This window comes from Tenacibaculum sp. Cn5-46, assembly GCF_022347705.1.
GTDB lineage: Bacteria > Bacteroidota > Bacteroidia > Flavobacteriales > Flavobacteriaceae > Polaribacter > Polaribacter aiptasiae.
Genome location: NZ_JAKRGD010000002.1, coordinates 57,672 through 115,342, shown reverse-complemented (window position 1 = coordinate 115,342; position 57,671 = coordinate 57,672). Strand labels below are relative to the sequence as shown.

Here is a 57,671-nt window from a genome sequence, read left to right as displayed (position 1 = left end):
AAGTTAAATAAATCTTAAGAAAAATGTAACATTTCTTAAAATTTAACGTCTTTATAATAGAAAGTCGTTAATAATGAAAAATTTAAGAAAAATTATCGCTTTATTTTTATTCATCTTTATTACAGGAATCATCGTTACTGTAATAAGCATCAACTCAACGTTGAATAAAAAGACTCCTACTGAATTAGTCAAGGCTAAGGACAGTGTATACCTTATAAAAAAATCACAGAAAACAGCTTAAGAGCTTTTTCTCGCCCAATTGTTCTCACTTATAAACAAAACTAGAGTTATAACTAACCGTATAACTCTTTTTTTATTCCCAAAAGAAACATAACTTCATCTAAAATTAGTTTCATCACAAACTTTCAAAAAGAGTTGTTATTAACATATACTATATATTAATAAAAGATATTTTAAAATTTAAAAAAAGAAATGATTGTTATTATAGTATGTTAATATGTGGAATAAATTTCTGTTTTAATATTTGGAGTTATCACTTATTAAATAAAATAAACAGGTTATTAAGATTATAATTTCTTAGAAATCAATTATAATTTAGAGTTATTAACAAAACTTATAAACAGTAGTTCACTAAAAATTATGAATAGTTAATTTTAATTTCAGTGTAAATAAAGCGTTAATTTTATGTTGATAAATGTTAGTTAAAAACTCAAAAAAAAAGTTGCATAATTAAAGTTGGTTCTTGTATTGTAAAAAAAATGTAAATAATCAAATATTTTTTTGAAAATATACTACCAGTTCTTAACAATTACTTAATATGGTTTAACTCCTTGTTTTTAAAGAGGTTATTAAGAATGCTAAAAAAAGCATTGTTAATTACTGTTGATAACCGTGAATAACTGTATTTTTGTAGTTCACAACTAAATTAAAATCAACAAATTATGACAATTGCCATAGGAAATGACCATGCAGGTACTGAATATAAGTTTGAAATCATTAAACTTTTAGAAGAATTAGGACACAAGGTTATTAATTTTGGAACGAATACAAATGATAGTATGGATTATCCTGATGCTATTCACCCCACAGCAGAGGCTGTAGAGGCAGAACAAGCAGAAATGGGAATTATACTTTGTGGAAGTGGAAACGGCGCTCAAATGACTGCAAACAAGCACCAAGGAGTAAGAGCAGCTCTATGTTGGAATAATGAATTGGTTGAATTAACACGTCAGCATAACAATGCAAATATTTTAACAATTCCAGCTCGTTTTGTTTCTTTACAACAGGCTTTAGGTTTTGTTAAGATTTTTCTATCTACTGAGTTTGAAGGTGGACGTCATGCGAACAGAGTAAACAAAATACCTACTAATTGTTAATTAGTATAGCATAAGAGATATTTAAGTGAATTTTCAAGTTAAAAAATTTCAAGACTTAACAACTTCAGAACTGTATGCGATTCTTCAATTACGTTCTGAAGTTTTTGTTGTTGAGCAAAACTGTGTATATCAGGACATTGACGGAAAAGATCAAAAAGCATTACATGTTATTGGTATCAAAGATGGTACTATTATAGCTTATGCACGTTTGTTTAATAGTGGCGAATATTTTGATACACCAAGCTTTGGTAGAGTTATTATAAAGGAAACAGAACGAAAATATGGCTATGGTCATGATTTAATTAAAGCTTCTGTTCAAGCAATTGTTGATAACTATAACGAAACTAAAATTACCATTTCTGCACAAAGTTATCTTCAAAAATTTTATGAATCTCATGGCTTTGAAAAAGAAGGAGTTGAGTATTTAGAAGATGGTATTCCGCATATAAAAATGATTAAATAAAACATTGTTACATGTTTATTGAATTTTGTCAAATAGAAATTAACAATAAGGATGTTGTTTTATCTTTATTCAAAGAAGCTGCTATAAAAATTGCCAAAATGAATATAGATCATTGGCAATACTGGAAAAATCCCCCTTTAGAAAAAATTAAATGGGTTGAGGAAGGTATTGAAAATAAAGAGTTTTATTTTATTAAAAATACTGATAATGAGACCATAGGAATGGTAAGGATTTTAGAGGAAGATCTATTGTATTGGGGAAAACAAGAAGATAAATCGTTGTATATCCATTCGTTAGTGGTAAGAGAGCAATTCAATAAAAAAGGAGTTGGAAAAATTATTTTAAATAAAGTAGAAAATTTAGCTCAACAAAAACAATATAAATATTTAAGACTGGATGCAGTTTCAACAAATACAAAACTTTGTAAATATTATGAGAAACAAGGTTTTAATAAGGTTGGAACAAAAGAATTAAAAGATACTGTTAATAACCTTTATCAAAGAGAGGTTTAATTAATTAGTTTTTCAACTTCAATAACTTCTCCAGATTCCATTTTACCTAATTCAATATCACCTACACGAACTCTAACTAAACGAAGTGTAGGAAAACCAACTGCAGAAGTCATTTTTCGAACTTGCCTAAACTTACCTTCTGTTAAAGTAACAGAAATCCATGAAGTTGGACCATGACGATCATCTCGTATTTTTTTTGAACGTTCAGGAAATTCAGGAGTATCTATCATACTAACTTTGCAAGGTTTAGTCATGTATTTTTTTCCGTCAAAACCAATTTGAACACCGTTTTCTAATTGCTCAATTTCGGTAGTTGTTATTTGTCCGTTAACTTGTACATAATATTCCTTTTCAACTTTTCCTCTAGTAGTAATAAAATCACTTACTTTTCCATCAGTTGTTAACAATAATAAACCCTCCGATTTTACATCGAGTCTACCAACTGCCATGGTCTTTTCAGGGAAATCAAAAAGTTCCCCCAATAATTTATGTTTACCACCTTTCTTTTGATTTGTAATAAACTGAGATAGAAAACCATAAGGTTTATAAATAATAAAATGACAGTGTTTCATAAGTATTTTATAAAGCACTAATGGTTACAGAAAATAGATCTTTACCAGTGCTTATTCTCATATTTTTTTCTGAATATTTTTGAGTTGTTAACAATGGATAATGGCTTATAGGTTCAATACAAACCATATTGTTAACCTCGGTCCATAACATAAAATTGTTAAAGTTTTCAGTAGTAATTTTTACACTAGGTGTATTGTTTTTAACTAAAAAAATTTCGTTGGTATTTAAAACTTTATAAGCAGCAGAACCAACATCTAAAATAGTTTTTAAACTAATTTCTTCTTCTTTAGTTTTTATAATTTCATTTCCAGAACCAGAAAGTTTAAAACTAGGATGATAGCCAATCATAAAAGGCATTCCTTTATCGCTTATAATTTCAAAATCAATATGTAAAGAAGAATTTGATAGTGAAATTATTTTTCTAAACACAAAATCATAAGGCCAAAACAAATATTCTTGAGTAGATTTTTTAGGAAATTTTGAATTTTTTATTTGAGTATTTTTCTCATATTTTTTTTCAAAAATAGCTTTAGTATCATCATTAGAAACTAATTCATATTCAAGTTCTCTTAATAGTCCGTGTTGGTCTTGTTTACCAAAACCTTGTATTGTTTCAATAGTATAATTGTTAAGTTTTGTGGGACCAATAACAGGGAACATTTCAATGTCAGAAGCATTCCATCCAGGAGCATCTTTAGAGTGAATAAGCTCTTCGTTATGAACAATAAAACTAACAAGTTCACCATTTGTAATGGTAGCAGAACTATGTACACTATTTAAAAAAATATTAGAACTCATTTTTTAAAATGATTAAGGAAAACAATATTACAAAATGTAGCATAAAAAAGATAGGAAAATAAGAGGAGTTTTTTATAACTTAGCGACTCTTATTTTATAAAATAATTAGCACGATTTATGGCAGCAGATAAAGAAAAAGAAGCAAAATTAAAAGCGCTTCAACTTACTTTAGATAAGTTAGATAAGACTTATGGTAAGGGAACGGTAATGAAGTTAGGTGATAGCCAGGTAGAAGATGTAGATGCAATATCATCAGGATCTTTAGGGTTAGATTTAGCTTTAGGAGTAGGAGGATATCCTCGTGGTAGAATTATAGAAATTTACGGACCAGAATCATCGGGTAAAACGACTTTAACAATCCATGCAATTGCAGAAGCGCAAAAAGCTGGAGGTATTGCAGCATTTATTGATGCAGAGCATGCTTTTGATCGTTTTTATGCAGAAAGTTTAGGAGTAGATGTTGATAATTTAATTATTTCACAACCAGATCATGGTGAACAAGCATTAGAAATTGCCGATAACTTAATTCGTTCTGGAGCAATTGATATTGTTGTAGTTGACTCGGTTGCAGCTTTAACACCTAAATCGGAAATTGAAGGTGAAATGGGAGATTCTAAAATGGGATTACATGCCCGTTTAATGTCTCAAGCGTTACGTAAATTAACAGGTACAATTAGCAAAACAAAATGTACAGTTATATTCATTAACCAATTACGTGAAAAAATTGGAGTAATGTTTGGAAATCCAGAAACAACAACTGGAGGTAACGCTTTAAAATTCTATGCTTCAGTTCGTTTAGATATTCGTCGTAGAACACAAATAAAAGATGGCGATAGAGTAATTGGTAATAGTACTAAAGTAAAAATTGTTAAAAATAAAGTAGCACCACCTTTCCAAATGACAGAGTTTGATATTATGTATGGAGAAGGAATATCAAAAGTAGGAGAGGTATTAGATATTGGTGTAGAATACGGTATTATAAAGAAAAGTGGTTCGTGGTTCAGTTATGGAGACACTAAGCTAGGTCAGGGTAGAGATGCAGTTAAAAATTTAATTAAAGACAACCCAGAATTAGCTGAAGAACTTGAAGGAAAAATTAAAGATGCTATTGAAAATCAAGAATAAGTTTTTAAATTAAAAGTTCAAACTACTACTAAGAAGCTGTTGAAATATTTCAACAGCTTTTTTTTGTATATTTTAAGTTGTCAATTTAAGACAAAACCTAAACTAAATCTTCCTTTTACATTTGTAGTATGGAAACAAAAGAATTCTATAAAAACCGATTGCAACAGGTAGTTTCCTATGTAAGAACCCAATACAATGAAAAGATTTTAATAGAAGAATTGGAAGAGCTATCTAATTTCTCGTACAGAAATCTTCAACGTATTTTCAAAGCATATTATAATGAAACTATAGGAGCTTATGTAACAAGATTAAAAATAGAAAATGGTGCTAAAATGTTGTTATTTACAAAAGATGAAATTAAGAAAATAGCAGAAAATGTAGGCTATTCGGACGTACAATCTTTTAGTAAATCTTTTAAAAAGCATTTTGGAATTACACCAGCTATTTATAGAAATAGAAGAGAAGAAATTCTTAAAAAAAATAGTAATAAAACAAATACAATTATGCCTTTTTATGAAGACAGAATTACTGTTTTAGAAACCAAAAAAGTAGTGTATAAAACGTATAAAGGAGATTATTATAGTAATAAGGTTGATGAAATTTGGGATCAGTTATTAGAAGAAGTTGAAAGCTATAAAGTTGAAATAGACGAGCTAGAATCTTTTGGAATAATTTGGGACGAACCTTTTATTTCAGAAAGTATAAACTATAATTACGATGCTTGTTTAGTAATTGATGATACTTTAAAAATACCAGATAAAAAATTTAAAGTAAAGAACATACCAAGTAAGAAATATGCTGTGTTTACACATATAGGAGATTATAAATCAATAAGTAAAACCTACGATAAAATATTTAGTAGTTGGTTATTTGCAACTGACAAAGAAATATCAGAAGATCCTTTTTTAGAATTTTATACAAAACACGAATCTCATACAGAGAATCCAAAAGAATACGAAACAGAAATTTATGTACCCTTAAAAGGTTGATTTTTAAAATCGACATTAAAATGAAGAAAATGAAATTATTAATCATATTTTTTAGCTTAATACTAACTTCAAATTCTTGTAGTAAAAAAGAAGATATAGCTGTAATAAAAGACAATTCTAGTACACAAAAAATGTATTATAACGGAAAAATATTTACAGTAAATGAAGCTAAACCATGGGCCGAAGCCTTAATTATTGAAAAAAATAAAATAGTTTTTATAGGTTCTAATTCTGAAGCAGAGCAAAAGATAGAAAAAGGAGCTGAAAAAATTAATTTACAAGGAAAGTTGGTATTACCAGGTTTTCATGATGTTCATATGCATCCAATGGAAGTAGGATCGACAACTACTGTTTTTACATTAAATGAAAGCGAAAGTGATGCAGAAAACTATATATCAACAATAAAAAAGGCAGCTCAAGATAATCCAAATGTAAAGTGGTTAATAGGTTTTGGACATTCAATAGGAGCATTATTTGATGCTCAAAGAAGCCCGTTAGAAATTATAGATGAAGCAGTTTCAGATAGACCAGTAATTATTATGGAACAAACATCGCATTCTATGTGGATCAATTCAAAAGGTTTAGAATTAGCAGGAATTACGGCAGCGAGCAAAAATCCGCAAGGCGGAATTATAATGAAAGACAACGGCGCTTTAAATGGAATTCTAATAGACAATGCTGGAGATGTAGCTTATCAGCAAGCATTAATTGCTTTAAAAGATGCAAATGGAGAATATGATGGAATGGTTTCTTATGTTTTACCAGAGCTAGCAAAACATGGAATAACATCAGTTTCTGACGCGAGAACTTATTGGAAAAGAGATCAGCACAAAACATGGAAAAATTTAGCAGATAATGGTAAACTAACAGCTCGTTTTAACTTAGGTTTATGGGCATATCCTACAGCTGATGATGCAAGTCAAATAGCATCACTAAAAACATTATTTGAAAGCAATGAAAACAGTTTATTAAAAATTAATCAAATTAAATTGTATTCAGATGGTATAACACATAATACAACAGCAGCTTTACACAGTAACTATAAAGAAGATTATTTTAATCTACCTACCAATAATGGATTGAATTATTTTACTGAAAATAGAATAGCAAAGTATATTCAGGAATTAGAATCGGTTGGTTTTGATTTTCATATACATGCTATTGGAGATAGGGGAGTTACAGAAGCTTTAAACGCTATTCAAAAAAGTGGATCAGATAAAGGAAGACATCGATTAACACATGTTGAAATGATTTCTCTATCAGATATGAACAGATTTAAACAATTAAACGTAACAGCAGATGCACAAGTAGCTGGAGATTTTACGCAACCACAAAATTGGCATCATAATAATCATTTGTTAGGAAGTGCGTTGGCTGATAATCAAGTTCCAATAAAATCATTAAAAGAAGCAGGAGCTAGGCTAACTTTAAGTAGCGATTGGAATGTGAGTTCATTAAACCCATTCATTGGACTTCAAAATGCAGTTACAAGATCTCCACAAAATATAAGTTTAGAAGAAGCAATTAAAGCGTATACAATTAATGGAGCCTATGTAATGAGGCAAGAAAATAAAGTAGGTTCATTGGAAGTAGGGAAGTTGGCAGACTTTGTAGTTTTAGATAGAGATATTTTTACAATTCCTACCTCTCAAATTAAACAAACAAAAGTTATTTTGACTATTTTTAACGGGAAAGAAATCTATAAAAAATAGCCTTGATAAACATATCAGAAAACATACAACTAAAAGAGATTTCGATTACAGATTCGGAGTCTCTTTTTACATTAATGAAAGAAGTTTATCCAGCTGCTTATAATCATTTTTGGAAGGATGATGGAAGTTGGTATTTAAACAGTCAGTATTCAAAAGAGAATATAAAAAAAGAACTTTTAGAAGAAAACACTGCGTATTATTTTGTGCTATTTAAAAATGAAATAATAGGTAATTTTAGAATTCTTTGGGATAAGAAGTTAGCTGGTTTTGAAGATCAAAGAAGTGTAAAATTGCATAGAATATATTTACATTCAAAAGTACAAGGGAATGGTATAGGAAAATCCTTATTAACTTGGTTAGAAAAAGAAGCAATAAAAAAACAATATGAACTTATTTGGCTAGATGCTATGGATGAAAAACCACAAGCGTTTAAGTTTTATAAAAAACTAGGATACCAATATCATTCACATTGTTTTTTAGATTTTGACTTGTTGTATGATAACGTTAGAAAAATGAGCCAACTTTACAAAGAGTTGAGTTAAACTCCAGTACTACCAAAACCACCAGCACCACGTTCAGTTTCGTCTAAAACCGTAACTTCTTGCCAGTTTACACGTTCGTGTTTAGCAATAACAAGTTGTGCAATACGTTCTCCATCGTTAACTATAAAATCTTCGTTAGATAAGTTTACTAAAATTACTCCAATTTCGCCTCTATAATCAGCATCAACAGTACCTGGAGCATTTAAAACAGTAATTCCTTTTTTGGCAGCGAGTCCGCTTCGCGGACGTACCTGTGCTTCATAACCCTGCGGCAAAGCTATAAATAAACCAGTTTTAATAATAGCTCTTTCTAATGGCTTTAAAGTTATAGCAGCATCAATATTGGCACGTAAGTCCATACCAGCCGAACCTTCAGTCTCGTAAGCAGGAGTTTGGTGTTTTGATTTGTTAATTATTTGTACGTTCATATTCTTCAATAAATTTTCAACCTTCAAATATAATACCCTTAAGTTATAGATAGTAGTTTATAGTTTTATTAATTTTGTCTTAGAAATAAAATACTACTATGAGTACACATCAAAAGATAGCAGTTTTAGGTGGAGGAAGTTGGGCTACGGCTATTGTAAAAATGTTATCAGAAAACCTAGATACTATTGGTTGGTATATGCGAAGTGTATATGCTATTGAACATATAAAACGTAATAAACATAATCCTAGTTATTTAAGTTCTGCAGAACTACATCCAGAGCAATTAGATTTGTCTGATGATATGAATTACATTGTAGAAAATTATGATGTTTTAATTTTTGCAATTCCATCAGCATTTCTAAAAACTGAACTAGAAAAATTGTCTGTTTCACTTGAAAATAAAATTATTTTTTCGGCAATAAAAGGAATCGTTCCAGAGTCGGGGTTAATAGTAGGTGAGCATTTCCATGATATTCATAATGTACCTTTTGAAAACATAGGAGTTATTACTGGTCCTTGTCATGCAGAAGAAGTTGCTATGGAACGATTATCATACTTAACCTTAGCTTGTCAGGACGAACAAAAAGCAAAAGATTTGAGTAAGTTTATCGCTGGACGTTACATAAAAACTAAAATATCTGACGATATTATTGGTACAGAATATGCTGCCATGCTAAAAAATATCTATGCAATAGCTGCAGGTATAGCACATGGTTTAGGTTATGGAGATAACTTCCAATCGGTATTAATGAGTAATGCGATTCGTGAAATGAAACGATTTATAAAAAAGGTTCATAAAATGAAACGTAATATTAATAATTCGGCCTATTTAGGAGATTTATTAGTTACAGGATATTCAGTTTTTAGTAGAAACAGAATGTTTGGAAATATGATTGGTAAAGGTTACACCGTAAAATCGGCTATGTTTGAAATGAGTATGGTTGCTGAAGGATACTATGCTACAAATAGTGCCTATAAAATTAATCAGAAAAACGGTGCAAGAACTCCTATTATCGACGCTGTCTATAATGTATTATATGACAAAAAAGAAGCGAAAGATGAGTTTTTAAAGTTAACAAATAGATTAGATTAGTTGTCTGCATTTGTACAAATAATCCTTCTTAATAAAAAGAAGTCTACTCACCAATCGCTTCTAGATTGAGTTGTGTGTAGGTTTTGTAACGAATTACAATAACGACAAATTTAATTTAAAATTCTGATTGACAAACTTTTTTGTAAAAATATATTCTTATTTAAATTAGAGAAATAATTTTACAGTTAGTTTAAAATTTTATAGATTCGTTTAAAATTAAACAATAATGAAAACGATACAAGAAGCTGTAGAAATTACAATTAGAAAGACACCGTTTATTGAAGAGGCTTTAAATGAGAAGCTTATCAATGTATCCTCTTTAGCTAGAGAAATTTTACCAGAAGTATCAAAGCTTTTAAAGAAAGAAGTAAAAGTTGGTGCAGTAATGATGGCTATTAACAGGCTATCACCTGCTAATGAATTAAGAGTGCGTAAAAATATTAAACGTTTAGCTCTTGATTTAGGCGATGTAATAGTACGTTCTGACTTATGCGATTTTACGTTTAAAAACACCACTTCATTATTAAAAGAGATTGCTAAAATATTAAGTAAATCGGCAGATAGTAACGACTATTTCTTAACAGTTTCTCAAGGAATATTTGAAACAAATATTGTTACGAGTAAAAATTTACAGCCTTATGTTGAAGAAATTTTTAAACGTGAAACGTTAATTAATAATGTTAATGATTTAGCTTCAATCACAATAAAATTACCAAAAGATAACTTAGAGCAATCAGGAGTTTACTATTTTATTTTAAAGCAGTTTGCTTGGGCAAACATAGCGGTACAAGAGGTAATATCTACAACTCATGAAATGACAATTGTTGTTAAAGAACAAGATATCAACGAAACTTTTGCCATTTTAATGGATTTAAAACTGAACTAAAACAAAAGAATGGATAAAAAAGACCCCTACGCATCACTAAGAATTAAGGAATTTAATATTTTTCTTTTAGTACGTTTTGCTTTGGTATTTGCATGGTCTATGCAATTTATTATTATCGAATGGCAAGTATATTCAATAACAAAAGATCCTTGGAGTTTAGGTTTAATTGGAGCTTTTGAATTTTTACCTGCATTTTCTATGGCATTATTTGCCGGTCATATAGTAGATCAAAAAGAAAAGAGGAATTTATTGGCACTTTGTATTGGAGCTTTTTCATTAATAAGTTTAGGATTATACTTTTTAACACTACCTAGTTTTGTAGAGGGATGGGAAACTAATACTGTATTATATGCTATTTACGGATTGGTATTTTTTGGTGGATTTTTACGTTCGTTTTTCGGACCTACCATTTTTTCGCTAATAGCATTAATTGTACCTAAAAAATTGTATCCAAATGCAGCTACTTGGAGTAGCTCTACATGGCAAATAGCCTCAGTTTTAGGACCTGCTTTTGCAGGTTATACTATTTATTTAATGGGAGTAAATCTTTCATTATGTATTGTATTTGGTTTGGTATTGTTTTCTCTTTTAATGGTTTTTTTCATCAAAAGAAAACCAATTATGAATCCTAAAAAAGGAGAAAGAATTTCCAAGAGTCTTAAAGAAGGAATATCCTTTGTATTTAAAACAAAAGCTATTTTAGGAGCTATCACGTTAGATATGATTTCCGTGTTATTTGGAGGAGCTATTGCATTATTACCAGTATTTGCTCAAGACATTTTACAAGTTGGAGCAAAAGGTTTTGGAGTTTTAAGAGCTGCACCTGCTATTGGAGCGTTTTTAACGATGTTAATTACCGCGTATATACCAATTAGTAAAAATGCTGGAATGAAACTATTAGCAGCTATTTTTGGTTTTGGAGTGTGTATTATTGTATTTGGACTTTCTTCAATTTTTTGGGTGTCCTTATTAGCTCTATTTTTTAGCGGTGTTACCGATGGAATTTCAATGGTTATTAGACAAACCATTTTACAATTAAAAACTCCAGATCATATGCGAGGTAGAGTTGCTTCAGTAAATTCTATGTTTGTAGGGTCTTCAAATGAGTTAGGAGCGCTTGAGAGCGGTTTAACTGCTAAATTAATGGGTACGGTTACTGCAGTTGTTTTTGGTGGAACTATGACCTTAATTACGGTAATTACAACAGGTGTTTTAAATCCAACATTACGAAAATTAGATTTGACAAAGGATTTAGAAGCACATGAGAAAATAGAATAGTACTATTATAAATTTCACTTTAAAAATAAACCCCGTAAAAGAATTCTCTTACGGGGTTTTATATTATATAACTGGTCTGTTTTAAGACATATCCATGTAACTAATTTTAGTAATGGTATTAGCAGCTTGGTCAAATTCTATATTAATAAAAGCATCACAATCTTCACATTCAGTAAATAAAATACTTTTAGAGCCATTTCTACCTACGCTAAATACAATTTTACCTAATTTACTAATGTTATCTCCAATTGTAACAGTAGCTCCTTTAACTGTAATAGAAGCAGCATTACTATTTATTTCAAAAGATTCAACAAATGGCTTACTTCCCATAGTAGAAAAATCTACTTTTAAACCGTTAAATGTGAAATAATAATAAGTTTCTGTTTCGTTCATACTATATGAAGCAGCAGGACCTAATAATTTCTCAACAGCAGATTGTTTACCTTTTGTTTTTTTTAAATCAGCTAAAGTTGTAGTATTTATTTTGATTCCATCAAATTCAGAGGAAGTGATAATATTACTAGTTTGACTTTTAGCAATAAGACTACTCAATAAAAATATAAATACAAATATTCTATGTTTCATTTTACTTTAATTATTAATTGTACAACAATCTTTTTCAGAAATTTTTTAGCCCGCCAAAGATATAATAAATGTTTTTCCTAACAATTAAATTATGTAAAGTGATTAGTTAAAGTTTACAGCTATTTCTATTTTTGAATCTAATTCTTTTAAATACTTCTGGTTTTCAGCATCTGACCAATTGTAGTAATTTGAAAATTCTTTTAAAATTTCATGTTTGTATGTATCAACACTAGGTTTATCAAAGAATAATCTACCAGTTCTACGCATAAAAAAGTCGGTTGGAGTACAAGTCATTTCATGTTGAATGGTAAACCAAGCCTCTGCTTTTAATAAACGAAGTAAGTAATCTTCATCTTTTAATTCGTTAAATTTATCAATAATTACATCGGTTTGTTTTCCGTAGTTATGAACTAAATAAGCAGCATCTGTTTTTGTAAAACCGTGATTTTTTAAATTTTTAGCTACTTGATCTATATATAAATTTACCGATTTGTAATTCTGAAAAGGACCACCTGATAGAATAATATCTTCAGTTTGAATTGGGTCAAATTCAACTTCAAAACGACGAATCATTTTCTTTGCAACCAAATCAACAATTCGTTCAGCCATTTTTCTATATCCAGTTAATTTACCTCCAGCTATAGATATTAATTTAGTATCAGAAACGAAAATTTCATCTTTCCTAGATAGTTCAGAAGCAGATTTTCCTTCCTCATGAATTAAAGGACGTAAACCAGCCCATGAAGATTGAATATCATCAATAGTTAAGTTGACTTCAGGAAACATATTATTCACAGCCTCTATTAAATACATGGCATCAACAATACTTGTTTCTACAGTATTTTTATCTTGCTGAAAGTTGGTATCAGTAGTACCAAAATAAGTTACTTTTCCTCGAGGAATAGCAAACATCATTCGTCCATCAGGAATATCAAAATAAACTGATTGTTTTACTGGTAATTTTTCATGAGAAACCACCAAATGTACTCCTTTTGTCAAATGTAGTCGTTTACCAATTTTAGAATTGTTTATTTGACGTAGTTCATCAACCCAAGGACCTGCTGCATTTACCACATATTTTGCTTTAATTTCATATGTTTCATTGGTAAATTCATCAGTTACTATAGCTCCAATAACTCGTTTGTTTTTATAAATAAACTCGTTTGCTTTGGTATAGTTAAGTATTTGAGCGTTGTATTGACTAGCAGTTTTTAATATTTCAATAGTTAAACGGGCATCATCAGTACGATATTCAGCATAATAACCAGCGCCATTTAATATATTTTCAGGTAATAAAGGTTCTTTTTGAAGCGTTTCTTTTTTATCAAGCATTTTACGTTTATCATCACCTTCAACAGAAGCTAAAACATCGTATACTTTTAAACCTATAGAAGTTAACCAAGAACCATAAGTTCCTCCATCAATTAATGGTAAAATCATTTTTTCAGGAATTACCAAATGTGGAGCTATTTTATGAACAATTGCTCGTTCTGTTCCCACTTCTTTTACCAACCAAAAATCAAATTGTTTTAAATATCGTAAACCACCATGAATTAGTTTTGTTGATTTACTTGAGGTACCCGAAGCAAAATCGTTTTTTTCTACTAGGGCAACTTTCATTCCTCTTGAAGCTGCATCTAAAGCAATTCCTGCTCCTGTAATACCCCCTCCAATAATTAAAATATCAAATTCGGTTTCTTGTATTTCTTTTTGAGTATTTGTTCGGTTAAAAAATGAAAATTTGTTCATAGAATATTTTTTGTTCCTAACAAAAATAAGAATAAAAAGAAGTAGATATCAATAAAAAAAGAGTTGAAAGATTAATTCAACTCTTTATAGTCGCCCCCGCAACACATAAACCATATTAGTGATTTATTTTTTTCCAATTTTTATCTGCGCTATTTTTTAACTCATTGGCTCCTTCTTTTTGCCAAAGTTCAAGTGTATTGGTTCCCCAAGAATTATAAAATAAGTATAGTTTACCATCTCTTATTTCAAAAGTCTTTGGATTAATACTTACTTTTTCTCCAGTTTTACCAATAGCATAAGCACAGTATCCACCGTATTGAGGTATATATTTTTTAGGATTTTGTTTGAATAAATTTAAATTTTCTTGAGAGGAAAATCGAAAAGAAACACCATCGTACTTTGTTGTAATTTTTTTATTTCCTTTTACTGCTTTATTAGAAAAATAAGCAACTACATCATAACCGTTGGCTACTGCTCCTTTTTTAGTATTGTATTCCTGAGCAACTAGTGCTGTTGATAGAAATACGAATAAAATCCATAATTTTTTCATAGATTATTATTTTTTATGCTTTAAAGTTTCCCAGTTTTTATCACCTCTCATTTGTCTCTTTTTTACATCACCTTCTTGCCAATCACCAAGTTTACTACCTATCCAAGAGCTGTAAAAAAGATATAGTTTACCATCACGTATTTCATATACTTCAGGATCGATATACATTTTTTTATTTTTCTCAGCTATGGCATAAGCACAGTAACCACCGTATTGAGGAATGTATTTTACTGGATTTTCTTTGAAAAGATTTAAGTTTTTTTCTGAAGAGAATTTAAATTTAGTACCATCATATGTAGTTTGAAATTTCTTTTTACCCTCTAAAGGTTTTCCATCTTCAAAATATGATACTACATCAAAACCTTCGGCTACGTAGCCTTTTTTTGTATTATAATCAGTCTTTTGAGCTATTAAAACAGTAGACACTGTAAGTAATAGAAATGTAAGAATTTGTTTCATCGTTTTTAAAATTTTTTAGATAGTCGATGAAAAAGATAGATAATTACAATTAATTATTTTTTAATAAGTACCAAGGGGTTAATATTTTTCCGTTTTTAATAGGAAGAATTTCACCAAATTGTAAAAAAACAAACTCACTTTGTTGAGGTTTTAAAAACACAAAATCATCAACATTTAAAGCTGTTTTTATGGGAGCGTTTATCATAGTTTGATTGGTTGATTTACCAAATAAGTTATTTTCTTTAATGCCTTCAGGATAATAATAATCTGCTTTCCAATAACCACCGTAAATAAAGTAAGATTGTTTGTTTATTGAATTAAGTATATTTAAAAACCATTTGTATTTTTCTATACCAGGAATAGTAGTGTTTTTAAACTTTTTTAAAACAGGAGTTGCAATAAATGCAGCAGCAGTAAAATCTTTTAAAGAAGGAATATCAAAAGTAGAAGGTTTTACTAGGCAAGAACCAATAGCTATGTCATTAATTGGAGATTTTTTTGTTTTATGTAAATTTAAAGTGGGACTTCCGGCACCGTTAAAAGTTAAATCTTCCTTCCATAAGGAAGAAAATTTTTGTTCAACTAATTGTTTGCATTGTTCATAAAAAGTATTGGCTTTTTGTAAAGCTTTTTTTTCTGATAAAATTATTTTAGGAAGTTTTACTACATGAGGATCATATCCCATAAAACCAGAAAATTCAACATAATCTTGATGCTCTTTTATCAGTTCTAGTCCTTCTTTTAAGGAGTCTATGGAGTTAAAACCACCTCGATGTAGTCCTACATCAATTTCAATATTTAAACGAATTTTTTGCTGAAGCTGTTTTGCCAGATTAATGTATTCTTGTATTCGTTTTTTTGTATCTACTAACCATTGAATTTGTGTAAAAGGATTAAATCCATGATGATGTTGAGGTAAGTTTTGATAGAAAAAATGAGCCGTTTTAATGGGCATTGGTTTACCTAATAATATATCTTTTTGATGATCTAATTCAGATGATAAGTGGGTTAAAAATGGTTGATGAAAAACCATCAGTTTATGAGTGTTTGTTTTTTGTAAAACATACTTAATTAAATCTAAAGAAGGTAAAGATTTTACAACAATTCTAAGTTCAGCATCAGACCTTAAATTGGATTGTAAAGTAGTTATATTTTTATCTAAAATATCCAAGTCTACCAATAAGCAAGGAACTGCTCTTTGATAGTTTTTTAATTCTTTGTTTAGATTGTTGAAATAAGCATCCATTTATATACCGAATAAAGTTTTAATGTATGGGTTTATAAATATGTTTTCAGGATCATGTTCTTTTCTTTTTTGTAAAAAAACATCAAATTTTGGATACATATTTATAACATCTTGAGTAGTAAAAGTGTTCATTTTTCCCCAATGAGGCCTTCCATTGTATGCTTTAAAAACCTCTTCTAAAGCAGCAAAATAGGCTTTGTACTCTTTTTTATTATACACATGGCAAGCTATATATGCCGAATCTCTACCATATGCTGGACTCATATAAACATCGTCTCCTTTTACCCATCGATTTTCAATAGGAAAATGAATATTGAATTTTTTGGAATTAACTATTTTTTGAATGTCTTTAAAGGCGTCTTTATATGCTTCTGAAGGAATGTTATATTCCATTTCATGAAATTTAACCAACCTTTGAGTTGCATACACTTTATGACTATAATATGTTTTTTTAACATTACTTATGCTGGCTGCTGTAATGTTTGCTACAGTTTTATTTTGTGAAGGAAATAGTTTTGCAAACTCACAAAAAACTTTAAAAACATAATTCTCTAAAACATATTCTGTCCAGTAATTGAAAAAATTAATTTTATCAGGCTCAGAATCTTCTACGATGTTAGATGTTTTAGTCCAAGCTGTATTTGTATAAGGAATCCAATAGAATTCGAAATTTCTATTTTGTGAATTTCTTTGATCTAAGCTGATTAAAACATCATTTAATTTTTCTTTTTTATTTTGAAGACTTAATTTATAAGCAGGAACACATTGTATAGTTATTTCAGTAAGAATACCTAAGCAACCCAAAGAAACTTGAGCGGCTTTAAATAACTCAACATTTTTGGTTTCAGAGCATTCAATAATTTCTCCTTTTCCATTTACAAACTTCAAAGAAACAACTTGATTGCTTATTGATTTTAAACCTACACCAGTTCCATGTGTCCCTGTGCTTATGGCTCCTGCTATGGATTGGACATTAATATCTCCCAAATTTTCCATAGCGAGTCCTTCTTTAAATAACAATTCTCCCAGTAACGATAATTTTGTTCCAGCTTTAACTGTTGCTAGATTCTTTTCTTTATTTATAGCTACTTTTCCTTGATATTTATCTAAACTTATTAAAACCTCATTTGTACTACATAGAGGAGTAAAAGAATGACCGGATCCAATAACACGTATTTTTTTATTATGCTGTATTGCTTTTAAAATCACATCTTGAATTTCTTCTTCTGAAGAAGGATATATTATTTCTGATGGATTCCATTCTACGTTTCTTGACCAGTTTTTCATACTAATTTTGGTTTGTTAATAGATTTATATAAGGTTGGATAACTTCATCGAATTTTTCCAATAAAAGCTCTTTACTGTTTTTTTCTAAAGTTGAATGATGGATTGCAAGACCTTCAATCATACTCATTAATTGTTGTGCTATTACAGAAGTAGAAAGTGTAATTGTTATTTCTTTTTTACTTATAGAAGTATGAATAATAGCCTCTATTTCTTTATGATATGCATTTAAAGTTTCAATAATTTTTGTTCGTACAGTTTCATCTTCTTCACTTTCTAACTGAAATAAAAAATACCGACGAATAGGGAAGGAAAGACCTTGACCAGATTTTTCAACAAAATCAATTAAATTAACAAAAAACAGGTACCTGTTTTTTATTCTATTAATCAAAGTTTCATGAAAATCTTCAATTAAAAGATCTTCATACAGCTTAAAAAAGTATTCATCTAAAGCCGCTAAGTATATAGCATGTTTACTTTTAAAGTGATGATAAATGGCTCCTTTAGAAGAATTGGTAGCAACAATAATGTCGTTTAAACTGGTTTTTTTATAACCTTTATTTAAAAATAAAGTAAAAGCAGTTGTAACTATTTTTTCTCTTCCTTGTTTGGCCATTATAAACTGTAATTTCCTCAAATATAGAGAAAAAAACAAAAACAGACCAATTGGTTTGTTTTTATAAAACCATTAAATTACAACCACGTATATCAGAATTATCGAATCGACCAATAATTTCAAAACTATGATCAGGATATACTTTTCCTAAATCTTGAGTAGCAATAAAAGAGCAAGAATTGTAGTTTGCTAAATCAATTACATTAATACCTCCTGAGGTTCCTTTTGGTAAAGTTGTAAGTGGATCTTCTGTATCTCTAGTTAAAATTTGCATCCATGGAGGGCAGTTGAATATACCATTACCTTTTGAGTATCCTTGACTTAATAGCTCTGTCATTCCATACTCTGAATGAATTTTTTCCACACCAAAACCTTTTCCTAAAATTTGATGCAATTCATTTCTAATAAGTTCTTTTCTTCTACCTTTCATCCCACCAGTTTCCATTATGATGGTATTGTTAAGTTCAAAATCGTATTGTTCAACCAAATCTAATAAAGCAAAAGAAACTCCAATTAATAGTATTTTATTACCCTTTTTATCTAGTTCTTTAAGTTTTTTAGCAAGTTCAGATAAATTATTGAGATAAAAACCACTTTCAGGCTGTTTTGATCGTTTAATTAAATCGTCGACCATATAAATCAAAGAAGAACCTTTTCGTTCTAAATAATTGGGCAATAAAGCTAAAACAGTATAATCTTCAATATTACCATAGAAATATTCAAAACCTTTTAAATAACTAGTTTCATACCATGATAAATCAGTAACCAAATGTTTACTAGTAATAGTTCCAGTAGTACCAGAGCTAGAAAAAGTTTCTTGAACTTCATCTATAGATGAAATTACTTTTCTAGTTTTAAAAAACTGAATAGGTAAAAAAGGAATTTGCTCAATTGTTTGTACATCAGAAGGATGTATGTATAATAAATCGCAAAAAGATCGATATACTTTATTGTTTTTAAACTGGTGTTTAAAAATACTTAAAGCTACATTGTTAAATTCTTCTCTGGATTGTATGTTGAAAACTTGATCTTTCATAAACTTTGACAAAAATAATAGTATTTAACGCAACCTTTTTAATTTTTCTTCATCTAGTAAGAAAAGAAGAACATTTTAATGAAGATTTTGATTTTAGAGAAAAACTATCAAATTAATATTTAATCCTTTAATCTCGCTCTAAATAAAGTTTTTTCTAACAAAAAAATAAATGAAAAGATTATGAAAAAAATTATTGTATTAGCATTGATGATAGTAGTATCTTCTTGTCAAGAAAACGAAGATATAATTATTGATTCAGAAAACTTATTGTTGGGAGTTTGGACAAATTCAGTTTTTAATTCAGATACTGAGACTACAACTTTTGAACGTGTTCATAAACTTCCAAACGAAAAATATGGTATTTCATTTCAAAAAAATGGAACTTTTGTAGAAAGAACATCGGGTTGGTGCGGAACACCTCCTGTTACATTTTTTAATACAGAAGGGGAGTTTTTATTGGAAAATAAAATAATTAAAGTAACATCTCAAGAGTTTCCAATAGATTTTCTCTGGGAAATTGTTTCATTGGATGAAAAAAAATTGGTTGTAAGAAGAACATTAACAGATCAAGAAAAAGACTATCAAAAATTAATGATTTTATTTTCTGAAATAGAGACTTTAGCTAGAAGTGTTTCTTGCACGGATAGTAACGATTGGAGTTTTATAGGTTATGGAGCAAAAGCCTGTGGCGGTTTTCAGGGGTATATAGCATATTCTAATAAAATAGATGTATCAACTTTTTTAGAAAAAGTAGCAGCATACACAAAAAAGGAAGATGAATACAATAAAAAATGGAACATTGTTTCGAATTGTAGTATTCCTTCAAAACCATCGGAAGTAAATTGTGTAAACGGATTTCCTGTGTTCAAATATTAATTATTTTTAATAAAATATTAAACGCATCAACCTAAAAGAGCTTATACAAAAGTGTTGCCAAAATGATATAAAGGCACAAGCGAAAATTTATCAGATTTTTGCTAAGAAATTGTTTGGTGTATGTTTAAAATATTCTAAGAATTATGAAGATGCAGAAGATACTTTACAAGATAGTTTCTTAATTATTTTTAAGAAAATAAATAAATATAATGGGAATGGATCTTTTGAAGGATGGATGAAACGAATTGTTATTAATGAAGCAATACAGAAGTATAGAAAAAAATCACCATTAAGGATTGTTAAAGAGGAGGTTATTGAAGATACTGAAGATGAAATAATGGTTAATGAAAGTTCTTTAAATGTTGATTTTTTATTGAGTATAATTCAGCAGTTACCTGATAGGTATAGACTAGTTTTTAATTTATATGTTTTAGATAATTTTTCACATAAAGAAATAGCAAAATTATTAGAAATATCAGAAGGAACATCAAAATCAAACTTATCTCGAGCAAGGAAGTTATTAAAACAACAAATAGAAAAACATTATCAAAAACAAAAGGAAGCATAGATGGATGATTATAAAGACATAGATCGATTGTTTCAAGAAAAGCTTGAAAATTTTGAGACTGCTCCTAGTCCAGAAATTTGGGAAGCTATTGAATCAAAACTTCAGAAGAAGAAGAAAAAACGGATTGTTCCTTTTTGGTGGTATAGCGGTATTGCAGGAGTTTTAATAATTGGAATGCTGTTTTTTTATAATAAAAATAAGAAAGAACCAATTAGAACATTTGATGAAGTTCCAGTAATTGTAGAAGAGAAAAAAGAAGAACAAAAAGAAATCAATTTTAAAGATATACCTCAAATAGATAAAGACACTATTCAAACAGAATTAGTGTATAAGGAAACTAATAATTTAGAGATTTTAGAAAACAAAAAAAGAAGAAGAAATAAAAAACAGCTCAAACCACTTAATGAAAATACTGTTATAGTATCAGCTAAAGAAAAAGTAAGTAAGGATAGTAAGAAAGGGTTATTGTCTGATGAAAAAATTGCTTTGAAAAAGATTTTTTCTGAAAAAGAAAATGAAGAATTAATAGCAAAAACAGATAGTGTATTTAAAAAAGAAAAGAAAAAAGATTTTTTAGCAGAAGTATCTAAATTAGATAGTATTAAAGAGGAAAAGGAAATTGGAAAAAAATGGTCTGTTACACCAACTATTGCAATTCTTAATTCAAATTCGTTTTCAAAAACATCTCCTTTAGACAAAAGTTTTTCTTCTAATACAAATGGAGATAATTCAGTTGCTTATGGTGTTAGAATTAATTATAAATTAAATAATAAATGGTCTTTACAAACAGGGTTTTTTAAGAGAAATTTAGATTTTTCGACCAATAACCTTTCTGTTGTATCTAATGTTTCTGGAAGTAATTTAAAAAATCTAAATTATAATACGGAAGTTTCTTTTATTCTTGTAAACAACAATGCATTATCAAATGATTCAGCTGTTTTGAACGAAGCAAATATAACTGCTAAAAATGTTAATTTAAAACAAACATTTGGCTATATAGAAATACCTATTGAAGTTAAATATACATTAATAGAAAAACAAAAAATTAATACCAAATTAGTATCAGGTTTTAGCACATTATTTTTAAATAATAATAGTATTTTATTAGAAACAAATAATGAAAGTAATAGTATTGGAAGAGCAACTAATTTAAACTCTATTAATTTTAGTGGGAATTTTGGGATTGATTTTAATTATTCATTAAACAGAAAATTAAACCTTAATATTACACCAATGTTTAAAGTGCAAATGAATACATTTTCTAATGAAGCAAATGGTTTTCAACCATATACTATAGGAATATACAGTGGACTATCATATAAATTTTAAAAACGAGAACAATGAAAAAACTAACTTTAATTATTTTCACTATAATACTAGCATCATGTAGTGTAGATGATCCAAATTATCAATTTAAATTACTTACAATCAAAGAAGCTACAGTACCACAAAGTTTTAAGTTTGGAGAAGTTGATACCGTAAAAGTAGTATACGATTTACCAAATTCATGTCATGAATTTCATAGTGTATACTATCAGTATCAAGATACAACGAGAATAATAGCTATTAGAGCTCTAGAGATTTTAGATGAAAATTGTGCACAAGCTACAATAGAGAAAGAATTAAAAATTCCTGTTAGAATATCTCAGAAGGAAGATTATTTATTTAAGTTTTGGAAAGGAAAAGGTAATAACGGAGAAGATATTTTTGAAGAAAAAGCAGTTCCAGTAAATTAAAAAAGAGGTTTTAAACCTCTTTTTTAATTTTTATAAATTTTAATTGTTAGTTGGCCTTTATCATCCATAGAGGCTCTATACATTCCAGCGGTATTAAATTCAAAAGACATATTTCCATTTTTATCTAAAGCAACAACTCCACCTGTACCACCAAGTTTAGTAAGTTTATTTTGAATTACATCTTTAGTAGCTTCTTTTAAAGATTTATTTTGATATTCCATTTGAGCAGAAATATCATAAGCAACCTGAGCTCTAATAAAATATTCTCCCCAACCAGTAGAGGAAACCCCACAAGTTTTATTATTAGCATAAGTACCAGAACCTATAATTGGAGAATCACCAATTCTATTCCAGCGTTTATTGGTCATACCACCAGTAGAAGTTCCTGCAGTAATATTACCTTTTTTATCAAGTGCAACACAACCTACAGTACCATATTTACTATCTTTAATCTCTGGGTCATAAAAAGCAGATTTGGTATCATGATCTAATGCTGTTTTTTCTTTTTCCTTTATTTTTTGAAGAGATTTAAATCTTTTTTCAGTAAAAAAGTAGTTAGGTTCTACAATTTCTAACCCTTGCTCTTTAGCAAATATTGAAGCACCTTTACCAGAAAGTAAAACATGATTCGAATTAGTCATTACTTTTCTAGCAGCAGAGATTGGGTTTTTTACATCTGTAACACCAGCAACAGCACCAGCATTTAAATTGTTCCCATTCATAATAGAAGCATCCATTTCATTTGTTTCATTATGTGTAAAAACAGCTCCTTTACCAGCATTAAAAAGAGGAGAGTTTTCCATTATATGGATTGTTTTTTCAACAGCATCTAAACTTGTTCCACCGTTTTTCAAAATGTTATGTCCCACTGTAATGGCTTCTTTTAGTTTAGCTTTATAGGCAGCTTCTTTTTCAGGAGTCATATTCTTTTTTAAAATAGTACCAGCCCCACCATGAATAATAATTGCAAATTCATTTGTTTTTTGAGGCTTAGAAGACTCTTTTGCGTTGGTACAACTAAGAATCAAAGAGCTTAAAGCAATAAGAAAAAATGTTTTTTTCATTTGTTTTTTGTTTAATATTAAACAGAAACTAAAGGTTTTGTTTGATTTATATAAATGTAAAATTATTTGTAGTTTTGACAAATAAATTTAAAACAACTAAAATTACAATAAAAATGGCAGATTTTGGTATCAAGGAAGCTTTAGCTCAATTAGGCTTAAAAGATATAAATGATGGAACGTCAACAGGTTCAGTAAATTTCTCAAATGGAGAAATTATTGAAAGTTACTCACCAGTTGATGGAAAGTTAATAGGAAAAGTAAAAGCTACTACTAGAGAAGATTACGATAAAGTAATGGATGCTGCAACATCAGCTTTTAAAACTTTTAGAGCAATGCCAGCTCCACAAAGAGGAGAAATTGTTCGTCAATTTGGAAATAAATTAAGAGAGTTAAAAGAGCCATTAGGTAAATTAGTTTCTTATGAGATGGGTAAATCTTATCAAGAAGGTTTAGGAGAAGTTCAAGAAATGATTGATATCTGTGATTTTGCGGTAGGATTATCACGTCAATTAAACGGACAAGTAATTCCATCGGAAAGACCAGGACACGTAATGAGAGAGCAATGGCACCCATTAGGAGTAGTTGGTATTATTTCTGCATTTAACTTCCCAGTTGCTGTTTGGTCATGGAATACAGCTTTAGCATGGATTTGTGGTAACGTATGCGTATGGAAAGGTTCTGAAAAAGCTCCTTTATGTTCAGTAGCATGTCAAAACATTATTGCTGAAGTATTAAAAGATAATAACTTACCAGAAGGAATTTCTTGTATTGTTAATGGAGATTACAAAGTAGGTGAGTACATTACTGAAGATACTCGTATTCCTTTAGTATCTGCAACAGGTTCTACTAGAATGGGACGTATTGTTGGAGCTAAGGTTGCTGAGCGTTTTGGTAAATCATTATTAGAGTTAGGAGGAAACAATGCAATTATTATTACTCCAACTGCCGACTTAAAAGTAGTAGTTCCAGGAGCAGTATTTGGAGCAGTAGGTACTTGTGGTCAACGTTGTACATCAACTCGTAGATTAATTATTCACGAATCTGTGTATGATAAAGTAAGAGATGCTATTGTTGGTGCTTACGGACAAATTAGAATTGGAAATCCATTAGATGAAAATAATCACGTTGGACCATTAATTGATAAAGATGCTGTGAATACTTATTTAGCTGCTATTGAAAAAGCAAAAGCTGAAGGAGGAAAAGTATTAGTAGAAGGAGGCGTTTTAGAAGGAGAAGGATACGAAAGTGGATGTTATGTTAAGCCAGCAATTATAGAGGCTGAAAACCACTTTGAAATCGTTCAACACGAAACATTTGCTCCAATCTTATATTTAATGAAGTATTCAGGAGATGTTGAAAACGCAATTGAATTACAAAACGGTGTAGCGCAAGGATTATCATCATCAATAATGACAAGTGAAATGAAAGAAGCTGAAAGATTCTTATCATTTGCTGGATCTGATTGTGGTATTGCTAATGTAAACATTGGTACTTCAGGAGCTGAGATTGGTGGAGCATTTGGAGGTGAAAAAGAAACTGGAGGAGGACGTGAGTCTGGTTCAGATTCTTGGAAAGTTTATATGAGAAGACAAACTAACACGGTTAATTATTCAGATGAATTACCGTTAGCTCAAGGAATTAAGTTCGATTTATAATAGATGTTTATCTATAAATAATTAAAAAAGTCACATCGATAAGATGTGACTTTTTGTTTTGAGATAGTTAGGTTTTTTATTATTTGTCCATTGCTTCTTTAATTATTTTATATGCTTCATGAGCTTTAGACATTTTAGCATATTGAAGAGCAGTGAAACTTCCTCTTTCCGATTTTGTATTTAATTTAGCTCCTTTGCTAATTAATAATTTAACAATTTCTACTTTATTATATCTAGCGGCAAACATTAATGGAGTTAATCCAGTAGATTTTCTATTAATATTTGTTCCATTTTCAATCATTGCTTTAACGGCTTCAAAATTTCCAGCTTTAATCAATTTACAAAAAGTACTAACATTAGGATACTCTATTGATGTTTTAAAAGTTGGCTTGTGTAAATCAGAAGCTGTAACGGTTCCAAAAGATACTACGATAGCGAATACGGTTAAGATTAATTTTTTCATGATGTTGAGTTTTTTAGATTAGGATTACGACTAATAGACGCCCATAGAAAAAAAACGTTTCACTAAAAATTAATAGTTAACATATATTTAATAATTGTTCTTAAAAAGCTCTTAAAATAAAAAATGAATTATAGTTAATGTATTGTTTTTTAAGTAGTTGTTTTTTTTTGTTTAAGAGAAGAAAAAATTTTTTTGAAAATTAATTTTTTAAACCTTTTGATAAAATAAGTGTCAAAATAAATATGGAAACAAGACAGATACAACATTTATATAATAGAATTGGTTTTGGAATTACTTCTGTAGAATTAGAAGAATATAAGAACAAATCCAAAAAAGAAATTATAAAAACTTTATTTGAAAAGTCTGAAAAAATTAGCCCTTTAGAAATAGATACTTCTTTTATTTCAAATCTTACGAGAGAAGATTTTAAAAATAAAAAGAAGCGAAAAGAGCTTATGAAAATGAGCAGAAAAAAGATTGTAGAACTTAATAAAGTTTGGTTAGATCGATTGTATTCACCAAAGGAATTGTTACGAGAAAAAATGACACTTTTTTGGGCTAACCACTTTGTTTGTGAAGATAAAAATGTGCTATTTGCTCAACAATATAACAATGCGTTACGAACTCATGCATTAGGCGATTTTAGAACCTTTGTTAAAGTAATTTCAAAAGAGCCTGCTATGTTAAAATACTTGAATAATAAACAGAATAAAAAGAAAAATCCAAATGAGAACTTTGCAAGAGAACTGATGGAGCTTTTTACTTTAGGACAAGGAAATTATACTGAAAAAGATATACAAGAAAGTGCAAGAGCATTTACTGGTTATAATCATAATTTTTTTGGTGAGTTTAGAATACGCAGACGTCAACATGATGAAGGAGAAAAAACATTTTTAGGACATACAGGAAATTTTGATGGAGACGATATCATAGATATTATTCTAAAACAGAAGGAGTGCGCGCAATTTATTTGCGAAAAAATCTATCGCTATTTTGTTAATGATAATCTTAATTATGAACATGTTAATAAAATGGTTTCGGTGTTTTATCCAAACTATAATATTGAAAAATTAATGTTTTTTGTTTTGAGTTCCGAATGGTTTTATGAAGAAGAAAATATTGGAACCAAAATAAAGTCACCAATTGAGTTTTTAGTAGGATTACATACAATAGTTCCATTCACTATTGAAAAAAACAAACACAGTTTGTTAATTCAGAAGTTATTAGGGCAAATTTTATTGAGACCGCCTAATGTAGCAGGGTGGAAGGGAGGAAAAACATGGATAGATAGTAATACCATAGTAACTCGATTAAGATTGCCATCTGTATTGTTAAACAACGCAGAAATAACGTATTCAGATAAAGGGGATTTAGAAGATGAGGTGAGAAGTTTTAGTGAGAAAAGATTAAGAAGAAGAACTTTTATAAAAGCAACACCAAATTGGACCTCTTTTGAAAATAATTTTCCAGCACAGTCAAATAAAGAATTAATTAAACACATTCTTATAAGTCCAATAAATAAAGGAACATTAGAAGTTTTAGAAAATAGTGAGTTAGTATCTACACAAGATTTTTGCGTGCAATTAATGTCGTTACCAGAATATCAATTATGTTAAAAAAGAGAAGAGATGGATAGAAGAAATTTTATAAAAAGAACTTCATTAGCAAGTGGCGGATTATTTTTTGTACCTCAGTTTGTAAAAGCATTTGAGCAGCAAGCGCAACAGCTCTTTAGTAATAAAAAAATAGTAATCGTTCAATTAAAAGGAGGAAATGATGGATTAAATACCGTTGTGCCTTTTAGAAATGATATTTATTATCAAAAAAGAAACGGAATTTCCATACCTAAAAACAATTTATTAAGGTTGAATGATGAGGTTGGTTTACATAAAAGCTTAGCACCACTTCAAAAATTATACGATAAAGGTTATTTGAGCATTATAAACAATGTAGGATACCCAAATCCAAACCGTTCACACTTTAGATCTACTGATATTTGGCAAACAGCAAGTGATAGTAATGAATATTTACAAAGTGGTTGGATAGGGCGTTTTTTAGATAAAACCAATTCAAAACCATATAAAGCCATTGAAGTAGACGAGAGCCTCTCTTTAATGCTAAAAGGAGAGTTGCAAAATGGTTTGGCAGTAACTAACCCCAAACTTTTATATCAGTCGCTTAAACAGCCTTTTTTTACCGAAATTTTAAATAATTATAATGACACACATTTAAGTGAGCATAACTTGGGGTATTTATATAACACAATGATAGATGCTAAATCTTCGGCAAAATATATTCATGAAAAAAGTAAGACTACAACATCTAAAGCAAGTTATCCAAAAAATGTATTTGGTAAACAATTAAAAACAATTGCAGAGTTTATTAATTCAGGATTAGAAACACAAGTATATTATGCAGCCTTAAGTGGTTTCGATACACATGCAAATCAGATAAATAGACAAGCACGGTTATTAGATTTATACGCTAAGAGCATGGAGGTTTTTGTAAATGATTTAGAGAAAAATAATAAACTAAAAGATGTGTTGATAATTACGTTCTCAGAATTTGGTAGGAGAGTACAACAAAATGCAGCAAATGGAACAGATCATGGAACAGCTAATAATGTTTTTATAATAGGAAAACATTTAAAAAAGCAAGGCTTGTATAATGGATTACCTGATTTACAAAATTTAGATACTAATGGTGATTTAAAATATGAAATAGACTTTAGAGAAATTTATGCTACACTTTTAGATAAATGGTTACAAGTGGATGATACACAAATTTTAAATAGACAATTTTCTAAATTAAGTTTTGTGTAAGAGCTATTAATCTAAAGAATTTAAAATTTTTCTAGCTTTCTTGTAGTTATAATTTGTTGGGTTTTTAATAATAGTTTCTAAAGCTTTTTTCAAAGCGGGTTTATTATTCAATTTCATGTAGGTTATGGCTTCATACCAGTTTCCTTTACTGGCATCAATAGCATCGCTTTGTTTTAATTTATTGAAAGTGATTAAAGCTTCTTTTTCATTATGCAATTTTAATAAAGAAATTCCTTTATAGATAAGAACATTAGGATTGGGTTTAGAAGAAGCATTTAATTGAAGGTTAGATAAACTTAAACTTTTTTGATAGTTTTCGTTTTTAAAAGCAACTTCAATTTCTTCAAGAGCTTGTTGTTGATTATTCCCTTGTACGATAAAAGAAGGCATCTCTATTTTATTAGAATGAATAGCATATAATTTATCTAAACCAACCGGAATAGATTTATAATAAAAGAAAATACCAACCAATGCTATTATTGTAGCAGCTATAGATCCATAAAGGTAATTGTATCTTTTTCTAGTAGTTTGTAAATAACTCTTTTCAGCCGAGAATAAATTATTTTTGAAGTTAGTATACTCATGTTTTTCAACTAATTTTTTACTTAGGAAAACATGTTCTTTTAAACCCTTATTATCAGCTATTATTTTTTCGAAAGCTAATTTTTCATCAAAAGACATTTCTCCAGCCAAGTAACGTTCGGTTTGTATTTCAATAGAGTTCTCCATAATTAAATATCTTTCAAATCATTATACCTTTTGTCGTTTTGAATCATTTTAAACAGCTTTTTTTTACATTTAAAAACCTTTTGTCTAGCAGCATTTTCGTTAGGCAAATTAAGTTTTTTAAAAATTGATTCGTAAGGAGTTTTTTGTAGCATTAATTTTAATATGGTAATGCAATCATCTTTTAAGAGGTTAAATTTTTCTTCAAATAATTCCCATTGACGCTCTTTTAATTCGAACGTATTGTCTTCAACATCATTACTTATAAGAGTAGTTAGGTCGGTTTCTGTTACCTTATTTTTAGTTACTTTTTTAATCCATAGGTTTTTACAAGTAAAAAATAAATAACTATCAAAAGCTATAATTTTTAGATTTCCACTTTTAAGTCCAGAATATAAAATCAGCAAAGCTTCTTGAAAAACATCTAAAGCATCGGCTTTAGTACCATTATTTTTCAGAATATATTTTTTTACTCCAGTAAAATTTTTGGCATAAATTTTCTCTAAAACCTCTTGTTTACCCTCTATAAATAGCTTTATAAAATTCTGATTTTCATCTGTCATAGATTTTTTTTCAAAAAAGTAGTAACAAAGATGCTAAAATTACTCTTAATAAAAAACAGCGTTTAAATCTAGTACGCAAAAAGAAAATCTAGATGTATAATTAAACTAACCGAACAATGAAAAAAATTTTATTTTTTATAGCTGTAGTAATTTTTGCTAGCTGTAATTCAAACGATGAAACCCTTAAGGTAAATGAACAACCTAGAGAAGAATTTTTAACTAGGAGTGCTAATGAAGATTATAGAGATGATCAAATAGGATACTTTAAAAGTATTGATGCAAATTCAGTTGTTGATGGAAAAATAGAAAAAGCTGTTGTAATAACAACTTGGCTAACTTATGGGGAATATACAGAATTGAAGAATAATCCAAATTATCAATTTTATGTAAAAGAAGTTAAAGCTAGTACTGATGAAAACCCGATTTTAGTTTCAGCTAAATATATAGGAGCAGGTGGTGGAACTAGTGGTCCTTTTGATCCTGATGATTTAGATGATGATGATAACAATGATGATGATGACAATCCTTATAATCCATGTTGGTCAGCAAGACAAATGGAATCCAATACTTTTTATAGTGAATATAAAGGATGTTTATGGTCAATTAATAGATGGAGGAATCATCTTCAAAATGTGGCAAATGCAACTTGTGAAAAGATTAGTACTAGAAAAATATGTTGTAAAGGAGTTTTATATAGTTCTATTGTTGTTTTTCCTCCAACCCCATGTTTTCCTATTGGTGTTAATGAACCAGGGAGAGAAACAGGAAGTTCAGTAGGTTGGGTTCCATATAATTCTGAAACACATAATTAAATTTAAGTTTATTAACTGTATGTCTTATATTTATATAAAACATGCAGTTAATTTTTTTTATATTTTTAATACTACGCTTAATTAGAGTTAATAACTAACAAACACGAAAAATACTAACTGAAAATGATAAAATATTTTCTACGCATACTATTTATATTTATACTAATAGGTTGTCAAAACAATGAACTTGAAGAAATAAATTTTAGTAATGAAAATGTACTTTTTAAAAATAGGTCAGCTGATAAACAAGAAGAAGAAAATACAGTTGTAATTCGTTTTAAAAAAGGGTTAAGCGATGCAGAAAAAGCAATTGTTAGAGCAAAGTATAATGTTTTAAACTTTGAAGTTTGCTCATGCGGTGATCCCGAATTAGAAAATTGGTTTTTTTCAGGTAATTTAACTTTTGCTGACTTAGAAGAAAAAGTTTTGTCAATGGAATCAGATACCGATATGGAAGGAGCCGATCTTAACTTTAAGATTACTATAGATACAAACGGAATAAGTAAACCTAATGTAAATGCGCAGCGGGAAGTATCTGTAGGTAATTTTAAACGAAATACATCAGATAAAATAGATGTTGTTGTAGGAGTATTGGATTCAGGAATTAATCCATCGTATTTTAAATTTACGAAACCATTTTTATTTGATAGTACAGGAATGACTGATACCTGTGGAAACGAAATTTTTGGATGGAATTTTGTAGACAATAATAACGCACCAATTGACGATAGTGGTCATGGAACTCGGGTAAGCTATTTTATTTATGAACAATTAATCAATTCTCCTAAAAATTTTCAAATACTTCCTGCTAAAGTTTTTGATGTTAACGGAAGTAGTTCGCTTTTTACAATTAACTGTGGTTTTAGTTATTTGATAAAAAGAAAAGTAAATGTGATTAATATGAGTTTTGGTTGGAAAAATAATCCATCAAGTGTAATGAAATCATATATTAATGAAATTGAAAAGTATATTTTAATTAACGCTTCTGCAGGAAACCTTGGTGAAAATAATGATGCTATACCACATTATCCATCTTCTTATAAACACAACAATATACTAGCAGTTACAGCAATTGATAATACAATACCTCCAAATTTAGTTTTAGGAAGTATTTCATTATCTAATTATGGTGAAAGCTCAGTAGATATTGGAGTGAAAGGATTAGGTATTCCTTTTTATACCTCTTCGAATAACGGACCTATTTTTATTAGTGGAACATCATATTCTAATGCAAAGGCTTCTGGTTTTAATGCATCATTGTATAAAACAGGTATGTCAATAAATGAATGGTATCATGAAATACTTCAGCATAGTATTCCTTCATCAAACCTTAACTTAATAAAACACAGTGCTTATTTAGAATTATAGCAGTATATTAGGAATGAATAAATACAATTCCTATGCATACATCCAAAAAACATAAACAATTATTAAAATTATGTTTTTTGTGTATTTATGTATGTGCTTTTAGTTTTCAGGTTTATTCTCAGCAATTTAATAAAGAAGAGTTTGATAGTATTGTAGGTTTAAAAAGCATTAGTACTGCTGAAAAAGTAGCGGTGTTTAAAGAGAAATTAAAGAATGAAAAGAGTCAACCAATAGCTGCTGAGTTATGTTATGAAGTTGCTGTTTTTTGTTGGAAAAAAAAGAGGAGGTATTCTTTAGCATTACAAGAAGGGATTTATTTTTTAAAAGAAGAAGAGTCGATTAGAAATGCCTTAGATTCAACAAAAAATGTTTTAATAAAAAGAAACCTATTTAATCTTGGTTTGTTTTATAAGGAGCTGAAAGATTATACGAATGCGATAAACTATTTAGACGAGCTTATTTCGTATATACAAATACCAGACATACAGCTTGCAAAAAGTTATAAGTTAAAAGGGAATATTTATACAAATTTAGGAGATTTTGAGAGGGCTAGTAATTATTTGAATAGAGCACGAAAAATATTTAAAAAACTAGGATTAGAAGATAGATTATTCAGAGTAAATAATGATTTACTGAAATTGATGATTGATAAGAAAGATAAAAAATCCTTTTCTTTTTATGAAAAACTATCCGAAGAAAATAAAATTATAAAGGATAGTTTTAGGGCTACTTTTAAAGATACGTTTGATTTTTTGTACAACTCTGCAAGTATTTTATACCGTAATAAATATTATAAACAGTCTATTATTACATATAAAGAAGTACAAAAAATGTTATTAAAATTGGATGATTCAACACGTTTATCCTCTTTTTATAGTAACTTTTCCCTTCCTTTTTTGAAAGAATCAAAACTTGACTCAGCAAAATATTACTGTAATGAAGGACTTAAGTATATAAACTCAAAAAACCTATTAGGAAAAAGCGCTCTATACGATAATTTAGGGGATATATATATTTCAGAATCTAAATTTGAGAAAGCTTTTTCTTATTATGATAAAGCTATTCAAACAATATCTCCAAATAGTTCCGATGAATTTCTGACAACAATTTATTTTAAAGAACTATTGGGATATCATTTAGATAAGTTGAATGCACTAATTACTTTTTATGAAAAAAAACAAGACCCACATATTTTACTGGAAGCCTATGAATTGTTAACTAAAATAGATTCTCAATTCGACGCTATTCATCATACAAGCAAAGAACGAATATCCAAACTTTTTTGGAGAGAAGAGGGGAGAGATTTTTATATTAATGCTGTTAAAATTTGTTACCGTTTAAAGAAACTAAAAGAGGTTTTTTATTATATAGAAAAAAGTAAAGGAATACTACTTTTAGAGAATACGAATAATCAATTTGCTAAAAAATTAGCCAACCTTTCAGATTTTTTAATTGAAAAAGAAGATAGTTTAAAAAAGCGAATACTACATTTTAACGAACAAATAAACCATACTCAACAAGCCGTATTTAAGGATAGTTTATTTTTAGCTAAAGAAAAGTATTTTACTTTTTTAAATACTCTAGAAAGAAATAATATAAACTACTATAGGTATAAAACAAGTATTCCTATAGCTACCATAAAAGCGACAAAGAAGAATTTAAGAAATGATGAGTTAGCTATTTCTTATATTTTAGGAAAAAATAGTGGGTTTATATTGGTGTTATCTAAAAACAAGTATAAGGTTTTACCTCTAAAAAATTATAGTGAATTAGTTTCTTTAGCAAAGAGATATAAAAAAATATGTTTATCACCTATCCAATATAAAGAAGAATTAAGCAGGTTTAAGAATATATCTAATAAATTATATCAAATACTATTTCCAAAAGAAATAGCGTCTTATTTTAAGTATTATAATAAATATTCAATCGTAACTGATGGTATTTTAAATAATATTTCATTCGATGCCTTAATCCCTTTTATAAATAAAGATGGTGGTTTTAAGTATTTAATAGAAGAAAAAGAGTTAGTATACCATAACTCATTATCATTAACATTATTAAATAATTCTTTACAAACACCTTTTTTTAAACGTCAGTACAATTTTATAGTTAATAAATTTAAAGACACTAGTTTTGCTTCTTTAACAGTAAAAAAAGAACCTTTTTTCAATGATAAAATGTTTGTTAATGAAGAAGTATCAAAAGAGAATTTTATAAAAGAGTTTAAAAAAGCTTCTTCAATTTTTATTTCTAGTCATGCAGATGGGAAAAATCAAATTCCTTGGATTGCTTTATACGATCAAAAATTATATTTAAACGAATTGTTTTTCCTTAATAGTCCTAAAAATTTTGTGGTTTTAAATGCTTGTGAAACTGGGGTAGGTAGATTACAAACAGGAGAAGGAAATTTTAATTTAACAAGAGGTTTTTTAAATGCAGGAGCAAAGAGTGTATTGTCTACACAATGGCAGGTAAATGAGAAGTATAATGCTGAAATTTTGAAAAATTTCTTAAAAGCTTTGAAAAGCGGGAATCCAAAATCTACAAGCTTAGCTATTGCAAAAAGGAAATATCTAAAGAAATATAAGAACACAAATTTAAACTCTCCTTATTATTGGGCAGTTACTATGATTACAGGTAATGATTGTCCTTTACCTCATAATAAGAATTATACCATGTTTGTAGTTATATTAGTGGCTTTATTGTTAATTCTTTATATTTTAAAATATTCGAAAAAACGTTTAAAACATAAACGTTAATTATACTTTACTTTACGTAATACACGCATAGCTTCTTTGTATTTAATATAAGTAGTTTTATCGTCTAAATTTTTAATATAACTTTTTGCTTTTTTTAGTTGAATTGGAGCATCTAAAAAACCATTTAAATAGCAAATTAAGTAGGAGGTAGGTAGTTTAAAAACATCTTCATGTTCTATAACAGATAAAGCTATATTATTTTCTATTTTGTTAATAATAGTGTTGTTGTTATTGTAAATATGCTTAATAATGGTGCTGTCATATTGAGGAGGTTCAAATAGGAATTCGGTAACTATATCGTGTTTTCCATTATCTTTAAAATTAATAATAGTTTTTTCTAAAGGATATCGTTTTTCACTTTTATCAATTCCTAAAACTATATACTCGGTAATAATAAAAGATTGCTCGTTGTAACTTATTTGAACATCATCTAATGCCGAAAAAAATAAACGAACTTGTTCGTTTATTAATTCGATGTCTACTCGAGTTAAAAATTCTTCATTATTAACAAGCTTTTTTTTACCTGCCCAACAAAGAACAAACTGTTCATTAAAAACTTTGTATTGTGGATTGTATTCTGGTTTATGATTATTGATAAAATCAAAAACACCATCTAAAGTAAGTTGAATATTATTACTAGCATTTTTTTCAATAGCTTCTACAATAGGAGCATTTTCATTTTTGTGCTCAAGTATGTTTTCTGTAGGAATAGAATTACTTCCTCTACGAAAAAACACTGTTCCTTTACGATATTTCCAAGCGTTTTTAGATAAAGAAGTAACCTGTTCGTTAGGATAAATAGTAACTAAACCAATTACTTTGTGCCGAGGTAAACGAGGAAACGGAACATTTTCATACTCAACTTTAGGAGGATTGTTTAAATAGGCATTGACTAAATTCTGAATTTTACTATCATCATAAAAATCAACACCTACAATTTTGTTTTCTTCATCTTCAACTCCAATAACAATGTATGAGTTATTTTGAGGATTAGAATTTGATAAAGCACAGATATGTTTAATAAACTTAGCTTTTCCTTCTTTAGAACTTAAAGAAAGTTTTTGCTTTTTATCATAAAAACTATTCTCATCGTTATGAGATAATAAGTTTTTAATAAGTAAGCGTTTATTAATCATTTTTAAGGTACTTTATGGCCTTGACTAGCTACAAGTAAAGAAAACCAATCTTCTGTTTCTAATTTTATAAACTGAGCCTTTGTAGCTTCTTTTATACGTTGAATATTAGTAGTTCCAATAACAGGTGTAATCTTAGCAGGATGCTTATATAACCAAGCCAATAATAATTGACTTTCAGTAGCATTATATTTTTTACATAAATGTACTAATTCTGTTTTAATTCGTTCGTTTTGATCTGAATGCTCCTTAAAATAAGAACCTAGAGGACTCCATGCCATTGGTTTTACATTATGTGTTTGCATATGATCTAAACTACCATTTAGCATTGAAGAAAATTGAGTCAAGGATACTTCTATTTGATTAACTGTAATAGAATTTTTCTTGTTAATTAAATCAGTTTGTGATGGAGTAAAATTAGAAACACCAAAGTCAATAATTTTACCTTGTTTTTTTAATTGGTCAATCGCTTCATAAATTTCATCAGCTTGCATTAAAGGACTAGGTCTGTGTAATAATAACAAGTCTAAATATTCAGTTTGTAAATTTTTAAGAGATTGCTCTACACTCCAAATAATGTATTCTTTAGAGTAATCATAATATTTGACTCTATTGTTTCTTGTTTTTCCAACGTATTGAATACCACACTTAGAAATTAACTGAATTTGATTACGGTTAACTTTACTTTCAATAAAAGCCTTTCCAAAATCAGCTTCAGTCGTATAATCACCATAAATATCAGCATGGTCAAATGTGGTGATATTGTTTTCTAGGCACGTATGAATTAAAGTATTCATTTCTTGAGTGTTTAGGTTTTTACCCCAAACTCCCCAAGTCATGCAACCAGCAATTAGTTCCGAATATTTAGACATTTTTATTTAAAATTGTTGCACTAGCTTGTGCGGTTGGATATACTACTAAATCTTCAATATTAACATGATAAGGTCTGGTAACTACAAAATGAATGATATCGGCAATATCTTCAGCTTGTAAAGCATTGTAACCTTTGTAAACATTTTTAGCTTTTTCTTTATCTCCTTTGAAGCGTACATCAGAAAACTCTGTTTCAACTGCTCCAGGATGAATGCCAGAAACTCTTATGTTATGCTTGTTTAAATCAATACGCATCGATTTATTAATAGCATTTACAGCATGTTTAGAAGCGCAATATACATTTCCATTAGGATATACTTCTTTTCCAGCAATAGAACCAATATTAACAATAAAACCACTATTTCTTTCTACCATTTGAGGTACAATAGCTTTGGTAACATAAAGTAGTCCCTTTACATTAATATCAATCATAGCATCCCAATCATCAATATTTCCATCCTGAATAGCACTTAGCCCATGAGCATTTCCAGCATTATTAATTAAAATATCTATTTGACGAAAGTCTTGAGGTAAGTTATTTATTGCTTTTTGTACTTCATTTCTATCTTTAACATCAAAATTTAAAGTAGCAACTTCAGTATAGTTGCTTAGTTGTTTTTGTATTTCATCTAATCGGCTTTTTCTACGGCCACATAGAATTAATCGAATATTATTTTTAGCAAAAATCTCAGCAGTTGCTTTACCTATACCAGATGTAGCACCAGTAATAAGAGCAGTAAGTTTCATTATTTATGTTTTGGTTAAAGGTAGGTTATTCAACTAAAAAATAAAACCTTTATAGAGATACTTAACAAAAAGTTTATAAAAATAAAAACCGCCCCTTTGCGGGGGCGGTTCCTTTTAGTTGGTAACTACACCAACCAAAAATCAACTAACCAAACTTTATTTTAAATATTTTCTATCAACTGTCTTTCGTTGTATTTTAGTACGTTTTCTACCACTATTTCTTACGATAGACTTTGCAGTACTTTTGTTTTTACCTTTTAAATATTGTACAAATCCTCTACCAGAAAAAGTGTACGTTGTTTTTGAACTTAAGTGGAACAACTCTATCGTTTCATCATTTATAACGCTTAACTCAAATCTTTCAGTATCTCCACCATCATAATTAAGTGTTAAAAGTTTTAGATTCTCGAATCCTGAAATATTGGCTACTTCATAACCTCCCACATAGTCCCATTTAATTATATCAATATTCGTGCCAAAAGCATCGTGAGAAGAATAAAATGTTACATTGTTCTCAGGAGTAAACTGTAAAAAATGCTCGTCATCAAATGCATTTGGAGTTGCTCCTTTTGCATCTATTCTTTCCCAAGCAATATATTCTTGTAAAAAGTATTCTATGTTTTCATAAAATAATTTATCGTAATCAAAATTATTTCTTTGGTAACCTATTAGATAATAACTAACATTTTGTGATAAATCATCAATTCTAATTTCATTGTTTGATAATTGAACAACATCAAAATCGTAGTTCCCATCTAAATTATGACGGGTTTCTAAAACTGTTCCTATGGCTCCATATCTACCAACTATAATTCCTAAACCATTTCCTGTTTTACCTATATCTGCAATATTATTATTAGCATACATTGTTCCGTTTAGAAATGATACAGTAAATGCTTTAGATAAGAAAGGAACATCACCACTACCAGTAGTTCTATGGTAATCAATATACCATAAGTCGTAACTAGAGATAAATTGGTTTAATGAAAAAGCATTATCATCAATTATTTCATTTTGTACAACACAAGACGTTAGAGTAACACTTGTTGTTATAAATAAGAATAGTAATTTTATACGTTTCATAAGCTTTCATTTAATGGTTATGCTTATACGTTTTCAAATTACGTGCCAAAAATAAAAAACACCTCAATTGAGGTGTTTATTGTTCTAATTTTGTGGTCTTGCTATGGGCATGAAGACTTTTTCTCCTTTTTTAATATTTTCTATTTTATAATAATGAATTTTAGTACCTACTTTATAAGTAATAATTGCTTCATTTTCTTTTAATTCAAAAGGAAAATCTTTTTTATTTTTTGAGTTTACTGTATTTCCATGTTCTTCTTTAGGATTTGCATGTAAAACCAAGTCATTTTTAGCTTGACCTGATGAGGTATTAAAACGTGCAGCGATATATTGCTTGTTTTGTTTTGTTTCAATTATAGCTTTTGTTGATTTATTTTGAAAGAAAACCTCTTCAAATTTGATTGCATCTTCTGAAGTAAATTCAATCATTAAATCAAGACTGTTATTTCCAGATAAACCACCTGTTACATTTGTGTATACTGCTGATTTTATCGAAAAAGGAGGTGTGGTATCCATTTTCATACTTGCACACTGAGTAAATGTGATAGCTAACATTAAGATTCCAAATAATTTCATAGGATTACTATTTTATTGTTTAATTTTAGATATTCAAGTAGTGTGCCAAGGTACAAATATATTTATATTATTAAGATGTTGAATTACAGTTATTGGGAGCTTAAAGAGTGGTTTGCTAATGTTGATTTTACAGTAGTAGGTAGTGGAATTGTCGGATTAAATTGTGCGTTAGAGTTAAAGAAAAAATATCCAAAAGCAAAAGTTTTAATTTTAGAAAAAGGAGCTCTGCCTCAAGGAGCAAGTACTAAAAATGCTGGGTTTGCTTGTTTTGGAAGTTTATCTGAGTTAATAGATGATTTAAATACACATACTGAAGAAGAAGTTTTTAATTTGGTTAAGAAAAGGTGGAAAGGATTAGAATTGTTGAAAAAGAATTTAGGAGAAAAAATCATCGATTTTCAACAAAATAAAGGATACGAATTATTTCAAGATGGTGCTTTTTTTGAAGACTGTTTGAATAAAAAAGATAAAATAAATGAATTGTTAAAACCTTTATTTAAATCAGATGTTTTTCATGTAAATGAAAACATTTTTGGTTTTAATAATATTCATGGAAATTATATTATTAATAAATTTGAAGGTCAGATCGATACAGGTAAAATGGCTGCAAGTTTATTAAATTTAGCTCAGTCGTTTGGAATCAAAATTATTAATAATATAGTTGTTGAAAATTATACTGAACTTAATGGAAATGTGGTTGTTAAGACAGAAAAGATAGAGTTTACAACTAAAAAAATATTCATTGCTACCAATGGTTTTGCGAAACAATTGCTTAATGAAGATGTACAACCAGCAAGAGCACAAGTTTTAATTACGAAACCGATTAAAAACCTTCACATAAAAGGAACTTTTCATTTAGATAAAGGGTATTATTATTTTAGAAATATTGATAATAGAATATTATTTGGAGGCGGAAGGAATTTAGATTTTAAAGCAGAGGAAACGGTAGAGTTTGGACAAACAGAGTTAATTCAAAATAAATTAGAAGAGATTTTAAAAACAATAATTTTACCCAACAACAATTTTGAAATAGATCACAGATGGAGTGGTATTATGGGGGTTGGAAATCAAAAAAAAGCAATTGTAAAACAATTATCTAATAATGCTTTTTGTGGTGTTCGTTTAGGAGGAATGGGAGTTGCTATAGGTAGCTTGGTTGGGAAAGAATTAGCAGATTTAGTATGAATATAAAAGAAGAATTATTTAAGCAATGTGTTACTTATGTAAATAAGCGAATGAAAACTGTTGAAGAAATAATTTCATCGAATAAAAAAGCATTGCAATCTGAAACAAAAAGTTCAGCTGGTGATAAACATGAAACAGGTAGAGCAATGTTGCAGTTAGAAATGGAAAAAGCAAGTCAGCAACTTAGTGGGATTGTAAAAATGAAAGAAACGCTTTCTAAAATTAATTTAGAAAGAGTAACAGATGTAGCTCACTTAGGAAATGTAGTTATAACGGATAAAAACGCGTATTTTTTAAGTATTAGCTCAGGACAATTAAAAGTAGCAGATAAATTTTATTTTTCAGTTTCAGTTTCTTCACCAATAGGGCGTTTGTTATTAGGGAAAAGAATAGGAGAATCTTTTGTTTTTAATGGTAATAAACAAGCAATAAAAGAAATATTTTAACTAAAAGGTAGGGTAAAATAAATTAAAACGGTTTTATCATAGGAAAGGTTGCTACCCTTCATGAGGAAAAGAAGTTTTATAGTACACTTTTATCATTTTTTAGTGTTTAGACTGGTAAGAGTGTATTTTTCTATAGATATAAAAGTATTTAAAATAGTTGAGTAATAATTATGAGATAGTTATTATTGGTTTAAACAGTTTCATTGAACGCTAATGAAACTGTTTTTTTTGTATCTAAAATTGAGTGATGATTGAAAAAAATAGTTTGATTATTGTAATATGCTTCTATAAGCCAATAATATCCTTTGAAATATGCTTTTTTAACAATAGCTTTATTGTTAGAATGCTCAACAATCTGTATTTGATGCGGATACAATAAAACTTGTTTTTCGTTCAAAAAAAACTCATTTACATCATCAAATAAAGAAGCAATATATTTTTGTTTTAATCCTTTGTATAAACTAGCTGGTGTATCATTAGCAATAACTTTATGGTCTTTTATTACAATCATTTTATCAGCAAAAGATAGGGCGTCGTTACCGTCATGTGTAGCAACGATGCAAGAAATATTATTTGCTTTTAAATAAGCAAATAGCTTTCTTCTTAGAGAGTTCTTTTTAAAGTTGTCTATTTGGCTAAAAGGTTCATCTAAAAGAAGTAATTCGGGTTGTTTAGCTATTGCTCTAGCTATGGCAACTCGTTGTTGTTGGCCTCCACTTAAATTTTTTACTTTTTCGTTAGCAAAGGAAGTCATTTCTATAACATCAAGGAGTTCTTGTGTTCTTTTTTCTGCTTCTTCTGGGTAAAAACGAGAAAGAAATTTTTTAATGTTTTCACTAACAGAAATAAAAGGCATTAAGTCAAAATCTTGAGCTACATACTTGAAAAAATCCATTCCTGGTACCAAATGATGAGCTGGTCCTAAAATTTGAGTATCATTCCAGTAAAGTGTACCTTCATTTAAATCTAATAAACCGTAGATAGCTTTTAGTAAAGTAGATTTTCCACAACCACTTTCGCCCATAATACACAAATGTTCGCCTTTTTCTAAGGAGAAATTAATGTTTTTTAAGGTTGATTTTTCATCAGAATATGAAAAAGAGATGTTATTAACTTTTAGCATAGCTGCAAAAATAATGAACTCTATTTTTTATATAAAAAAAACCGATGCAAAAGCATCGGTTTTAATATTCTAAATTAAAAGAGAAAATCTTTTTTACCAGATTCTAACTCTTTCTTCTGGTTTTAAATACATTTTATCACCTTCTTTTACATCAAATGCTTCATAGAATGCATCAACGTTTTTAAGAGGCATATAAGCTCTATATTGACCTGGAGCATGTGTATTTGTCATGATTAAGTTCTTTAAAGCCTCATCACGCATTTTAGTTCTCCAGATAGTTCCCCAAGAAAGGAAGAAACGTTGCTCAGGAGAAAAACCATCAATATCATCAGGACGACCATTCTTTTCTAAGAATACTTTTAATCCTTCGTAAGCAGCTTGAACACCACCTAAATCACCAATGTTTTCACCTAAAGTATACTCACCATTTAAGTGCATACTATCGATAGCAATAATATCACTGTATTGTTTTACTAATTTACTTCCAACGTCTTTAAACTTTTTAGAGTCTTCTTCAGTCCACCAATTTTTTAGGTTTCCATCACCGTCAAAACGAGCACCAGAATCATCAAAACTATGTGAGATTTCGTGACCAATAACAGCTCCAATTCCACCATAGTTTACAGCTTCATCAGCTTTATAGTTGTAGAAAGGTGGTTGTAAAATTGCCGCTGGGAATACGATTTCGTTATTTACAGGATTAAAGTAAGCATTTACTGTTTGTGGAGACATTCCCCATTCAGTTCTATCTACTTCTTTACCTAATTTAGCCATGTTTTTATCAAAGTTCCATTTAGAAACATTTATAGCATTGTCAAAGTAAGTACCTCCGTTTTTTAAACCTTTAACTTGTAAAGCAGAATAATCTTTCCATTTATCTGGGTAAGCAATTTTAACAGTTAATTTATGTAATTTTTCTAAGGCTTTTTTCTTAGTTTCCTCACTCATCCAAGGTAATTGAGCAATTCTTTTTTCAAAACCTAACATTACATTGTCAATCATTTCCTTAGCCTTTTTCTTAGCTTCTGGTGGGAATTTAGCATCAACATATAATTTACCTAAAGCTTCTCCAATAGCTCCATTTAAGTTACCTAAAGCACGCTCGTCTCTTGGACGTTGCTTTTTAGCACCACGCATTTCTTTGCTGTAAAACTCCCAGTTAGCTTTTTCTAAGTCAGTAGATAATAATCCTAATGAGTTATTAATTGCATTCCAACGTAATAATAATTTAATATCTTCTACTGAACGAGTTTTAAGAATTTCACTCATTGCTTTGAAATATCCAGGGTCAGTAACAATTACTTTATCAATGTTATCTACACCAATTCCTTTTAAGTGAGCAGCCCAATCAATTGTTGGAGCTAACGTAGTTAATTCTTCAATAGTCATTGGGTTATACATTTTACGAGTATCTCTACGCTCTTCTTTAGTCATCATTGGTTCTGCTAAGCTTTTTTCAAAACCAACAATAGTTTCAGCGTTTTTCTTAGCAGTAGCTTCATCGTCACCAAATTCTTGTAACATTTTAGCTACAAATTCTTGATATTTTTCAAGCTTATCTTTTACTTTATCATCTACATAGTAGTCTCTAGATAAACCAAGTCCACCAGCACCCATATAACCAGCATTCATACTACTGTTTTTAAGGTCGTTGAAAACTCCAAATCCGTAGAAACCTCCACCACCATAAGGAGCCATGTTAGTAATAAAATCTTGAACACCATTTAAATCTTTAATCTCCTCAATTTTTTTAAGGAAAGGTTTTAAAGGTTCTTTACCAGATTTGTTTCTGGCAACGGTATCCATAATAGTTTCGTAATAATTTACTGCTTTTTCTTGGTCAGAATCAATTTCGTTTCCTTCAGAATCTTTTATTTTAGGAAAGTTTCCTTCTTCGATAGCTTTGTTTAAGATAGCTAATACATCTGCATCTGTTTTTTTACGAAGCTCTCCAAAACCTCCCCAAGAAGTTCTGTCGGCAGGGATTTCAGTTTTATCCAACCAAGCCCCGTTTACATATCTAAAGAAATCGTCTGTAGGTTTTACAGAGGTATCCATATTTTCTAAGATAATTCCCTGTACTTTTTCTTCAGGTTGTTTATCTGCTTTTTTATCTGTTTTACATGATGCAATTGCTAAAGAAGCGACAGCAGTAGTAAACAGCATTTTGTGAATGGTTTTCATTGTATATAATTTGATTGATTTAATTACAAGTGATTTTTAATTGTTTTCCTTCTTGTTTCGCTTTTTTGTCTTTTTCTTTCCCAATTGCAATACCTAGTAACATACCAAAAGGTAAGCCTATACCGAGTAGGGCAATATTACCTAATAACATTCCGAATATGGATCCAAAAGAAATACCAAAGAGACTCATTCCTAAAACCATCCATTGATTTTGATAGTATTTTTCATGAACGTATCCATGGTTTTTTCTTACAAGCTCGAGAATATTATGATTTTTAACTATGAGTTTATTTCTGTGTTTTTTCAATTCCCCTTCAAATTTGTTTATTTCTTCTAAATCCTTATTTATTTGAGAAATAGTAGAATCTGATAAAGGAAGAGTTTTTAAAACAGATAGAGTGTTTTCTATCTTGTTAAAAGCTTTTAAAACATTTTTATCAGAGATAAAAGGTTCTTTTTTCTTTAGAGAAATAAACATCATAGTTAGTTAGTTAGTTTACTCATATAAGAATACTAAATGTAAAAAATGTTACAGTTTAGCTCTTAATTTTTGATTTTGGAGGGTTTGGTAATTGATCAAATCCCATGTTGAATAAGGTAAAACCAAAAATATCAGCGTATTGTTCTATGGTTTTTGCAACTGGAGTTCCAGCACCATGACCAGCATTAGTTTCAATACGAATTAATACAGGATTAGTTCCTTGTTGTTTTTCTTGTAATTCTGCAGCAAATTTGAAACTATGAGCAGGTACAACACGGTCGTCGTGGTCTCCTGTAGTTACCATAGTAGCAGGATATGCTTCTTTTTTAACATTATGTACTGGAGAGTATCCTTTTAAGTATTTAAACATTTCTTCACTTTGTTCTGCAGTTCCGTAGTCATATGCCCAACCAGCACCTGCAGTAAATGTATGGTAACGTAACATATCTAATACACCTACAGCTGGTAAAGCAACTTTCATTAAGTCAGGTCGTTGTGTCATTGTAGCACCTACTAATAGTCCTCCATTAGATCCTCCACGAATTGCTAAGAAATCAGAAGCAGTATATTTTTCTTTAATTAAGTATTCAGCAGCAGCAATAAAATCGTCAAAAACATTTTGTTTTTGTAATTGAGTTCCAGCTTTGTGCCATTTTTTACCATATTCACCACCACCACGTAAGTTAGGTACAGCATATACACCTCCTTGTTCCATCCATACTGCATTAGCAATGCTAAAAGAAGGAGTTAAAGAAACATTAAATCCACCATAACCATATAATATAGTTGGGTTTTTACCATTCAATTCTAATCCTTTCTTGTAGGTAATAATCATAGGTACTTTAGTTCCGTCTTTTGAAGTATAGAAAACTTGTTTACTTTCATAATCATCAGAATTAAAAGAAATAGCTGGTTTCCAATATAATTCATAAGAACCATCTTGTGGATTGAATTTATAAGATGAACTTGGTGTGTTATAATTTGTAAAAGAAAAGTATAATTCTTTAGCGTCAGTTTTTCCTCCAAAACCTCCAGAAGAACCTACGCCAGGTAATTTAACTTCACGAATTAATTTTCCATCAAAATCATATTGTAATACTTTAGATACAGCATCAACCATGTATTCAGCAAAGAAATAACCAGCACCAGTAGAAGGAGATAAAACATTTTCAGTTTCAGCAATAAAATCTTTCCAGTTTTCTGGAGTAGGGTTTTTAGCATCTACTGTTACTACTTTTTTATTAGGTGCATTTAAGTTGGTAACTAAATATAATTTATCATCTCGATTATCAATAACATAAGTATCACTGTTGTAGTTATCTATAACGGTAACTAGTTTACTGTTTTCTTGAGTTAAATCTTTTAAAAATAATTTGTTTCCAGAAGTAGAAGTAGAAGCAGAGATAATTAAATATTTATCATCTTCAGTTAAATAACCACCAACGTATCTATTTTTTTCTTCTGCAGTAGCTCCAAAAATAACAGCATCTTCATTTTGTTTAGTTCCTAACTTATGATAATATAGTTTGTGTTGATCTGTTTTTGCTGAAAGTTCACTTCCTTTAGGTTTGTCATAACTAGAGTAATAAAAACCTTCATTACCTTTCCATGCTATACCAGAAAATTTTACATCAATTAAAGTATCGCCAATAATTTCTTTGTTTTTGGCATCCATAACAATAATTTTTCTCCAATCGCTACCTCCTTCAGAAATTGAGTAAGCAACAATATCTCCGCTTTTAGAAAAGCTAACAGAACCTAAAGAAGTAGTTCCGTCATTAGAAAAAGTATTAGGATCTAAAAATACTTCTTCTTTACCACTATCATCCTTTCTATATAATACGTATTGGTTTTGTAAACCATCATTTTTATAAAAATAAGTGTAGTTTCCTTCTTTAAAAGGAGTACCTACTTTTTCGTAGTTCCATAATTCAGATAAACGATCTTTTATTTGTTTACGATATGGTATTTTGCTTAAATAATCGAAAGTAACCTCGTTTTCAGTTTTTACCCAATTTTCAGTTTCTGGACTACGGTCATCTTCTAGCCAACGGTAATTATCGGTAACTTTAGTTCCGAAATAATCATCTACAACAGGTTTTTTGGTTGTTTCTGGATAATTCACAGTAATATTTTTCTTGGTTTGTTTTTGTTCTTTGCAGGACACTAGTATAACACTAGCGCAAAGGACAGGGAAAAGAATTTTTTTCATGATGAAATAATTAGTTAATTCTTTCAAAGTTAGAAGAAAATGCTTGGTAACCTTGTTTTTTTAAGATGAATTTAACATTAAATAAGTTTTTGTAATCTTTAGAAATAAAAACGACTATTTTTATGCGTAAAATATTACTAAACATTTTTTAGTAAAAAACTACAATCAATGACAGAAAACTTAACTAAAGAAACTTTTTTAAAAAAAGTATTTAATTACGAGGAAAATAAGGAGTGGAAATTCGAAGGAGATAAACCAGCATTAATAGACTTTTATGCTGATTGGTGTGGTCCATGTAAAGCATTGGCTCCTGTTTTAGAAGTATTAAGTGAAGAATATGAAGGGAAAATAAATATTTATAAAATAAATACAGAAGAGCAACAAGAATTATCAGCTGCTTTTGGAATTCGTAGTATTCCGTCAATGTTATTTTGTCCTATGGGAGAAGAGCCTCAAATGGCTCATGGAGCCCTTCCTCAAAAACAGATAGAACAAATTATAAAAGACGTTTTAAAAGTTGAAAAATAAAAAATAAAAGTGATGCAAAAAGCATCACTTTTTTTATTGAAAAAACCAAAATAAGAAACTCAGTGATTATCACTACGGAAGCCAATTTTTGATTTTTAAGTTGTTGTTTTATAGTGTTTTGTGAAATTTAAAAAATGACGCGTTTTTTAAAAAAAACAGCAATTTGTTAAAAACTTCAAGGGATTTGTGAATAAGTATCACTTTCAGTTTTTAGCATTTTTTTGAATCTTTGTTTTATCCCTCAAGAAGACAAAATAACACATAAAATTTAGCTCAAAAAGAATGGCTGTAACTGAACCAATTTTACAAGAAAATAAAGACAGATTTGTAATTTTTCCAATTCAACATAATGATTTATGGGAATGGTATAAAAAACAGCAGGCTTGTTTCTGGACAGCCGAAGAAATCGATTTACATTCCGATTTAAATGATTGGAATAAAAAATTGACAGATGATGAGCGTTACTTTATAAAACATATTTTAGCCTTTTTTGCAGCTTCTGATGGTATCGTAAATGAAAACTTAGCAGAAAACTTCGTAAATGAAGTTCAATATTCTGAAGCAAAGTTTTTTTACGGTTTTCAGATAATGATGGAAAATATTCATTCAGAAACTTATTCTTTATTAATAGATACTTATGTTAAAGATGAGGAAGAAAAAGATAGGTTATTTAAAGCTATAGAGGTTTTTCCAGCAATCAAGAAAAAAGCTGAATGGGCATTAAAATGGATAGAATCTGATTCATTTGCAGAAAGATTAATTGCTTTTGCAGCAGTTGAAGGTGTTTTCTTCTCAGGTTCATTTTGTTCTATTTTCTGGTTAAAGAAAAGAGGATTATTACCTGGATTAACGTTTTCTAATGAGTTAATATCTAGAGATGAAGGAATGCACTGTGATTTTGCAGTTCATTTACATAACCACCATATAGTTAATAAAGTACCAAAAGAGCGTATTCGAGAAATAATTATAGATGCTCTTTCTATTGAAAGAGAATTTATTACAGAATCTTTACCTGTAAGTTTAATTGGTATGAATGCTAAGTTAATGACTCAGTATTTAGAGTATGTAACAGATAGGCTATTATTAGAGTTTGGTTGTGAAAAAGAATATAATGTGTCGAACCCATTCGATTTTATGGAAATGATTTCGTTAGAAGGAAAGACAAACTTCTTTGAGAAAAGAGTATCAGAGTACCAAAAAGCTGGTGTGTCATCAGGAGGTACAGGAGATATCAGTTTCGATGCTGATTTCTAGTAAAATATAAATACTGCTAACCCCTACATGCGGTAATTTTTTGCAAAGGCACATTTTGTGCTTTTGCACCATAAGGTTTCCCCTAAGAAACAAAATTATTTTAACAAACATGAGTTACTATTATATAGTGCTATAGTAACTTTATTAACAAATTTAAAAACCAGTAAGAATATGTATGTAGTAAAAAGAGACGGCAGAAAAGAGCCTGTGATGTTCGACAAAATCACAGCGAGGGTTAGAAAAATGTGTTATGGATTAAACAAAATTGTTGATCCAGTAAAAGTAGCAATGCGAGTTATTGAAGGTTTGTATGATGGGGTAACTACTTCTGAATTAGATAATTTAGCTGCAGAAATTGCTGCTACTATGACTACAGCTCACCCAGATTATGCAAAATTAGCTGCAAGAATAGCCGTATCTAACTTACATAAAAACACAAAGAAATCTTTTTCTGATACGATGACTGATTTGTATGAATACATCAATCCTCGTACAGGAAATAAAGCACCTTTGTTAGCAGATGATGTATATGAAATCATCATGAAGAATGCTGATAAATTAGACTCAACTATTATTTATAGTCGTGATTTTAATTATGATTACTTTGGTTTTAAAACCTTAGAAAGGTCATATTTGTTAAAGTTAAATGGTAAGATTGTTGAGCGCCCACAACAAATGTTAATGCGTGTTTCTATTGGAATTCACAAAGAAGATATTGATGAGGCTATTGCTACATACGAATTAATGAGTAAAAAATATTTTACTCATGCAACGCCAACCTTATTCAATGCTGGAACACCAAAGCCACAAATGTCTTCATGCTTTTTATTACAAATGCAAGACGATAGTATCGACGGTATTTACGATACATTAAAACAAACAGCAAAAATTTCACAATCTGCTGGAGGTATTGGTTTATCTATACATAATATTCGTGCTACAGGAAGTTATATAGCTGGAACTAATGGTACATCAAATGGTATTGTTCCAATGTTACGTGTATTTAACGATACAGCTAGATATGTAGATCAAGGAGGAGGAAAGCGTAAAGGTTCTTTTGCTATGTATTTAGAGCCTTGGCATGCAGATATTTATGATTTTTTAGATTTAAAAAAGAATCATGGTAAAGAAGAAATGCGTGCACGTGACTTATTCTATGCAATGTGGATTTCTGATTTATTCATGAAAAGAGTACAAGAAGATGGAGATTGGACATTAATGTGTCCGCATGAGTGTCCACACTTGTATGATACATATGGAGAAGAGTTTGAACGTTTGTATACAAGCTACGAGGAAGCTGGAAAAGGAAGAAAAACTATTAAAGCTCGTGATTTATGGGAAAAGATTTTAGAATCTCAAATAGAAACAGGTACTCCGTACATGTTGTATAAAGATGCTGCTAACCGTAAATCAAATCAGAAGAATTTAGGAACAATTCGTTCTTCAAATTTATGTACAGAGATTATGGAGTATACAGCTGAAGATGAGGTAGCTGTATGTAACTTAGCATCGATAGCTATACCAATGTTTGTTGCTGAGGATGAAAATGGTAATAAATTCTTTGATCACGACAGATTATTTGAAGTTACTAAAAAAGTAATTAGAAACTTAGATACAGTAATTGATCGTAACTATTACCCAGTAGTGGAGGCAGAAAATTCAAACATGCGTCACCGTCCAGTAGGATTAGGGATTCAAGGGTTAGCAGATGCTTTTATCATGTTACGTATGCCGTTTACATCGGATGAAGCAAAAAAATTAAACCAAGAAATTTTTGAAACATTATACTTTGCTTCAGTAACTTCATCTATGGAAGTAGCAAAGGCAAAAGGAGCATATTCTACTTATGAAGGATCTCCAATGTCTCAAGGAGAATTCCAACACAATATGTGGGGAGTTAATGATGATGAATTAAGTGGTCGTTGGGACTGGAAAGCATTACGTAAAGAAGTTAAGAAACATGGAGTACGTAATTCTTTATTAGTAGCACCTATGCCTACAGCTTCTACATCACAGATTTTAGGAAATAATGAAGCTTTTGAACCATATACTTCTAATATTTATACACGTAGAGTATTATCAGGAGAGTTTATTGTAGTAAACAAGCATTTACTAGAAGATTTAGTAGAGTTAGGTTTATGGGACAATAATATGAAGGAAGATATTATGCGTGCTAATGGATCTATTCAACATATTGAAGTAATACCACAAGATTTAAAAGACTTGTATAAGACAGTTTGGGAAATGAGTATGAAAGATATTATTGATATGGCTCGTCAAAGAGGATATTTTATCGATCAATCTCAATCGTTAAACTTATTTATGAAAGATCCTGATTTTGGAAAATTAACATCAATGCATTTCTATGCTTGGAAGTCTGGTTTAAAAACTGGAATGTATTATTTACGTACAAAATCAGCAGTAAACGCGAAGCAATTCACATTAAATATAGAAAAGAAAGAAGAAGATAAACCAATGAGTCCTGAAGAATTTAAGGCAATGGTAGATGCTTCTAAAAATGCAGAAGGGCCAGACGATTGTTTAATGTGTGGTTCTTAAATAGTAGAATTAAATTAAAAGTGATTAAGAGAAGTCGAAAGGCTTCTCTTTTTTAGTATTTTCGAAAAAATTTTATTCAAAATGATGAACTGGGAACAACTACTCTCTTTAAAACGTTATGGAGACACTCAAAAACGAGAAAGAATAAAACAAGACGAAACACGTCTAGGGTTTGAAGTAGATTTTGATAGAATTATATTTTCATCAGCATTTCGTAGCCTTCAAGATAAAACACAGGTAATTCCACTTTCAAAAACCGATTTTGTTCATACCAGATTAACACATAGTTTAGAAGTATCTGTTGTAGGTAGAACGCTTGGTCGTAGAGTAGGTAAGATATTATTAGAAAGACACCCAAATCTAAAAGAATTAGGATATACTTTTAATGATTTTGGAGCAATTGTAGCAGCAGCTTCTGTTATGCATGATATAGGAAATCCTCCTTTTGGTCATTCAGGAGAAAAAGCAATAGGAGAATATTTTAAAACAGGAAAAGGACTTCAATACAAAGAACAACTTACAGAAAAAGAGTATCAAGATATCATAGATTTTGAAGGTAATGCAAACGGTTTTAAAATCTTAACAGAGAGTAACCAAGGAACAGAAGGAGGTTTACGATTATCGTATGCAACTTTAGGAGCTTTTATGAAATATCCAAAAGAGAGTTTGCCTAAAAAACCAACCAAACATATAGTTGATAAAAAGTATGGTTTTTTTCAATCAGAAAAAGAGGCTTTTTTAGATATAGCTAACGATTTAGGATTGAAGAAAAAAGAAAGTGATGGAATATCATATTATCGTCATCCATTGGCGTATTTAGTAGAAGCTGCAGATGATATTTGCTATACAATTATTGATTTTGAAGACGGAATAAATCTAGGGTTAATAGATGAAGACTATGCTTTAGAGTATATGGTTAAGTTAGTAAAGGATACTATCGATATTAAAAAATATAACTCACTTCAATACAAAAAGGATAGAGTAAGCTATTTAAGAGCTTTAGCTATTGGTGTCTTAATTAATGAAGCAATCGATATTTTCTTAGAAAATGAAGAGGAAATATTGAACGGAACATTTGATAAATCGTTATTAGATAAATGTAAGTTTGAAGCACAAATAAATGATATCATAAAAATTAGTGTAGAAAAAATTTATCGTAGTAAGGAAGTAATAGAGAAAGAAGTAGCAGGATATAAGATTATAGCAGATTTATTAGATGTATTTGTTACGGCTCTTAATAATAAATTTAAAGGTAATCAATCAAACTACGATAAGTTAGTGTTGAATTTACTTCCTAAACAATATCAGCAAGAAAAAGAGAATTTATACGATAGAATTATGCAAATAGCTAGCTATGTTTCTGGTTTATCTGATGGTTTTGCAATAAGATTGTATCAAAAAATAAAAGGAAATGTAGTATAGATGATTGTTAAAGTTCAGTTTTTATGTTAAAATATTCGATATATTAGCTTTTTTTTAAGAAAAAGGTAGGGAAAAATCAACTACACCTGTTATATGGGTTACTAATAACTTTATTATGAATAAAAGAATACTTTTTTTTAGCTTACTATTTGTGGCTATAGGCGGTGTTGTTTTTAAGACTTTGGATAAGAAGGAATCCGAGGTTGAAAAAATAAGGAAACAACATGCAGAAATTTTAAAAGATCATCCGTATAAGAAAACGGGGAGATTACCTAAAAAAGAAAGAAAGGCATTAGGTTTACCACCAAATGCTTATTACGAACAAAAATATTTAAATGAAATTAATCCTTACACAGGAAGAGTTCACGGTGAAAATGTTTTAGAATTACAAAAAAAATTAGAAAAACAAAGAGCAGGACAAAAAGTTCCTGGAGAAGCTGATAATGCATGGATTGAACGTGGTCCAGACAATGTAGGAGGAAGAACAAGGGCGTTAATGTTTGATCCAAATGATGCTACTAATGAAACTGTTTTTGCAGGAGGAGTTAGTGGAGGTTTATGGAAAAACACAAAAATTTCTGATGCTAATACTAAATGGGTACGCGTTGGAATACCAGAAAACTTAGCTGTTTCAAGTATAGCAGTAGATCCAAATGATTCAAAAACATTTTATGTTGGTACAGGAGAATCATACGTAAGACAAGTAAATGGAGCTGATGGTTTATGGAAGTCTACGGATGGTGGAAATACATGGGCTAGAGTTTTTGGAGGAGCAACAGGATCATCTTTTTTAGATGCTAAATATAAGTTGGAAGTTAATTCTCCAGGATCTATAGCAGGAGAATATAAAATAACTTTATCAACTGCTTTTGGAGGAAATTTATCATCAGCAGTTACAGCAGACGTAGTATTAGCGGATGATGGAACAGATCCAAATAGTGATGCTTGTACTGATTTAGTTAATGGAGCAGCAATTAATGGGAAGATAGCTTTAATTAAAAGAGGAAGCTGTCAGTTTGACGAAAAAGCAAAGAGAGCTCAAGACGCAGGAGCTATTGCAGTTATTATTATCAATAATAATGACGGAGAACCAATAGACATGGGAGGTGATGATACAAGTATTACTATTCCAGCCGTTATGTGTACACAATCTGCAGGTAATGAAATAATTAATGCTTTAGGAGCTGGAGCAGTTAATGTAACTTTAAAGCAAGGTGATCCAAATGCTGTTGGGTCAGTATTATTACCAGGAGTTCAGTTTGTAAATGATGTTATAGTAAGAGACAATGGAGGAGTTTCTGAAGTATATGTTGCTGTTGGAGATGGAGGAGATAGACAAGGAGTAATAGTAGGTGGAGGAGATAGTATTGGACTATATAAATCTACAGATGGAACTAACTTCTCAAAAGTAGATGTACCAAAAACTACAGGAGGAAAAACTTACGAGCCTAATAATTTAGAATTAGGTTCAGATAATTCTATTTATTTTAGTACAATACAAAGTAATTCGTATGGTGACGGTGGAGGAGCTATCTTTAAATCTACTGACGGAACTAACTTTACATTAAAGCATACAGTAACAAATGGTAGAAGAACAGAGATTGCATTATCACCTACAAATGCAGGTGTTGTATATGTTTTAGCACAAACTGCAACTAGTGGTGCACCAGTAAAAATCTATAGAACAGTAAATGATTTTGGGAATGTTAGTGAATTACCTTTACCAAACGATGCTGATACAGGAATACCAGCTAATGATTTTACTAGAGGTCAATCAGGGTATGATTTATTAATAAAAGTTGATCCTAATGATGAGAATACTGTGTTTGTTGGAGGTATTGATTTATTTAAATCTACAGATGGAGGTCAAAATTGGGCACAAATTTCTCACTGGTACGGTGGATTTGGTAGCCAGTTTGTACATGCCGATCAGCATGGAATCGCATTTGCTTCTTCAACACGTATGATTTATGCAAATGATGGAGGTGTTTATTTTTCAAATAATGCAGGAGCTACAATTGTTGCTAGAAATAATAATTATAATACATTACAATTTTATACTTTAGGAGTAGCGCCAACTACAGCTTTTGGCGGTGATGAATATTTCTTAGCAGGAGCTCAAGATAATGGTACGCAATTAGTTCAGCAAGCTACACCAGGAATAAATAGTTCGATTAGGGCTCAAGGAGGTGATGGAGCTGCTAGTTTCTTTGATACAGATGGAACAGATAAATACCATATTTCTAACTATGTTTATAATCAAAGTATAGTTTTATACGACTATGTTTCTGGAGAAAGAAGAACAATTAATGATGAAGACACTAGTAACGGAGATTTTATAAATCCAGAAGAATTAGACTCACATTTAAATATTTTATATTCTAACTATTCTTCAGTAGGAAATACAATTAGAAGATATTCAAATATATTATCAGGATCAGTTGTTAAAGAAAATATTTCAAGTCCTTTAATGGATTTTTCACCTTCAACATTAAAAATTTCGCCTTATACTACAACATCTAGTAAATTATATGTTGGATTAAAAAATGGTAAGTTATTAAAAGTTGAAAATGCTAATGTAGGTTTAGGTACTTGGTCAAATCTTACAGGAGACGGTTTCGTTGGTTCTATATCAGATATTGAGTTTGGTGAAAATGAAAACCAAATTTTAGTTACAATGCATAACTATGGAGTAAAGAGTGTATGGTATTCAGCAGATGGAGGATCAACATGGTCAAGTAAAGAAGGAGATTTACCAGATATCCCTGTAAAAACTATTTTACAAAACCCATCAAGCAGAAACGAAGTTATTATAGGTACAGACTTAGGTGTATGGAAAACTAAAAACTTTAATGCTGCTTCTCCTAATTGGACTCAGTCATTTAACGGAATGAGTAATGTTCCAGTATTAGATTTAGATTTACGCGATGATAATACTGTTTTTGCTGCTACTTATGGTAGAGGAGTTTTCTCTGGAAAATTCATTTCAGATCCTAATGGAGATGATGATGGAGATGGTGTTTTAAATGGTGTTGATAACTGTCCTACTACTGCTAATGCAGATCAAAAAGATTCTGATGGTAATGGAATCGGAGATGCTTGTCAAGATACAGATGGAGATGGTGTTTTAGATGTTGATGATAACTGTCCAACTACAGCAAATCCAGATCAAAAAGATACAGATGGAAATGGAGTAGGAGACGCTTGTCAAGATACAGATGGAGATGGTATCATGGATGACAAAGACAACTGTATTAAAGTTAAAAATGCAGATCAAAAAGATACAAATGGAAATGGAGTAGGAGATGTTTGTGATACTAGCTATTTAGCGGTAGATAACATTTCTATTCAAACGACTTCTGAAACTTGTGTTGATCAAAATGATGGAAAAATAACAGTAAATGTGAAAGAAACATTTGTTAGTTATACAGTAACATTAAACGGTACTGGTAAAAACGAATCAAAACAATTAACAACTACTAGTTTAACATTCTCTGATTTAGAGCCAGGATCTTATGAAGTTTGTGTGAAGGTTAATGATAAGAGTTATACACAATGTTTCGAAATCAATATTGTTGAAGCTAGTCCAGTTTCATTAAAAGTAGCGAAAAACAATCAGTCAAAAAATTATACTGTAAACGTTAACTCAGGAACAGCGCCTTATAATGTATATTTAAACGGTAATTTAATAGAAACATCTAATGTGTCTACATTTGATGTTAATGTTGAAGGAAGTGGAATATTAGAGGTTAAAACAGCAAAATCTTGTGAAGGAGTATTTAAAACTTCAATTGATAATATTTTCTTAAGAAATAACCCTGTAACCGATGCTATTAATTTAATGGTACCTTCAGATAGTGCACCAAGTTTAGATGTATTAGTTTATGATGTTACTGGAAAAGTAGTATTAGATAAGAAAGTTGAAAAACAAGGAAATGAATTATCAATTCCATTCGATAGTTTCAAATCTGGAATCTATATCTTAAGAATTGGAGGAGATAAAACAAACACTTTTAAAATCTTAAAATAATGAGAAAAGCAATAAAAAATATAGCATTATTCACAATTCCATTATTCGTTGCCTGTGGAGGTGGAGGTAGTTCAAGTGGAGGTGGAGAAGTAGTAAATGACGCTCCTACTAAAGTAGATTTAGTATTCCCTACAGAAAACTTATTATGTATTGATAATACGATCACTTTTGATTGGAGTGATGCAACTGATCCTAATAGTGATGCAATAACATATAAGGTTGAAATCTCTAAGAATAGAGATATGACTAATATTGTTAAAACACAAACGGCAAGTACTTCAGAAGCTTCTATTACATTAGACAAAGGAGTAGCTTTTTACTGGCGTGTTACAGCAACAGATAGTAAAGGTAAATCTGGAGATGCTTCATCAGTATTTGCTTTTTACACTAAAGGAACTGGAGTTCTTAATGTAGCACCTTTTACAGCAGAATTAACAAGTCCAGCAATGGATAGTTCAGTGTCTGGTACTACTGTTAGTTTAGAATGGAAAGGAGCAGATTCTAATACTGGAGATACATTAAAATACGATGTATATTTTGGAGAAAATGCTGATCCACAAACAAAAGAGGGATCTCTTTTAACAACAAATACATTAAATGTTACTGTTGCAAGTGGAAAAACATATTACTGGAAAGTGAATACAATTGATGATTCAGGAGCAAAATCAATTGGACAAATATGGAGTTTTAAAGTAAATTAAAACCGTATTTTAAGTGTATAAATAAAAAGAGGTGATTTTTAAATCACCTCTTTTTTTATTTTAATTTTTTTTCGGCCATTTGTTCTAGTTCATCATACCAATTTTGACCAAATCTTCTAACTAAAGCCTGTTTTACAAATTTATAAACAGGTACTTGTAGTTCTTTACCTAAAGAACAAGCATCATCACAAATTTCCCATTTATGATAGTTAACAGCCGAGAATTCACTATAATCTTTAACACGAACAGGGTATAAGTGACAAGAAATAGGTTTTTTCCAATCGACTATACCTTGGTTATATGCTTCCTCTATAGCGCAAAGAGCAGTACCTTTATCGTCAAAAATTACATAAGCACAATCAGCATCATCAATAAGAGGAGTTTCTAGTTCACCAAAGTCACTTGTAATCCATGTTCCTTGTTTTTCAATAGCATCAATACCTTCTTTACGAAGAAAAGG

General features: G+C 29.7%; 53 protein-coding genes and 1 pseudogene (2 of these 54 cut by a window edge). 29 read left to right on the top strand and 25 right to left on the bottom strand.

The window, feature by feature from the left end; all coding sequences use genetic code 11:
• From MHN29_RS04520 to MHN29_RS04505, 4 genes are all read left to right on the top strand, one after another.
• Positions 1-2, top strand: partial view of a diacylglycerol kinase family protein gene (locus MHN29_RS04520; protein WP_235274510.1) — a 2-nt sliver only. Its footprint begins 913 nt before the window's first position; a 2-nt sliver of its 915-nt coding sequence is all that appears in the window; its start codon lies off the left edge, out of view; the stop codon is cut by the window's left edge — 2 of its three bases fall inside, at positions 1-2.
• 900 nt (positions 3-902) lie between these two features.
• Positions 903-1,337, top strand: a complete 435-nt coding sequence (gene rpiB / locus MHN29_RS04515; RefSeq protein WP_150898054.1) for a ribose 5-phosphate isomerase B — start codon at positions 903-905, stop codon at positions 1,335-1,337.
• 25 nt (positions 1,338-1,362) lie between these two features.
• Positions 1,363-1,800 (top strand): GNAT family N-acetyltransferase, encoded by a 438-nt coding sequence (locus tag MHN29_RS04510; RefSeq protein ID WP_150898053.1) that lies wholly within the window; start codon positions 1,363-1,365, stop codon positions 1,798-1,800.
• A gap of 11 nt (positions 1,801-1,811) precedes the next feature.
• The gene (locus MHN29_RS04505) at positions 1,812-2,312 is read left to right on the top strand and encodes a GNAT family N-acetyltransferase (protein WP_235274511.1); all 501 of its coding nucleotides are present in this window, start codon (positions 1,812-1,814) and stop codon (positions 2,310-2,312) included.
• Here MHN29_RS04505 and MHN29_RS04500 read toward each other — a convergent pair.
• Both MHN29_RS04500 and MHN29_RS04495 read right to left on the bottom strand, forming a co-directional pair.
• A complete protein-coding gene (locus MHN29_RS04500) occupies positions 2,309-2,884 on the bottom strand; it encodes a pseudouridine synthase (protein WP_235274512.1) in 576 nt (191 codons plus the stop codon). The two genes, MHN29_RS04505 and MHN29_RS04500, sit on opposite strands and share 4 nt — an antisense overlap.
• Before the next feature lie 7 nt (positions 2,885-2,891).
• Complete coding sequence (locus MHN29_RS04495) at positions 2,892-3,683, bottom strand: aldose 1-epimerase (RefSeq protein ID WP_235274513.1); 792 nt, start codon at positions 3,681-3,683, stop codon at positions 2,892-2,894.
• Between the two features lie 117 nt (positions 3,684-3,800).
• Here MHN29_RS04495 and recA point away from each other — a divergent pair, with 117 nt between their 5' ends.
• The 4 genes from recA (at position 3,801) to MHN29_RS04475 (ending at position 8,051) form a co-directional block, all read left to right on the top strand.
• Entirely contained in the window at positions 3,801-4,808 is a 1,008-nt protein-coding gene (gene recA, locus MHN29_RS04490; protein WP_150898049.1) for a recombinase RecA, read from the top strand.
• Between the two features lie 128 nt (positions 4,809-4,936).
• The gene (locus MHN29_RS04485) at positions 4,937-5,797 is read left to right on the top strand and encodes a GyrI-like domain-containing protein (RefSeq protein ID WP_235274514.1); all 861 of its coding nucleotides are present in this window, start codon (positions 4,937-4,939) and stop codon (positions 5,795-5,797) included.
• A gap of 29 nt (positions 5,798-5,826) precedes the next feature.
• A complete protein-coding gene (locus MHN29_RS04480) occupies positions 5,827-7,509 on the top strand; it encodes an amidohydrolase (protein WP_235274515.1) in 1,683 nt (560 codons plus the stop codon).
• Positions 7,510-7,511: 2 nt separating this feature from the next.
• Positions 7,512-8,051, top strand: a complete 540-nt coding sequence (locus MHN29_RS04475; RefSeq protein ID WP_235274516.1) for a GNAT family N-acetyltransferase — start codon at positions 7,512-7,514, stop codon at positions 8,049-8,051.
• Here MHN29_RS04475 and dut read toward each other — a convergent pair.
• On the bottom strand, positions 8,048-8,479 hold the full coding sequence (dut, locus tag MHN29_RS04470) for a dUTP diphosphatase (protein WP_150898045.1): 432 nt from the start codon (positions 8,477-8,479) through the stop codon (positions 8,048-8,050). The two genes, MHN29_RS04475 and dut, sit on opposite strands and share 4 nt — an antisense overlap.
• A 98-nt stretch (positions 8,480-8,577) precedes the next feature.
• Here dut and MHN29_RS04465 point away from each other — a divergent pair, with 98 nt between their 5' ends.
• The 3 genes from MHN29_RS04465 (at position 8,578) to MHN29_RS04455 (ending at position 11,737) form a co-directional block, all read left to right on the top strand.
• Complete coding sequence (locus MHN29_RS04465) at positions 8,578-9,573, top strand: NAD(P)H-dependent glycerol-3-phosphate dehydrogenase (RefSeq protein ID WP_235274517.1); 996 nt, start codon at positions 8,578-8,580, stop codon at positions 9,571-9,573.
• Between the two features lie 226 nt (positions 9,574-9,799).
• On the top strand, positions 9,800-10,459 hold the full coding sequence (locus MHN29_RS04460; protein WP_150898041.1) for a hypothetical protein: 660 nt from the start codon (positions 9,800-9,802) through the stop codon (positions 10,457-10,459).
• Between the two features lie 9 nt (positions 10,460-10,468).
• Complete coding sequence (locus MHN29_RS04455) at positions 10,469-11,737, top strand: MFS transporter (protein WP_235274518.1); 1,269 nt, start codon at positions 10,469-10,471, stop codon at positions 11,735-11,737.
• A gap of 81 nt (positions 11,738-11,818) precedes the next feature.
• Here MHN29_RS04455 and MHN29_RS04450 read toward each other — a convergent pair whose 3' ends face one another.
• From MHN29_RS04450 to MHN29_RS04415, 8 genes are all read right to left on the bottom strand, one after another.
• The gene (locus tag MHN29_RS04450; protein WP_235274519.1) at positions 11,819-12,322 is read right to left on the bottom strand and encodes a hypothetical protein; all 504 of its coding nucleotides are present in this window, start codon (positions 12,320-12,322) and stop codon (positions 11,819-11,821) included.
• A 102-nt stretch (positions 12,323-12,424) separates the two neighbouring features.
• Positions 12,425-14,071 (bottom strand): glycerol-3-phosphate dehydrogenase/oxidase, encoded by a 1,647-nt coding sequence (locus MHN29_RS04445; RefSeq protein ID WP_235274520.1) that lies wholly within the window; start codon positions 14,069-14,071, stop codon positions 12,425-12,427.
• Between the two features lie 115 nt (positions 14,072-14,186).
• Positions 14,187-14,621, bottom strand: a complete 435-nt coding sequence (locus MHN29_RS04440) for a YHS domain-containing (seleno)protein (protein ID WP_235274521.1) — start codon at positions 14,619-14,621, stop codon at positions 14,187-14,189.
• A 6-nt stretch (positions 14,622-14,627) separates the two neighbouring features.
• Positions 14,628-15,080 carry a YHS domain-containing (seleno)protein gene (locus tag MHN29_RS04435; RefSeq protein ID WP_235274522.1) on the bottom strand — a complete coding sequence of 151 codons (453 nt, stop codon included), beginning with the start codon at positions 15,078-15,080 and terminating at the stop codon, positions 14,628-14,630.
• Positions 15,081-15,129: 49 nt separating this feature from the next.
• The gene (locus tag MHN29_RS04430) at positions 15,130-16,326 is read right to left on the bottom strand and encodes an alanine racemase (protein WP_235274523.1); all 1,197 of its coding nucleotides are present in this window, start codon (positions 16,324-16,326) and stop codon (positions 15,130-15,132) included.
• On the bottom strand, positions 16,327-17,613 hold the full coding sequence (locus tag MHN29_RS04425) for a D-arabinono-1,4-lactone oxidase (RefSeq protein WP_235274524.1): 1,287 nt from the start codon (positions 17,611-17,613) through the stop codon (positions 16,327-16,329).
• A 1-nt stretch (position 17,614) separates the two neighbouring features.
• A complete protein-coding gene (locus MHN29_RS04420; protein WP_235274525.1) occupies positions 17,615-18,226 on the bottom strand; it encodes a TetR/AcrR family transcriptional regulator in 612 nt (203 codons plus the stop codon).
• A 61-nt stretch (positions 18,227-18,287) separates the two neighbouring features.
• A complete protein-coding gene (locus tag MHN29_RS04415) occupies positions 18,288-19,262 on the bottom strand; it encodes an acyl transferase (protein WP_235274526.1) in 975 nt (324 codons plus the stop codon).
• Between the two features lie 180 nt (positions 19,263-19,442).
• Between MHN29_RS04415 and MHN29_RS04410 the strand changes: the two genes are divergently transcribed.
• Genes MHN29_RS04410 through MHN29_RS04395 form a run of 4 tightly spaced genes read left to right on the top strand, consistent with a single transcriptional unit; the run spans position 19,443 to position 22,442 of the window.
• Complete coding sequence (locus MHN29_RS04410; protein ID WP_235274527.1) at positions 19,443-20,138, top strand: hypothetical protein; 696 nt, start codon at positions 19,443-19,445, stop codon at positions 20,136-20,138.
• 16 nt (positions 20,139-20,154) lie between these two features.
• A complete protein-coding gene (locus MHN29_RS04405; RefSeq protein WP_317208017.1) occupies positions 20,155-20,706 on the top strand; it encodes a sigma-70 family RNA polymerase sigma factor in 552 nt (183 codons plus the stop codon).
• Entirely contained in the window at positions 20,707-22,035 is a 1,329-nt protein-coding gene (locus tag MHN29_RS04400) for a PorT family protein (protein WP_235274528.1), read from the top strand.
• An 11-nt stretch (positions 22,036-22,046) separates the two neighbouring features.
• On the top strand, positions 22,047-22,442 hold the full coding sequence (locus tag MHN29_RS04395; RefSeq protein WP_235274529.1) for a hypothetical protein: 396 nt from the start codon (positions 22,047-22,049) through the stop codon (positions 22,440-22,442).
• A 23-nt stretch (positions 22,443-22,465) separates the two neighbouring features.
• On the opposite strand, the gene MHN29_RS04390 is transcribed toward MHN29_RS04395, so the two are convergent.
• Positions 22,466-23,506, bottom strand: coding sequence for an isoaspartyl peptidase/L-asparaginase family protein (locus MHN29_RS04390; RefSeq protein WP_235274530.1), 1,041 nt, complete (start codon positions 23,504-23,506; stop codon positions 22,466-22,468).
• A gap of 113 nt (positions 23,507-23,619) precedes the next feature.
• On the opposite strand from MHN29_RS04390, the gene MHN29_RS04385 reads away from it, so the two are divergent.
• Positions 23,620-25,161 carry an aldehyde dehydrogenase family protein gene (locus tag MHN29_RS04385; protein ID WP_235274531.1) on the top strand — a complete coding sequence of 514 codons (1,542 nt, stop codon included), beginning with the start codon at positions 23,620-23,622 and terminating at the stop codon, positions 25,159-25,161.
• Between the two features lie 79 nt (positions 25,162-25,240).
• Here MHN29_RS04385 and MHN29_RS04380 read toward each other — a convergent pair whose 3' ends face one another.
• Entirely contained in the window at positions 25,241-25,624 is a 384-nt protein-coding gene (locus MHN29_RS04380) for an ankyrin repeat domain-containing protein (RefSeq protein WP_235274532.1), read from the bottom strand.
• A gap of 242 nt (positions 25,625-25,866) precedes the next feature.
• Between MHN29_RS04380 and MHN29_RS04375 the strand changes: the two genes are divergently transcribed.
• Together MHN29_RS04375 and MHN29_RS04370 are read left to right on the top strand one after the other, a co-directional pair.
• Positions 25,867-27,240, top strand: coding sequence for a DUF1800 family protein (locus MHN29_RS04375; protein WP_235274533.1), 1,374 nt, complete (start codon positions 25,867-25,869; stop codon positions 27,238-27,240).
• A 12-nt stretch (positions 27,241-27,252) separates the two neighbouring features.
• Positions 27,253-28,446, top strand: a complete 1,194-nt coding sequence (locus tag MHN29_RS04370; protein ID WP_235274534.1) for a DUF1501 domain-containing protein — start codon at positions 27,253-27,255, stop codon at positions 28,444-28,446.
• A 6-nt stretch (positions 28,447-28,452) separates the two neighbouring features.
• Here MHN29_RS04370 and MHN29_RS04365 read toward each other — a convergent pair whose 3' ends face one another.
• Together MHN29_RS04365 and MHN29_RS04360 are read right to left on the bottom strand one after the other, a co-directional pair.
• Complete coding sequence (locus tag MHN29_RS04365; protein WP_235274535.1) at positions 28,453-29,175, bottom strand: tol-pal system YbgF family protein; 723 nt, start codon at positions 29,173-29,175, stop codon at positions 28,453-28,455.
• A gap of 2 nt (positions 29,176-29,177) precedes the next feature.
• The gene (locus tag MHN29_RS04360; RefSeq protein WP_235274536.1) at positions 29,178-29,735 is read right to left on the bottom strand and encodes an RNA polymerase sigma factor; all 558 of its coding nucleotides are present in this window, start codon (positions 29,733-29,735) and stop codon (positions 29,178-29,180) included.
• Between the two features lie 116 nt (positions 29,736-29,851).
• Here MHN29_RS04360 and MHN29_RS04355 point away from each other — a divergent pair, with 116 nt between their 5' ends.
• From MHN29_RS04355 to MHN29_RS04345, 3 genes are all read left to right on the top strand, one after another.
• The gene (locus tag MHN29_RS04355; protein ID WP_235274537.1) at positions 29,852-30,547 is read left to right on the top strand and encodes a hypothetical protein; all 696 of its coding nucleotides are present in this window, start codon (positions 29,852-29,854) and stop codon (positions 30,545-30,547) included.
• 123 nt (positions 30,548-30,670) lie between these two features.
• Positions 30,671-31,915, top strand: a complete 1,245-nt coding sequence (locus MHN29_RS04350; RefSeq protein WP_235274538.1) for a S8 family serine peptidase — start codon at positions 30,671-30,673, stop codon at positions 31,913-31,915.
• A 32-nt stretch (positions 31,916-31,947) separates the two neighbouring features.
• Positions 31,948-34,674, top strand: coding sequence for a CHAT domain-containing tetratricopeptide repeat protein (locus tag MHN29_RS04345; protein ID WP_235274539.1), 2,727 nt, complete (start codon positions 31,948-31,950; stop codon positions 34,672-34,674).
• Here MHN29_RS04345 and MHN29_RS04340 read toward each other — a convergent pair.
• From MHN29_RS04340 to MHN29_RS04320, 5 genes are all read right to left on the bottom strand, one after another.
• Positions 34,671-35,810: an ATP-binding protein gene (locus tag MHN29_RS04340; RefSeq protein ID WP_235274540.1), complete on the bottom strand. Its 1,140-nt coding sequence runs from the start codon at positions 35,808-35,810 to the stop codon at positions 34,671-34,673. The genes MHN29_RS04345 and MHN29_RS04340 overlap by 4 nt on opposite strands.
• Before the next feature lie 2 nt (positions 35,811-35,812).
• Positions 35,813-36,679, bottom strand: a complete 867-nt coding sequence (locus tag MHN29_RS04335) for an aldo/keto reductase family oxidoreductase (RefSeq protein ID WP_235274541.1) — start codon at positions 36,677-36,679, stop codon at positions 35,813-35,815.
• Positions 36,672-37,427: an SDR family NAD(P)-dependent oxidoreductase gene (locus MHN29_RS04330; RefSeq protein ID WP_235274542.1), complete on the bottom strand. Its 756-nt coding sequence runs from the start codon at positions 37,425-37,427 to the stop codon at positions 36,672-36,674. The genes MHN29_RS04335 and MHN29_RS04330 overlap by 8 nt, the downstream gene beginning before the upstream one ends.
• A gap of 156 nt (positions 37,428-37,583) precedes the next feature.
• Positions 37,584-38,510 (bottom strand): hypothetical protein, encoded by a 927-nt coding sequence (locus tag MHN29_RS04325; RefSeq protein WP_235274543.1) that lies wholly within the window; start codon positions 38,508-38,510, stop codon positions 37,584-37,586.
• An 84-nt stretch (positions 38,511-38,594) separates the two neighbouring features.
• Positions 38,595-39,086 (bottom strand): hypothetical protein, encoded by a 492-nt coding sequence (locus MHN29_RS04320; protein ID WP_235274544.1) that lies wholly within the window; start codon positions 39,084-39,086, stop codon positions 38,595-38,597.
• 78 nt (positions 39,087-39,164) lie between these two features.
• Between MHN29_RS04320 and MHN29_RS04315 the strand changes: the two genes are divergently transcribed.
• Together MHN29_RS04315 and MHN29_RS04310 are read left to right on the top strand one after the other, a co-directional pair.
• Positions 39,165-40,271: an FAD-binding oxidoreductase gene (locus MHN29_RS04315; RefSeq protein ID WP_235274612.1), complete on the top strand. Its 1,107-nt coding sequence runs from the start codon at positions 39,165-39,167 to the stop codon at positions 40,269-40,271.
• Entirely contained in the window at positions 40,268-40,717 is a 450-nt protein-coding gene (locus tag MHN29_RS04310; RefSeq protein ID WP_235274545.1) for a GreA/GreB family elongation factor, read from the top strand. The genes MHN29_RS04315 and MHN29_RS04310 overlap by 4 nt, the downstream gene beginning before the upstream one ends.
• A 190-nt stretch (positions 40,718-40,907) precedes the next feature.
• On the opposite strand, the gene MHN29_RS04305 is transcribed toward MHN29_RS04310, so the two are convergent.
• The 4 genes from MHN29_RS04305 to MHN29_RS04290 form a co-directional block, all read right to left on the bottom strand.
• Positions 40,908-41,840 (bottom strand): ABC transporter ATP-binding protein, encoded by a 933-nt coding sequence (locus MHN29_RS04305; protein WP_235274546.1) that lies wholly within the window; start codon positions 41,838-41,840, stop codon positions 40,908-40,910.
• A 93-nt stretch (positions 41,841-41,933) separates the two neighbouring features.
• A complete protein-coding gene (locus tag MHN29_RS04300) occupies positions 41,934-44,024 on the bottom strand; it encodes a M13 family metallopeptidase (protein WP_235274547.1) in 2,091 nt (696 codons plus the stop codon).
• 19 nt (positions 44,025-44,043) lie between these two features.
• The gene (locus MHN29_RS04295) at positions 44,044-44,505 is read right to left on the bottom strand and encodes a hypothetical protein (RefSeq protein ID WP_235274548.1); all 462 of its coding nucleotides are present in this window, start codon (positions 44,503-44,505) and stop codon (positions 44,044-44,046) included.
• Positions 44,506-44,560: 55 nt separating this feature from the next.
• Positions 44,561-46,717: a prolyl oligopeptidase family protein gene (locus tag MHN29_RS04290; RefSeq protein WP_235274549.1), complete on the bottom strand. Its 2,157-nt coding sequence runs from the start codon at positions 46,715-46,717 to the stop codon at positions 44,561-44,563.
• 162 nt (positions 46,718-46,879) lie between these two features.
• Here MHN29_RS04290 and trxA point away from each other — a divergent pair.
• The 6 genes and pseudogenes from trxA to MHN29_RS04260 form a co-directional block, all read left to right on the top strand.
• Positions 46,880-47,245 (top strand): annotated as a pseudogene (trxA, locus tag MHN29_RS04285) (thioredoxin); the annotation flags it as partial.
• 282 nt (positions 47,246-47,527) lie between these two features.
• Complete coding sequence (locus MHN29_RS04280; protein ID WP_150898006.1) at positions 47,528-48,499, top strand: ribonucleotide-diphosphate reductase subunit beta; 972 nt, start codon at positions 47,528-47,530, stop codon at positions 48,497-48,499.
• A 171-nt stretch (positions 48,500-48,670) separates the two neighbouring features.
• Complete coding sequence (locus tag MHN29_RS04275) at positions 48,671-51,058, top strand: ribonucleoside-diphosphate reductase subunit alpha (protein WP_235274551.1); 2,388 nt, start codon at positions 48,671-48,673, stop codon at positions 51,056-51,058.
• 84 nt (positions 51,059-51,142) lie between these two features.
• Positions 51,143-52,480 (top strand): deoxyguanosinetriphosphate triphosphohydrolase, encoded by a 1,338-nt coding sequence (locus MHN29_RS04270; RefSeq protein ID WP_235274613.1) that lies wholly within the window; start codon positions 51,143-51,145, stop codon positions 52,478-52,480.
• Between the two features lie 115 nt (positions 52,481-52,595).
• Complete coding sequence (locus tag MHN29_RS04265; RefSeq protein WP_235274552.1) at positions 52,596-56,510, top strand: thrombospondin type 3 repeat-containing protein; 3,915 nt, start codon at positions 52,596-52,598, stop codon at positions 56,508-56,510.
• The gene (locus MHN29_RS04260; RefSeq protein WP_235274553.1) at positions 56,510-57,211 is read left to right on the top strand and encodes a hypothetical protein; all 702 of its coding nucleotides are present in this window, start codon (positions 56,510-56,512) and stop codon (positions 57,209-57,211) included. The genes MHN29_RS04265 and MHN29_RS04260 overlap by 1 nt, the downstream gene beginning before the upstream one ends.
• Before the next feature lie 55 nt (positions 57,212-57,266).
• Here MHN29_RS04260 and MHN29_RS04255 read toward each other — a convergent pair whose 3' ends face one another.
• A protein-coding gene (locus MHN29_RS04255; RefSeq protein ID WP_235274554.1) for a DUF3109 family protein crosses the window boundary here: on the bottom strand, positions 57,267-57,671 show its 3' portion. Its footprint extends 165 nt past the window's final position; the window shows 405 of its 570 coding nt (coding positions 166-570); its start codon lies beyond the right edge, outside the window; its stop codon occupies positions 57,267-57,269.

Bases quoted from the DNA above. Each gene is read 5' to 3' on its own strand.
- rpiB (WP_150898054.1), top strand. From the start codon at position 903: ATGACAATTGCCATAGGAAATGACCATGCAGGTACTGAATATAAGTTT.
- MHN29_RS04505 (WP_235274511.1), top strand. From the start codon at position 1,812: ATGTTTATTGAATTTTGTCAAATAGAAATTAACAATAAGGATGTTGTT.
- MHN29_RS04500 (WP_235274512.1), bottom strand. From the start codon at position 2,884: ATGAAACACTGTCATTTTATTATTTATAAACCTTATGGTTTTCTATCT.
- MHN29_RS04495 (WP_235274513.1), bottom strand. From the start codon at position 3,683: ATGAGTTCTAATATTTTTTTAAATAGTGTACATAGTTCTGCTACCATT.
- recA (WP_150898049.1), top strand. From the start codon at position 3,801: ATGGCAGCAGATAAAGAAAAAGAAGCAAAATTAAAAGCGCTTCAACTT.
- MHN29_RS04485 (WP_235274514.1), top strand. From the start codon at position 4,937: ATGGAAACAAAAGAATTCTATAAAAACCGATTGCAACAGGTAGTTTCC.
- MHN29_RS04480 (WP_235274515.1), top strand. From the start codon at position 5,827: ATGAAATTATTAATCATATTTTTTAGCTTAATACTAACTTCAAATTCT.
- dut (WP_150898045.1), bottom strand. From the start codon at position 8,479: ATGAACGTACAAATAATTAACAAATCAAAACACCAAACTCCTGCTTAC.
- MHN29_RS04465 (WP_235274517.1), top strand. From the start codon at position 8,578: ATGAGTACACATCAAAAGATAGCAGTTTTAGGTGGAGGAAGTTGGGCT.
- MHN29_RS04460 (WP_150898041.1), top strand. From the start codon at position 9,800: ATGAAAACGATACAAGAAGCTGTAGAAATTACAATTAGAAAGACACCG.
- MHN29_RS04455 (WP_235274518.1), top strand. From the start codon at position 10,469: ATGGATAAAAAAGACCCCTACGCATCACTAAGAATTAAGGAATTTAAT.
- MHN29_RS04450 (WP_235274519.1), bottom strand. From the start codon at position 12,322: ATGAAACATAGAATATTTGTATTTATATTTTTATTGAGTAGTCTTATT.
- MHN29_RS04445 (WP_235274520.1), bottom strand. From the start codon at position 14,071: ATGAACAAATTTTCATTTTTTAACCGAACAAATACTCAAAAAGAAATA.
- MHN29_RS04440 (WP_235274521.1), bottom strand. From the start codon at position 14,621: ATGAAAAAATTATGGATTTTATTCGTATTTCTATCAACAGCACTAGTT.
- MHN29_RS04435 (WP_235274522.1), bottom strand. From the start codon at position 15,080: ATGAAACAAATTCTTACATTTCTATTACTTACAGTGTCTACTGTTTTA.
- MHN29_RS04430 (WP_235274523.1), bottom strand. From the start codon at position 16,326: ATGGATGCTTATTTCAACAATCTAAACAAAGAATTAAAAAACTATCAA.
- MHN29_RS04425 (WP_235274524.1), bottom strand. From the start codon at position 17,613: ATGAAAAACTGGTCAAGAAACGTAGAATGGAATCCATCAGAAATAATA.
- MHN29_RS04420 (WP_235274525.1), bottom strand. From the start codon at position 18,226: ATGGCCAAACAAGGAAGAGAAAAAATAGTTACAACTGCTTTTACTTTA.
- MHN29_RS04415 (WP_235274526.1), bottom strand. From the start codon at position 19,262: ATGAAAGATCAAGTTTTCAACATACAATCCAGAGAAGAATTTAACAAT.
- MHN29_RS04410 (WP_235274527.1), top strand. From the start codon at position 19,443: ATGAAAAAAATTATTGTATTAGCATTGATGATAGTAGTATCTTCTTGT.
- MHN29_RS04400 (WP_235274528.1), top strand. From the start codon at position 20,707: ATGGATGATTATAAAGACATAGATCGATTGTTTCAAGAAAAGCTTGAA.
- MHN29_RS04395 (WP_235274529.1), top strand. From the start codon at position 22,047: ATGAAAAAACTAACTTTAATTATTTTCACTATAATACTAGCATCATGT.
- MHN29_RS04390 (WP_235274530.1), bottom strand. From the start codon at position 23,506: ATGAAAAAAACATTTTTTCTTATTGCTTTAAGCTCTTTGATTCTTAGT.
- MHN29_RS04385 (WP_235274531.1), top strand. From the start codon at position 23,620: ATGGCAGATTTTGGTATCAAGGAAGCTTTAGCTCAATTAGGCTTAAAA.
- MHN29_RS04380 (WP_235274532.1), bottom strand. From the start codon at position 25,624: ATGAAAAAATTAATCTTAACCGTATTCGCTATCGTAGTATCTTTTGGA.
- MHN29_RS04375 (WP_235274533.1), top strand. From the start codon at position 25,867: ATGGAAACAAGACAGATACAACATTTATATAATAGAATTGGTTTTGGA.
- MHN29_RS04370 (WP_235274534.1), top strand. From the start codon at position 27,253: ATGGATAGAAGAAATTTTATAAAAAGAACTTCATTAGCAAGTGGCGGA.
- MHN29_RS04365 (WP_235274535.1), bottom strand. From the start codon at position 29,175: ATGGAGAACTCTATTGAAATACAAACCGAACGTTACTTGGCTGGAGAA.
- MHN29_RS04360 (WP_235274536.1), bottom strand. From the start codon at position 29,735: ATGACAGATGAAAATCAGAATTTTATAAAGCTATTTATAGAGGGTAAA.
- MHN29_RS04355 (WP_235274537.1), top strand. From the start codon at position 29,852: ATGAAAAAAATTTTATTTTTTATAGCTGTAGTAATTTTTGCTAGCTGT.
- MHN29_RS04350 (WP_235274538.1), top strand. From the start codon at position 30,671: ATGATAAAATATTTTCTACGCATACTATTTATATTTATACTAATAGGT.
- MHN29_RS04345 (WP_235274539.1), top strand. From the start codon at position 31,948: ATGCATACATCCAAAAAACATAAACAATTATTAAAATTATGTTTTTTG.
- MHN29_RS04340 (WP_235274540.1), bottom strand. From the start codon at position 35,810: ATGATTAATAAACGCTTACTTATTAAAAACTTATTATCTCATAACGAT.
- MHN29_RS04335 (WP_235274541.1), bottom strand. From the start codon at position 36,679: ATGTCTAAATATTCGGAACTAATTGCTGGTTGCATGACTTGGGGAGTT.
- MHN29_RS04330 (WP_235274542.1), bottom strand. From the start codon at position 37,427: ATGAAACTTACTGCTCTTATTACTGGTGCTACATCTGGTATAGGTAAA.
- MHN29_RS04325 (WP_235274543.1), bottom strand. From the start codon at position 38,510: ATGAAACGTATAAAATTACTATTCTTATTTATAACAACAAGTGTTACT.
- MHN29_RS04320 (WP_235274544.1), bottom strand. From the start codon at position 39,086: ATGAAATTATTTGGAATCTTAATGTTAGCTATCACATTTACTCAGTGT.
- MHN29_RS04310 (WP_235274545.1), top strand. From the start codon at position 40,268: ATGAATATAAAAGAAGAATTATTTAAGCAATGTGTTACTTATGTAAAT.
- MHN29_RS04305 (WP_235274546.1), bottom strand. From the start codon at position 41,840: ATGCTAAAAGTTAATAACATCTCTTTTTCATATTCTGATGAAAAATCA.
- MHN29_RS04300 (WP_235274547.1), bottom strand. From the start codon at position 44,024: ATGAAAACCATTCACAAAATGCTGTTTACTACTGCTGTCGCTTCTTTA.
- MHN29_RS04295 (WP_235274548.1), bottom strand. From the start codon at position 44,505: ATGATGTTTATTTCTCTAAAGAAAAAAGAACCTTTTATCTCTGATAAA.
- MHN29_RS04290 (WP_235274549.1), bottom strand. From the start codon at position 46,717: ATGAAAAAAATTCTTTTCCCTGTCCTTTGCGCTAGTGTTATACTAGTG.
- MHN29_RS04280 (WP_150898006.1), top strand. From the start codon at position 47,528: ATGGCTGTAACTGAACCAATTTTACAAGAAAATAAAGACAGATTTGTA.
- MHN29_RS04275 (WP_235274551.1), top strand. From the start codon at position 48,671: ATGTATGTAGTAAAAAGAGACGGCAGAAAAGAGCCTGTGATGTTCGAC.
- MHN29_RS04270 (WP_235274613.1), top strand. From the start codon at position 51,143: ATGAACTGGGAACAACTACTCTCTTTAAAACGTTATGGAGACACTCAA.
- MHN29_RS04265 (WP_235274552.1), top strand. From the start codon at position 52,596: ATGAATAAAAGAATACTTTTTTTTAGCTTACTATTTGTGGCTATAGGC.
- MHN29_RS04260 (WP_235274553.1), top strand. From the start codon at position 56,510: ATGAGAAAAGCAATAAAAAATATAGCATTATTCACAATTCCATTATTC.